Here is a 57,671-nt window from a genome sequence, read left to right on the forward strand (position 1 = left end):
CGGACCCGACGGAAATCGCCGCTGCGACGACGGCAGGCACGTCGGCTGCGACTCCACGCACCGATCCGGGAAGTAGCGACGACACCGACCCGGGCGCGGCCGGGCAGCAGAAGCCATGAACCACACCGGCGGCGAGGCCGCGGCCACGGTGTTGGTGATCGCTGGCCGCACCCTCGACATCGACACCGCAATCGCCAAGGCCCACGGCTATCCGGCGGTGACCGTGGCCCGCTACGACCTGCCCGGACCCGGAGCACTTGAGGAGATCACCGCCGACGAGATCGCCCGCACCCACAAAGTACGCTCCCGGATCAGCCACGCTCAACGCGACTGGTTCATCCGCAGCGCCGTCGACGCCCCGTGGGCGGCGGTGCCGATCGAGGCACAGCTGGTCGACGCCGACCCGAACATTAGCGGCGAACTCTACGACCGGGCCGAAGCTCTCTACGACCATTTCCGCACCGCCGCGCCCCGATACGTGGGGGTAGCCAAGATCAGCAAGGTGCTCCACCTCAAACGCCCAGGATTGTTCCCCATCCTCGACTCGAAAGTCATGGCGTTCTACCGGCATCATGCTCGTGCCGCCGCTGCCCGATACCCCCACCGCGGCAGGCGAGCGGTGTTCTGGGCAGCCATCCGCGACGACGTGTGCACCAATCTCGACAGTGGTGCCCTCCCGCTGTTCCGCCGCCGCCTGGAGCAGTCCGAAGCCGAGCAGGTCCGCCGGATCGCGTCCCTGACCGATGTGCGTCTGCTCGACCTGCTGAGCTGGGCTGTCGCCTGAGATAGCAAGGGCCATCTCTGTGCCTGCTCTGGCCGCCTTATTGGAGTTCTTCGGTTTCCGTGGGTGCCGAATGGCAGATGTAGCGAAATCGATCTGTGGAGCGAACTTAAAGAGTGCAGCCGTGTGTTCACGGCTGTCAGCGTCATGATCTAGGCCGCGGCCTCTACTGCTGTCCTGCACGAGTTACATCGGAGGATGCTTGTCGACGAAAGTGACGGGCGGCGCAAGCAGCGCGGTTGCTGCTTCTTCCCATGCTGCGTGTGCCCGGTTCCGTGGAACCGACCCCCTGATTACCGGCGTTACGCGACGTAAGCTCGCAGAGCAGGTCGGCCATTCCAAAGGACCCCAGAGCGCCATCCCGTTGTTGCGGTGGATGCGCGCGATGATGTTCGAACGGCTGGTCCGTGACAACCGCTTCGCGTCCGAGGTGGTCACCGTTTCCGTCGGCGCCCTGGGTCTGGGCCGGCCGCAGGCGGTTGTCGTAGCCGACGCCCACATCGACACGAGCAAGACAGCGTCCGCCCTCGATCTGGCACACAATGCTGCTGTCACGCGTGGACATGCCACCCTGATCCACCAATTGGCCGTTCCATTTCTCGGACTCGAAGGCGAGAACGCTACGGACACACATCCTGACTTCGCGGTGGTTGCGCCCAAGTCTCCAAACAGTGACGGCAAGTCTGACGGTTCATGGTTGATCGTCGGCGACGCCAAGGACTATCAACGAGTTCGCGCCAAAATTGAGGATGGTCGTCTCCTCAAAGGATTCCTGCAGGTCGCCCTAGGTGCCGAGTCCGCCGCAGCATGGACGAAGCTGCCCGCAGGAATGGACGTTCACACATTCGGCATCCTCGCCGTGCCTCGCAACTCTTCCCTGTCTCCGACTGCAGTAATCGAGAACCTGAACGACCACCGTGAAGAGGTTCGTATGCGTGTTCGAGAACGCGCTTCGGAAGCAGCCGGCTTCCCTCCGGAAACCCGCACCAACTTACCGGCCCATCTTGCCCACTTACAGGCCATCTATTCTCCGGACACCTGTCCTAGCTGCGACATGTTCATGTTCTGCCGTGCCGAGCTGCAGAAGTCGACCAACCCGGCCGACCTGCTGATCGAACTGGGAGTCAAACCGGAAGTCCGAACACAGGCCGTGGGACTGATCGATGGCGTCACCTCCGTCGGCAAGATCCCGAACTCGGTCCGCCAGCAGATCGAGGCGACGCTCGCAGGAAACGGCATGCTATCCGGTCAGCGGCGCCTCGACCCGATCGGACAGTCCGGCACGGTCAACGTGGTACTGGCCAAGTCGGACGGTGCGACTCTCGGTGTGTACGGCATCGCCGTCCAGCGCGTCACAAAGAACGCTGTCGAACCATGGCACGTTTCGGTGTACGACAACCCGGACAGCGACGCCACCCGGCGATCGATCATGAAGCTGCTTGGCAGGGAACTCAACAAGGCCATTGCAGAGCAAATCAAAATCGACGCCGACGCTCCCGCTCCCGTCCACCTCGTCGTGCCCGACTCGACGACCGCCGACCTCCTGGTCTCGATCGCTGACAGTGTGGCCGGCAAAGAACTTTCTCGGTTGCGCTGGGAGCGCGACAAACAGCAGGGACGCCCAGCGCTCACCTACAACGGCGAGCCCGCCGTCATTCCCTCGTACCTTCCAGAGAAGGACCGCGTAGCCGTTTCGTTCCTCTTGGAGCAGGACCGAGCACGGACTATGAAGGCCCGCTCTACCATTGTCGACTTACGCAGGGCACTTGCCTCTCTCGTGACGGCCGGCGGCCCAACCGTCAACTCTCTTCGTCTTGACTACCTCGCGCCGTGGGTAGACCCGAGTGAACCTCCGATCGACCACCGTGCCCTAGCAGAATTGATCGAGAAGTCGGCTCACTCGGTCGGCGCACAATTAACCCCGACCCAGTCCAATGCGATTCACCACGCGTTCACAGGTGACAAGCCCGGGCTTCCGCGACCAGCCAAGCCGAGCGTCTACCACGACCTGATCCGCACCGAGATCGAATACAAGACCACCGTGTTCGACAAGGCCTCCGGGATCCTTCAAACCGAGTTCGACCTCTCAAAGCTGCAACCAGCGGTGCGCACTGTAGAGGCCGACGCCCAGCGCCTCTGGCGTCGACGACTCGACCTGCACGCATTCGACCTCGTCCGGTTCGATCGCACATCCCGCTGGTGGCGCAACGACGTGGTACCGATCCTCGAAGCGGACGACAAGTTCACAGCCCAAGTGACGGCCCTGACGAACCCGCTTGCAGCCTATGACGCTGCTCAGGATGCAGGCACACGCCACCTCGCCCTGGCACGAGTGATCAACGACGCTCCGCTGACGCTCGAAATCGACTCCCGCCGCATCGGCGACGAGTCGCGCATCGTCGCACTTCACCAAAACGGCTACGCCCTAGTAGAGACCGACGAGGTCACCGTTCAGGCCCAGAAGGGCAGCTTCAAGCTCTCCCACATGCCCATCGGTGAGCTTACGGCTCTCGGGACACACCCTCGCCAATACAGATGGTCACCACACCACGATCCCGGCTTCACCGTCGGCGACGAGGTGATAGTCGCAGATTTCTCGTGGTTCTCCGATAACAAAAGCGACGTGTGGTTGAACATGAACCGACCGAGCGTCGACTCGTCGTCCGCGCCCAAACCCACCTGCACCCCCGACTCGTTCATCGACGACCCTGCCAACCATCAGTGGTGCTGCAAACCTCACGAGGCGGCCGAAGCCGAGTGGTCAGACATCCTCGCAGACCGCCGTGCCCGCGGGGAGCTCAATCCACAAGTATGGCCGCCCGTACTGGACTCAGACGCGTTCGACGTCAACGCCGCTGACGAGAGCCTGCCCGATCCTGCCGATCGGCCGGCCACCCAACCACCCGACGAGCTGACGATGGACGACGTGGAATAGCTGATGACTGTCACATTTACATCCCCGTCGCTTGTCGCTACCGATGCCTACCACCACTCGCGTGCCGCAGCGCAGAACGAAGCGGCGGCCACCTTCGCCAAGGGCCAGCTTCTCGACGCACTCAACGGCAGCTCGGACATTCAACGCATCCTGCTGAAAGCTGCCGCCGGGGCCGGCAAATCATTCCTGCTACGCGGTCTGGTCCGTGACGCCATCGATCAACCGCAGTGCCTGCGTGTCGCCGTCACAGCCTTCCAGAACCGGCAGCTGTGGCCGCTTGCCGCGTCCCTCGGAAACGACATCGGCAAGGACCGTGTGTGGCTGTGGGCATCCAAGCGCGTCTTCAATGACGTGCCGGACTGGGTCAAGACGTCCGCAACCGTCGTCGACTCGGTCAAAGCGATTCCCCAAGACGTACCTGTCGTGCTGACCACAACACACATGCTCGGAATGACCCGCCAGCACATCCGAAGTCACTTCGGCACATCTTTTCACGACGACTACCGATTCGACGTCTTGTTCGTCGACGAGGCATGGCAATTGCCGCACCACCTGTTCGACAAAATCACCTATACCGCACCTATCCACGTAGGTGTCGGTGACGTCGGGCAACTACCCCCCTTGGAGATTGCCGAAAACCCATGGCGCGGCGACCCCGGCTTCAACCCCTATCGCGCCTGGCCAACCGCCTACGACGACGATGACACCAACACATGGGCCACCGAACTGCCCGCAGTCTGGCGCCCGACAGGCGAACAACTGGGATTGTGGCGTGCGTTCTACCCCGAGTGGGAGTCACTCAACTGCGTCGCCGCACCCGGTGACCGATCAATCGGACTCGGCCCTCTCTCCGGCCTGACAAAGACGGTGTGGGAGTCCGTCGCTACCGGCGTCCCCACGCTCCTCGAAGTCGACGGATTGCCGGACGCCGAAGCTGCCGACGTCGACCTACCACTTATCGAGTTCGTCGAATCCCTTCTCGACGAACTGTTCTCAGCAGGGTTCACTCTCTTCTCCCAGATCTACAACGACGACGGAACACCGAGCGGCAAGACCAAGGAGGAACGCCCCGGCGCCGATGCGGACGACCCTCTCGTCGCCATTCTCGCCACCCGAAATCAGGCGGTTGACGACGCCGCCGACGCTGCCGCCCGACTCAGCGCCAAACACAACCTGATCGAGTCCGACTTGATCGCGTCCACCGTCGACTCGTGGCAGGGGCAGACGAACGGCATCACAATCGCCCTCCATCCCCTCACCGGCGCCTCCGAGTTGGACGAGTTCAACTCGGCGTTCGGCCGCCTCGCAGTCGCCTGCACACGCGCTACACATGGCTTACTGATGGTGTCGCGGCCTGGACTCGACAGGCTGCTTCAAGAAGCACCTGTGCGCCCAGGTACTCCATTCGGTGAACCGGGGAACCGTCATTTGCCCCGTCAGACCCATCAGCGCATCCTCGCCACCTTCGCACGAGGGGTCGCCACAGTCTCACCGACTCCGTAGGAAAGAATCGACCCGTGTCACGCCTCAACGACCTCATCCGCCACGTCGCCAATATGGATCCTCGGTTGGCGAAAGACCTGCAGCGCGAAACCGACGCACTTGCGGAACGCCGACCGTTCGGACTGAACTTCGAACGACACACGCCCGAGGCGGTGGAATTGCCGGGCCGGCCAGTGCGCAAGAACGACAAGGTGCGCATCTTGCCAGACCGGGGCGAAATGCCGAAGAAGGAGAACGAGCGTCTCTATCGGGTAGCGAGGACTTACACCGAAGAAGGCCAACGGTGGGCTGACGTTGTAGCGGTGGACGATCCCGACGAGGGGTGGTCCGTGCTCGTGGAGGACCTCGTCGTGGTTGCCGAGTTCCGAGACCCGATCTATCCCGGGCTCGTCTCCACGGGGAAAGTCGAGCGTGGCGGCGACAAGCCGTTCCACACTGTCATCAACTCCGAGAACTACCATGCACTCCAAGCGCTGCTATTCACGCATCGGGGCAAGGTCGACGCCATCTACATCGACCCCCCGTACAACACCGGGGCCAAGGACTGGAAGTACAACAACGACTACGTGGAGTCGGACGATCACTATCGTCACTCCAAGTGGCTTGCGTTCATGGAGCGTCGCCTCTTCCTTGCGAAGGAACTACTCAACCCCGACGACTCGGTGCTCATCGTCACAATCGATGAGAAGGAGTATCTGCGGCTGGGATTGCTGCTGGAACAGGTGTTTCCCGAGGCTAGAATCCAAATGGTGACGTCGGTTATCTCCCAGCGCGGAGTCGCGCGCGACGGCACGTTTGCTCGCGTCGATGAGTACCTGTTCTTTGTCTTCATCGGCAGCGCGAAGATCTCGTTTACCCCTAGAGATCTTCTTGGATCTGTTGAGTCTGAAAAGCCACGTCAAATGTGGTTTCAATTCCGACGAAACGGCGAAGGGTCATTGCGTGTAAACTCGCCAAACCTTTTTTACCCCCTCCTCATCGAGCCAGAGACTCGACGAATCATATCCGTGGGAGATCCACTGCCACTTCAATCCGACCGTAGAGAATTTCCAGTTCCGGCCGGCTTGGAGGCTGTTTGGCCGCTTCGCGAAGACGGTACCGAAGCCCGTTGGAGAACCGGTGTCTCGATTGCGCGCCGCAACGCCGAAGCTGGATACCTCCGTGTGGGACCAATGAATGAAAAGAAGGGGCTTCGACCGGTGCTTTTCATCAACGAAGGGGGGGTCAAGGCGATTGAGAGCGGAGAGATCGAAGTTCTCGGTAGGGGAGAGAGTGGTGAAGTGCTTCTGGGTAGTGCTAAACGTGAAGCGGTGCAACCCAAGACTGTGTGGAACAGCCCGGCTCATGATCCCGGTTGGCACGGTAGTCGGATGCTCGCCTCGTTCCTTCCTGGAATCCGCTTTCCGTACCCGAAGTCGCTATACGCGGTCGAAGACTCGCTCTCCATTTACGTTGCCGACAAGCCAGAAGCCGTAATCTTAGACTTCTTTGCTGGATCTGGCACGACAGCGCACGCAACATTTCGTCTCAATAAGCGAGATGGTGGCCACCGTCGCTCAATCGTGATCACGAACAACGAAGTGAGTGCTGAAGACCAAAAGGGCCTACGTGCGGGAGGGCTGCGCCCCGGCGACCCTGAGTGGGAGCAGTGGGGCATCTGCGACCACATCACCAAGCCCAGAATAGAGGCTGCCGTTACAGGCAAGACCTCGATGGGAGAGCCGATCAAGGGGGATTACAAGTTCACGGATGAGTTTCCGATGGCGGACGGATTCGAAGAGAATGTCGAGTTCTTCACCCTCAGCTACGAGTCTGCGATGCGCGTGTCCTCTAACCGCGAGTTCGCCAAGGTTGCGCCATTTCTATGGTTACGTGCCGGGGCGCGCGGGCGGCGCATCGACGACGTCTCCACTGGTTGGGACGTGGCTGACGCGTATGGCGTGATCGCGAATCTGGACTTGAGTGAAGCATTTATCAAAACGGTCGAGACACAGGAAGGTTTGACTCACGCCTTCATCGTCACCGATGAGGACCGACTGTTCGAGGCGATGGTGCGACAGTTACCCGAGCACGTCGAACCGGTCCGCTTGTACTCGTCCTACCTGCGTAACTTCGAGATCGAGGCAGGAAGGGCCGCACGATGAAGTTCACCCTCAAGCCGTATCAACGCACCGCCCTCGAAGACATGCTTGTGACGCTTGACCGCGCCAAGACGATCTATGAGCGCGAGACGACACCGACGTCGGTGTCGCTGTCCGCAACCACGGGTGCTGGCAAGACCGTTATCGCATCCGCCGTCATCGAGTCGCTGTTCTACGGAAACGACGACTTCGACTTCGAACCAGATGACGGCGCCGTCGTCATCTGGTTCTCCGACGATCCGAATCTGAACGAACAGACGCGGTTCCGCATCATGGAGGCGTCCGACAGGGTTGTGTCGACAGACCTTGTCACCATCGAACCCCCCTTCTCGAAGCCCAAACTTGAGCCGGGCAAGGTGTACTTCCTCAACACACAGAAGCTCTCGAAGTCGTCGCTTCTCACTCGCGGGCACGAGATTCTTACTGAAGACGAGGTCCTGGACGGGATGCACTCGTCTGTCCAGCCCGACCTGCAGGGATACACGATCTGGCAAACCATCGCCAACACGATCGACGACCCCGATCTCACGCTTTACCTGATCGTCGACGAAGCGCACCGGGGGTTCGGCACGAAGGCGACCCGAGACAAGTCCACGATTGTCCAGCGACTCATCAACGGCCACGCCGGGTACCCGCCCGTCCCCATCGTGTGGGGAATCTCAGCCACCATCGGAGACTTCAAAGAGGCAATGGATGACGCGGCCGTGTCCGGAGACCGCCGCTACCTTCCCCCAGTCCAGGTCGATGGTTTCCAAGTACAAGAGTCCGGACTCGTCAAGGACATCGTCAAGATCGACATCCCGGCCGAAGCGCAGGCCATCGACATGGTTCTGGTGCGTCGAGCCGCAAAAAAGCTGAAACGCTCATCCGAACGCTGGCAGAAGTACTGCGAGTCGCAAGGGTTGCCGGACGTCGTCAATCCGCTACTGGTACTGCAGGCGCCCAACACGCCAGATCACGACAAGCTGGGGCAAGCGCTTGACGTCATCTTCGAGGAAATGCCGGAGCTGGGGTCCGACTCCATCCGGCATGTGCTGGGCGAACACACTATGCAGACCTTCGGAGCACATCAGGTCAACTGGATCGAGCCGCAAGTAGTCGAAGACCGCACCCATGTTCGGGTGCTTATAGCCAAGGACGCGATCTCCACGGGATGGGACTGTCCACGGGCGGAAGTGCTCGTTTCGTTTCGGCCGGCGAAGGATCACGACCACATCCAGCAACTCCTCGGCCGGATGGTGCGCACACCGCTGGCGCGGCGAGTCCCGGGCGACGACGAACTCAACTCCGTCGACTGTCTGCTGCCCTTCTTCGACCGCAAGACCGCCGGCGACGTCGTGAAGTTGCTGACTGCTCAGATCGACGGCGTACCCGACCCGACAGGTCGGAAAATGATCCTCGAAGAGTGCGTCATGACGCCCAACAAAGCGATTCCCGACGAGGTCTGGACGGTGTGGGACAACCTGCCGTCCATGACGATTCCCCAGCGCGGCACTTCGCCGGTGAAACGTCTTGCCTCGCTTGCTTTAGCACTGTCAACCGATGGTGTTCGCCGGGACGCACTCGCTGAGATGGCTCGGAAAATCCACAAGGTGCTCGATGATTCGGCCGGGCTGTACAAGAGTCGGGTGAAAGCGGCCACTGCTGAGGTGTTGGCAGTGCGTCTGCAGGAAATATCGGCGAAGTTCGGCACGAAAGGTGTCGGATACACCGACATCGTCGAACAGGCCGACGAACGAGCCATTCGAGTCGCATTCGAGGACGCACGCAAGGCGTTCGGTTCCGATATCGCACAGACATATGTCGACCATCTGACGGGTGAAGACGACAGCGACGACGTATTACGCGATGCGTTCGTGCGGGCTGCAGCACTCGCTTGTGTGCCGGAGGTGCGGGAAGCGGTCGACAAGAAATCGGACGAGATTGCTGAGGAACTGTTCGAGGAGCATGCAGACGCAATCCAGGACTTGCCTGACGATCGCCAACAGGAGTATCGCGAGATCAACGCGCTCGCTGCGACTCCTCAGATCAGCCGGCTGGGGCGGCCGCGCACCCGGATCGAGGACTACATCGAGGAGATCGACGGACAGTTGCGCCGAGCCGAATTGGTGAAGTTGCACCTGATGTCGGATGAGAACGGAGATGCGCCTATCACCAACCTTAATGACTGGGAAGGCGAGATCGTCAAGTACGAGATCGCACGCTCAGGGGCGCTCGCGTGGTACCGAAACCCGCCACGCCAGACCGCCGACTCGCTCGGAATCGCCTATCGCGATGAGACGACCGGCAACTGGCGTTCGATGCATCCGGACTTCATCTTCTTTCATGAGATCGAAGGTGAGCCTAAGGCGTCGATCGTGGACCCCCACGGCCACCACTTGGACGACTCACTGGTGAAGCTTCAGGCGCTCGCCAGATTTGCCGAGCAGCATGGTCATGCGTTCCATCGGATCGAAGCCTTGAGCAAAGTCGGTGACGTGATGAAGGTGCTGAACTTGCAGGACGAGAATGTGCGGTCCATCGTCATGAGCGGCGGTCGGACGGTGGACTGGTACTACAACTCCCAGTTTGCTGGTAACTATTACGCGGAAAACTGAGGGATCGCGCCCCTACCGGCTCTGGGCGGGGCCTGTCCGAGCTGCCGCACGTCAGGGCGTCACGCCAGTTCATCCGGGGAATCGCACGCCTCTCAAGTCGAGACGAGACCAGTCCGTAAGTCCTGAGTTAGGACATTACTGGCGGGTAGAACACCTGTCGAGGCTTCCACCTGCGCATTCACGACGTCGACGAAGCGGATCGGGACACTAAGCAGGTAGGTTCGGGCCGTGGCATTCGTGCGGAAAGTGCGCACCGCATCCGGAGCGGTCGCGGTGCAGGTCGTGCGCAAACACCGCGGCCGGCACGAGATCCTCGCTCACGTCGGGTCCGCGCATACCGACGTCGAGCTGGGCATTCTGCTCGAACGAGCCCGACACCTGCTGCACGGCGATCAAGGCGTGCTGGAGCTGGATGTGCCGACGCCCGTCGAGCAGATCGCCGATGTTGCCGACTGGCGGACCGGCCAACTGCCCGGCCCGACGACGAGCAAGGGTGGCGAGCTCGCCGGGGCGGGACGAACCGTGCGCACCAGCGCCCGGTTGCTCTACGACGTGCTCACCTTCGTCTACGACGGGCTCGGCTTCGACATCATCGACGACGCGGTGTTCAAAGACCTGGTCATCGCCCGGATCGTCGAACCGACCTCGAAGATCGATGCCCTGCGCGTCCTCGGCGATCTCGGCGCTGATCCGGTGTCGTACAAAACGATTCAACGCCACCTCGCGCAGATCATCACCGGCGACTACCGCGACCGGATCGCCCGCCGCTGCTTCGAGTACGCGGCCAGCACCGGCGGGTTGGGATTGCTGCTGTTCGATGTGACCACCTTGTACTTCGAGGCCGAGAAGGAAGACGACCTGCGCAAGGTCGGCTACTCCAAAGAGCGCCGGGTCGATCCACAAATCGTGGTCGGGTTGCTCGTCGACCGCACCGGGTTCCCACTGGAGATCGCCTGTTTCGAAGGCAACAAGGCCGAAACCCACACCCTGGTCCCCATGGTGCGTCAGTTCCAGGCCCGGCACGACCTCGAGGGCGTGGAGATGGTCATCGCCGCCGACGCCGGCATGCTGTCGGCGGCGAATCTCACCGCTCTCGACGAGGCCGGCCTGAAGTTCATCGTCGGCTCCCGGGTGACGAAGGCGCCCGCTGATCTGACGTCCCATTTCCATTGGCACGGTGATGTGTTCACCGATGGGCAGATCATCGACACCGTCACCCCCCGGCACGCCCGCAGCGTGGTCAACACCGTGAAAAGGCGGGCCGAACCGGTCTGGGATCCGGTTCGGCATCCCACCTCGTGGCGGGCGATCTGGCAGTACACCCGCAAACGTGCCGTGCGCGACAACCAGACTCTCAATGCCCAGGAGGCGAGGGCGCGGGCGGTGGTCGAGGGCACCCAGAAGTCGAAGGCGACGCGCTTCGTCAAGACCACCAGCGCAGGTCAGCGACTCGATGATGCCGCGCTGGCACGAGCTCGATCGCTGGTCGGCTTGAAGGGATACGTCACCAACATCCCGGTCACGCTCATGGAACCGGGCGAGGTGATCGGCAAGTACCACGACCTCTGGCATGTCGAGCAGTCGTTTCGCATGTCGAAGACCGATCTGCGGGCACGGCCGATGTTCCACCGCACCCGCGACGCCATCGAGGCGCACCTGACCATCGTGTTCGCCGCTCTGGCCGTCGCCCGCTGCGCCCAGGACCACACCGGTGTCGCGGTCGCGAGGCTGGTCAAGCAACTGCGGCCGCTGCGGACCTCGACCATCGCCATCAACGGTGCCGTCCAGGACTTTCCGCCGCAGATCCCTGCTGCCGAGCTGGAGATTCTCACCCGTCTCGGGTTCGAATCGGGACACTAAGCCAAATGTCCTAACTCAGGCTGGTAACTATTACGCGGAAAACTGAGGGATCGCGCCCCTACCGGCTCTGGGCGGGGCCTGTCCGAGCTGCCGCACGTCAGGGCGTCACGCCAGTTCATCCGGGGAATCGCACGCCTCTCAAGTCGAGACGAGACCAGTCCGTAAGTGGTTGATAGTGGTATTGTGTGGTTGCCTAAGGCAATAGCCGAGGGAAGCGGTTCGTGTAGGAGGTCTCCGGAGCGTAAGTACCCCCTGTGGGCAGCTCCACCTAGCGGTTTCCAGCCTTGCGCGCCCATCACGCTCGAGAAGAACCTCACCCCACGGGTGGGGTTCTTCTCGTTGTCAGAGCATGAATACCTCGATCCGGTGTGCGATCTTCGCTCTCATCTGGCCACCGCGGCCCCAGGCCCATGCATGGATATCGGGGAGCCACAGCAGTGGATCGCTCGGGGAAGCATGGTGGTAGACGAACGGCGCATCGGCGCCCAAGGCGTCGCGGATCGTCCGATTATCCTCTCGATCCTGATTGCAGGATTCGATAAGGACCCGGCTCACCGCGAGCGTAGCCAAATCCCGGACAGCTGCCCCGAGAGTGAGATCGCGGGCGCTTCGTTCGGGCATCTTTCCCGACTTCACGACGTAGAGGCGACTGGCCGCGTCGAGCTTCGATACCTCGGTGACCAGCTTTGGCGCGTCCTTCTTGCTGACGGACTTCATGTGTATACGTGCGCTGCCTCGCGGACGCAGCGCTTCCACCTGCTTACGCAGCGCTGCGACATCTCCGCCGGCGACGGTGACAGCGCAGAGCATGTAGCCGTCACGCTTGGACTCGTCAATGAATGCGTGCACAAGCGGGGATCTTGTCAGTGAGGGGTGCAAAAGTGAGTCCGGGCGCCGAACCAGGTAGTCGCTGCGTCGGCGACAACAGCTCCCGACCTGGTGGCTTCCGGCCTACCCCCGCAGTTGCGGACTCTGTGAAGAACCGCGTCATCGGAAGCTGGCCTCCGCCAACTCGATGAGCTCTTCGAGGTCGAGGCGGTAGGCATCGAGAGAGTATCCCCGGCTTTTGGCACGAGTGGTGATGATCGGCCGGTAGGTGTCCAGCAGAAGTCGATAGAAGGGTAAACAGCGGTGATGAGAGTTGCCGTCGTCGCCGATCTCCTCCAGTCGTGGGCCGGTTTCCGACCATCTCCTCCCGCGCACCAGATACTGCACATATGACAGCAGCCGGCCTTCTAGCTCGTCGCTGATGTCGAATCCCTGGAACTGCAGCCGGTCGATGCGTTCTTCCCCGAGGACGGCTCGATCAGCGGGATTGAGCGCCTCGATGCTTGCGCTCAGGACACGGAACATGTCGAGCAAGTCCCATACCAAAGCGCATTCGGTGCGGGTGAGTTCTGGACCGACCGTAGCGAACACATCGCCGTACTCGCCGGCATACCCTTCCTCGAGAGCTTCGCTTCGTCGTGCGTAGTAGTCGGCCTCGTCCGGCACGAGAGCGGCCAGAATCCTCGACTGGCTCGCGAGCAGTAGCCGTTCGCTCATCGTCAGTGACTGAGGCACATCGCCACGACGCATCTCCACGTCGCGACCGAGCAACTGATCGATCTGGTCCCGCAACAATGCGCTGACGGTCGCGCCCTTGGATTGGGCCAGCGCCTCAAGCTCTTCTCGAGTCTCGTCGCTGACACGGAGCGTGAGGGTGGCCATCGGATCCTCCATGTAGTCTGAACTACAGATTAGAATACAGTATTCACTTCCGTAATACTGCATTACACCACCGCGTGCGTGGTGCCCCTGACGGCTGTGCTGTTTACCGATCGTCAAACAGGACGCTTGCGTGAGGACGTGGGGTTGGAACGTGCCCTCCCCTGGAGGCGAGCGGATGAAGTCTTGTTTAGCCGTGCTGGATGGGGGTCCGGGGTGGGTACCCTATGGCGGACTCGTGGGGCGTCACCGTGGTCTGCTCTCTCACGGGCAGGTGGAAGACGTTGTTTCGCAAGTCCTCCTTCTCGGAACATGGCCACGGGAAGACCAGCCCGACCGCGCCACCTGCGACGACGATGCTTCAACACTGGTGTCGGCAACTGATGGTTCAAAACGCGCGTTCTCGACGAGTCCTGAGACATCGATGGCTCGTGTTGTTCGCCCGACGCCGGTCGACAGTCGGGAGTACCCGCGGATCGAGAAAGCAACCTGGGCCGTTTTCCGACCAGGACGAGGCACCTCCTGCTCGCCCACAAAGCCCTAGGCCTGTCCCGCATTCCGGAGCAGGATCCGAGCCGGACCGCACTGACCTCGAACGAAAAACGTGCTGACACGGATGGGAAACCCCTGGTCACGTACTGATATGCCAGTGGGAAGTTCACGGGACAGCCGTCTTGTGGAAACTGCATAAATCACGCAAATCGGGCGCATTCGGTCAGCTGGGGGTTTGTCACTCCCGGTGTGTGCGCGGTCGGTGACGAGAATCGTCCTTCCCGCACCCTCTCCCACGAAAACGCACCTCAGCGCGTTTTCCGCTGCCGAACTGTCGGAGCACCCCCGGTAGGGCGCCCGGCGAGACTCTCGACCAGGACGACACCCGCCCCAATGCCGGGATGTGGCCTCTTCTGACCCCCGCACCGGCCGCGGCGCCGCTGCTCGCCGAGCCGGTGCGGACCCGGATCGAGGCGTCGGTGACCGCGGCGCGTTCCGCCGGCACCCGCCGCGCCTACACCGCCGCCTGGCGCCGCTTCACCAGCTGGTGCGGCGCCGAAGGCCACCCCGCGTTGCCGGCGCATCCGGCGACGGGGTCCGCGTATCTGGCTGTCGCCGCCGACACCCTCACCGAGGGGCGGCGGGCGTACGCGCCGTCGACCCTGGCCAAGTGGGTGGCGGCGATCGCGCACCAGCACCGCACCGCCGGCTACCCCTCCCCACCAGCCACGAGCTGGTGCGGGCCACCGTGGCCGGCATCCGCCGCGACTACGCCACCGCCGGCGAACGCTCCCGTACCCCACGCGCCCCGCTGCTCACCGCCGGCGAACGCCCCCGTACCCCCCCCCCCCCCCGCGCCCGCTGCTCACCGCCGACATCGTCGCCATCGTCGCCAAGGCCCGCGCCGAGGTCGCCGGGTGGGCGGACGAGGTCCTCGAACGCCGCGACACCGCGATCCTGCTGCTCGGGTACGCCGGGGCGCTGCGCCGCAGCGAACTCGTGGGCGCAGGTCGTTGCCGCGTTCGACACCGGCGACCGGCCCGCGGTGATCCGGCTGCTCGGCATCGCCCCGCTGTTCGACGCGCACCTCTGCCGCGGCTCCCGCCCGCGCACCGCCGCGAACGCACCGCTGCTGCGGGCGATCCGCAAGACGGCAACCTCTCGATCACGCCGTTGTCGGGGGCGGTGCACCAGGCGATCCGCCGCCGCGCTCAGCGTGCCGGCTACGACCCCGAACTCGTCGCCCGGCTCGGCGGGCACTCGCCGCGCGCCGGGTTCGTCACCCAGGCCTACCCGAGATCCTCGCCGAGTCATCGAGATCGCACAGGATTACCCGCATATCAAACACACCACTCCCGCGATGCTCAAGGTCTACGCCCGCGAACACGCCCCCTGATCAACAACGCCGTGACGAACCTCAGATTGTGACCGGCGAACACCTCTGCGACACCGCGGCCGCCGCGATGGACCCCGCCGAAGAACTGCCGGCCCGGGACCGGCACCCATGGGCGCTGTTCATCGACTGGTGCACCGCCTTTGGTTACGAGGTGCTGCCTGCCGACCCGCTCACCGCGGCAAAGGCCGTCCGCGTCAACCCCGCCGCTGTGGCCGCCCAGCGCCGGCGGCTCACCGTCATCAACATCCTGCACACCCGCCCCGGCCTGCCCCCACCGGGCCGCAGCGCCTTCGTCCGGCACCTGCTCGATGCCGCACGCCGCGACCGACTGACTCAGATTGCCGACATTGTGGCCTCGCGGATACCGGGGCTCCCCATCACCGCGTGGCCGCAGGGCCTGTTCGGTCGCCGTGAGCGGTTGCTGTTGGTGCTGGCTACCGCTGGGCTCGGATTCGTCCAGATCAGACGGCCGCGACGTGGGACATCGTCTGCACCGACGACACGGTGCACGTCGGCACCGGTGACGGCCACCGTGTGGAGCTGACGAGTGTGGTCGCTGGTGTCGATGTGGTGGCGGTGTACCGGGACTGGGCCGAGATCCAGTCTTTTCTGGACGAGCATTCCAACACTCGACTGCTCGCTCAGCATCTGTTCGAACCGGTCACGGCAGATGTTCCCGATTGGTGCCAGACGTGGCCGTTGCCGATCGACCGCTGGGGCCACACCCCGCTGATGCCGCTCGCCATGACCTCCCAGTCCGGCGCCTCCGTGGTGCGAGCACACCTGATCGGCCCCAGGGCCTGTGCACCGCCCGTTGCCGATCCGAGCACCACAGCCGGATCTGGATAGGCGGGACGAGTTGATTACTCAGGACGTCACACTGGATCCCGATTACTACGAGCGCGGCGTCGCCGCCCGGAAGCAACTGGGCGACATCGCTAGTGTCTTCGACGAGGTCGAAAACCAAGCTGACACTGTGCCGGGAACGCAATTTGGCATCTTCGCCAGCTGGCCTGGATAAACCGTCGTGAATCTAAGAGCTCCAGAAGCGGCTATTCCGCTCCGTTGGTCGGTCGCTACCGCCGCTGGATTCTACTTACGATTTCGTCTCGAACCAGACGATGGGTCCGTGAGCCCCCCATACAAAGCCGGGCCATCCGCAATTGGCGACGGAGACTTGTCCTGCTCGCACCCAAGCACCGTAAGCGGTGACTTGCCCCCCATACCAAGTCTTGCATCGCGCTCCGGCTCGGACGTATCCCGAGCCGCCCGAGCATTGTGCGTAGGCTCGGTTGTCGGTTCCTGCCCAGAAGTTGCAGCCTGTCACCGCGTTCGCAGCGGGAGCCAGCGCTAGCGGAGCCCCTATGACAGCAGCGCATAGGGCCATGGAGGCGACACCTTGTCGGATCCGCTTCATTGTCTTCATTGTGTAAATCCTTTCTAGTGAGTTGCTCGTAGTGGACCGTATTTCCTGACGAAGGGAAACATCTGCTCTCGTGAGAAATTTCATCTGTTTGGTCGATAATCTGACCTGGCGCCAGTGCTTCGAGGTGGTCTGGCTGAACAGTTCGCAGGCTCCTTCTACATTGATGCCAGCGCGAAGGTGGACTGCTCCGAGCTCACCGTCGTCGGGAAGTCCACTCATAACGACCGTGGGAGAAACCCCATCGGTGACGCTGCTCGGTCCCCGGTCAGCTCTGCCGATGCGTAAGAACCGTATGCAGCGCCCCGGCGAGCTGGACATCGATGGGGTCAGCGGCCAGATGTCAGCTTCGGCCGGGTACAGCGCACGACGGCAGCATTCCATGCAATGTCGCGGCGAGAAGACCGGCTCCTGTGAAATCCTCTATGCTTCCTGCGTCCTGAGCAGATCTACGAGAGGATCCCGATGACGACATCTCAGACGCGGCCGGGGGATATCGCATCTCGTGCGGTGGGGTTACTTCTGCTCGGTCTGGCCACCTGTGCGTTGTTGTGGCTGTTCGTCAATGTTGGCGATAGGCCCACGGGCCGTAACCATGCAACAGGCGAGACGTATCTCCCGGATGGTCTGTACCTCGCCACCGCTTTGTCTTTGTTGATGGCCTTTGCAGTGACAGTAGCATCGGATTTTATCTTGGGGCGCTCCGCCTGGACCGCTTTCGTGACTGGATTCATTGTCGGTGTAATTATCTTCTTTTGGAATATTCCGTGGAGTCAGCTGGACTATGGGGCAGGGGAAATGTTCGGTATCGCCATATGGTGGCTACCGCCAATTCTTGGAACTGTCACATATGTAGGAAAAGCCGTCATAAATGAATTTAGATAGGCGGAAATAAGTCCTTGCGCGGGCTTGGTGTAGAGGGTTTTGCTGAGCGCTTGCATACCGATCGGCGCTAGGCTCTTCTCCGCCGGACGGGCGTGGCTACCACATCGTCCCTCCATGGTCGCATTGGCGAATCTGATCGAGGCACCTGTCTGCGTGGGAGCACCACATCCAACAGCCCCAGAAGGACACTAGCTGGCCTTCTCCTGCTTTTCCCTGCACTTCGGAGCCACACGCGGACCATCGACGGTCATAAGCCGTGGACCAGCGCAATTTCGTACCTACCCGTTGCGTTTGCTCGGGCAATCGGATCCGGGTGCGAATACCCCTAGGGATCCTTTCGAAGTACCACCGATGGCCAGCTTGGGATGCAGTTCGTGAGGGTAGTGACTGCGTCGTGTACGAATAGTTCGATACCACGACCGTTTTCGAGGATCGAAGGGTCCTCCAGAGGATGGGCATCCTGTCGGTGGCCCGACATCGGCCTCGCCGAAACAGGTCGCCTTGATCAGTTCCGTCATGACTTGTAGGCGGCACTGATCGTCCCTCCGAACCGCAATCCCGAGAGGAATGACTGCGCTGTGACCACCTTGACGCGTGGTGCCAACATTGGCATCGACACTGCGGCCACGACCCTTGCCGTCACCGGCACCGCGCCGGGCAGTGTTGACTTGTTCGTTTTCCAGCTCGGTGACAATCGCAAGGTCCGTAGCGATGACGACCTGGTCTTTTTCAACAACCCGCGGTCCCCCGAGGGCGCAGTCATGCTGGTGTCCTCGGGTCAGGTACGGGTAGATCTGCACGCCGTACCGGCGGCGGTGGCGAGGATCGTGGTCGCGGTCGCCGTCGACGGGTCGGTTCCCGGTCCGCTGTCGTCGGTTCCGTCGCTGGCGGTGACGGCCAGTCAGGCCACCGGTGCGGTGGTGACGGCGCCGGCGGTGGGCTTGACCACGGAACGCTCGGCGGTCTTGCTCGAGGTTTACCGGTACAACGGGCGCTGGAAGGTCCGCAATGTCTCGGCCGGCTGGGAGGGCGGTCTGGCGGCGTTGGTCACCGAGCACGGCGTCACCGTCGACGACGCCCCCGCTGTCCCGGCTCCGGCCGCGGCTCCCCCGACGCAGGTGAACTTGGCGAAAGGCAAGATCAATCTCGACAAGGGCCAGCGTGTATCGATGGCCAAGACCGCAGCAATTACCGCCACGGTTTCGTGGAATTCCGAAACCGACTACGACGTGTACGCCCTTGTGTTGTTCCGGGACGGCCACGTCGAGACTGCCGCGCAGTTCGGCACCGCGGACAATCCTTACTTCACTCCGGTCGTCGCCGCAGGCGCAGTCCGGCACTGTGGTGACATCGGCCGGGACGCCGGCCGACGCGGCCGCGCCGTGGAGAAGGTCGAGATCCGGCTCAACGACGACATCGTGTGCGTTGTTCCGGTGGCGTACTCGGCCCAGTCGAACGGAACCGGCTCGTTCCATCGCTACAAGGTGTCTCTCGCCGTGGACAACGGCGCCGGCGATGTCGTCACCGTCGATGCGCGGCACGCGCAGCGGCACGACAACATCTACACCTGTGTACCGGCGATCGTGTGGAACAGAGCTCACGGCGTCGAAATCGATGCTGTCGAACTTTACAGTCGACCGAACTCCGAATACCGTCCGCTACTCGACCACCGCGGCCAACTGACGATGGATGCGGGACCGCTGAATCTCTACAAGTGACGCCCGTTGGCATCGCTTGAGGGCTGGTGGGCAAGCCAGCGAAACGGCCGGCTTGCCCAGCGACCCTCCAGTGATGCCGCAGGGCCCGCATCGGACCGAGCCCGGCGGCATCACCACATTTACCGCTGTCACGACCCCAGAGGGAGGCCGCGGCGTGAACGGTGACGGGGTTACACGGACACCGAGACCCGATCGGCGGTATCGACATCGTCGTCGGGATTGCGGCGCTTACGGGCGATGCTCGAGACCAGGGCGGCCACGATGAGGACGACCCCGACCAGGCCGGTGACGATCTCCGAGACGTGGGTGCCGATCGAGTACAGCAGGATCAAGGCGAGGGCACCGATGGCCCAGTGGGCGCCGTGTTCGAGGTACACGTACTCGGACAGGGTGCCCTGCCGGACCAAGTACACCGTCAGGGAGCGCACGAACATCGCGCCGATGAAGCCCAGGCCCAGGGCGATGATGATCGGGTCTGCGGTGATGGCGAACGCGCCGATGACGCCGTCGAAGGAGAACGACGCGTCGAGCACCTCGAGGTAGAGGAACAGGAAGAACCCGGCCTTGCCGGTGGCCTTGGCCAGCTCGGTCGGACCGGAGCGACCGGCCTGCGCGTCGTCGTGTTCGACGTTGAACAGCTCCCCGAGTCCGTTGACGGCGATGTAGGTGATCATGCCCAAGGCGCCGGCGATCATGACGGTGGAGGTCTGATCGTCCGGGGCGATGTACACCGCGGTGAGCACCAGCAGGGCGGTGGCGATGACCACTTCGAGCTGGTCGAGCTTGCCGATCCGTTCGAGGGGACGCTCGAGCCACGACAGCCAGGTGATCTCCTTTTCCTCGAGGACGAATCCGAGGAAGAGCATGAGCAAGAACATGCCGCCGAACGCGGCGATCTGCGGATGCGCGGCGGTGATGAGCGTTTCGTAACTCGGGGAGCCGTCGGGGAAGTACGCGGCACCGTCCGGCGGCGGGTTCAGCGCCAGATCGAGGGCGGCGACCGGGCCGAGACCGGAGGCGAGCCAGACGATGACCAGCGGGAAGACCAGCCGCATGCCGAACACGGCGATCAGGATGCCGACGGTGAGGAAGATCTTCTGCCAGAACTCGCTCATCCGCCGGAGCACGGTGGCGTTGATGACGGCGTTGTCGAAGGAGAGCGAGACCTCGAGGATGCCGAGGATGGTGGCGAGCAGCAGCGCCTGCGGCCCGCCGTAGAGGAACGCCACCACCAGGGAGACGACCGTGACGGCGAACGAGACGCCGAAAATGCGCAGAACCACAGAACGTGGCCTTTCTGTCTGAGGCGGTCGTCCCGCCCCGCACTGGGCCGAGCGTCGATGCTCAGTGCGCCGGTGCGGCGGCGGGACGACCGAAGGAAACGGTCGCGTCGGTCAGATGTTGACGCCGTAGTCGCGGGCGATGCCTTCGAGCCCGGAGGCGTAGCCCTGTCCGACGGCGCGGAACTTCCATTCGGCGCCGCTGCGGTAGACCTCGCCGAAAATCATGGCGGTCTCGGTGGAGGCTTCCTCGGTCAGGTCGTAGCGGGCCAGCTCGATGCCGGTGTTGCGGTCGACGATACGGATGAAGGCGTTGATCACCTGACCGAACGACTGGCCCCGCTGGACCGCGTCGTGGATCGACACCGGAAAGAAGATGTTCGTCACCTTCGGGTCGAGGGCGATCAGGTCGACGTTGATCGACTCGTCGTCGCCGTCACCTTCACCGGTGAGGTTGTCGCCGGTGTGCTCGACGGCACCGTCGGGGGACTTGAGCTGGTTGTAGAACACGAAGTGCCGGTCGGACAACACTTTGCGATCCGAGCCGGTCAGCAGCGCGGAGGCGTCGAGATCGTAATCGGCCCCGGTGGTGGTGCGCTGGTCCCAGCCCAGACCGACGGTGATCGCAGTCAGATTGGCTGCCTGCTTGGACAGCGACACATTGCCACCCTTGGCGAGAGTAACACCCATGAAATGGACTCCTTCGAGTTGACGGAACCCTCCGAATACCAATGCACTCGCAGGGAACAGAACGGTGAGGCGATCATGCCCCCGCTAGACCACCCAACAGAAGATAAGGGGCCGCTCCAGCTTCCCGGTACCCAGCCCGCGCTGAGTACCGGATTCGAGCGTGGATCCGGTAGCTGCCATAGCCGCATCGATGCCGACAGGACGACGCGGGACCGATTCTACGAGGCGGAATTGGCGCACCCGTTGCGGCAAGGTGCTTCGACTAGTGCGGTCCTACCCGGTCGGAGCACGCATTCCACAGTTGTCTCTTCGGCCGTCACGTTTCGGCTAGGAAGGAAGGTGTGCCGAGCACTCGCTTCGGTGGTCAAGGTCTGAGCGATAGCCGTCACCACAGAAAGCGTAACCACCATCGGTGCCGTGCATGCTCCGACAGCCTCCTTTGGCGCCGGACAAGTGCGTAGCTGGCGACAACTCCGGGTCGAACTTTGAGGGGAGGTGGTATCGCAGCGCACCGCAACATTAGGCCAGCCACAAGTCGCCTCGATACTGAAGGTCACATGGGTTCCTGTCATACTTCAGCGACCCAGGTATTGGTCCAATTCGCGGGCCTTCCGGTCCAGGTGCGCTTTGAGTTGGTCGGCGTTGCGGTCGAATGCATCGAGGGTGCGCAGTGTCGATTCCAGTTCTCGCTCGAACTGATCTTTCATCGAGTCCTTCCACTGGGCGCTGCGCAACGCACCGCGAGTGCGAGCGATCGCCTGCTTGATCTCCCTTTGCGTCCGATCGATGTCGGCGCGGAGTGTGCGCAGTGAGCTGGGATCAGCGTTGACGCCGGCCATGTCGTCTCCTCGGTCTCCGGTGGTTGTCGAGTGTGTTGGTCAGTGCCCGTCCAGGGTGCCCAGGATCCGGTCGATCTCGAGGTCGAATTCGATCAACGACGCCTGAAAACGATGGTCTGCCGCATCGAGGTCGGCCAGTTCCCGGTCTTCGATCCGCTTGAACACCACGTCCCGCCATAGATCTCCTGCAGCGGATTCAGCGGCGCGACGGCGGTTGATGTTCTGGGCATGGATTTCCCTGCTGCGGTGCAGTCGGCTCATCTAGTCCACCACCTGGCCGGGAACAGAATCTAGACCCAACCGTCGGGCTACCCAGACGCGGTGGAATCCATTCGCGATACGAAAGGTCCCGTTCACCTGTCGGGTGAAGCGTGGAGCTTCCGACGCACCGAAGAATCCGGTGTAAGTGTCGGAGTAGCTGCGATTGCCCATCAGTCCATCGCGAGTGTCCCGATCTCGGAAGTAGTCCAGGCTCTTGCCACGAGCCAGTGCTGGCAGGACAACCTGCTGCAGTGCTGTGAATCCCCACTCGAGATCCTCAGGAGAACAGTCCATCTTGAAGTCCTCCGGACCTCCCACCCGGCTGTCCGAATCATCGATCAGCGCCAGCGGCACCAGCGAATAGCCGTCAGGGATGCCGGGCGGTCTGTACACGATGTCGCCCGTCGATTGACCAGGACCGCCGGTACCGACGGACCAACCGCCCCCGGTACTGGCTCCGGACGACGTGTGGCGGCCCCCACCGCCGAACGCCACCGTATGTCCGCCCCCCGGGCTGGTGTGCAATGCGAATTGCTGGTATATCCCCAAATCTGTGGCGATCTGCGCTAGTCGCCTCTGTGCCTGGTCGTTGACATGCGACACCGCGGATCGATATCGGGCACTGTCCTGGTCGTATTGCTCCTTAGCGACCCGGAAACGCTGCAGACACCCTTGGGCGACGGTCAGCCGCACCTGGGCTCGGTTCACCTGCCGTCGTTCGACGCTACAGTCGGCGTCTTCGCCGCGCATGCACGCCGCATAGGCGTCCTCGGCCCGCTGTAGTTCGAGCCGGCGCCGGTCGAGTTCGGCATCGATGTGCCGGAGCACGGATGCGGCTGCGGACGCCGCTGCCGCTCTGACCTCATCACCGACGCGGGTGTAGCTGTTCAAGTCGGCACCCAATCGAACTACTGCGTCGGGGTCGACATGCGCCGCGTCAGACATCGCTCGTATCCGTCGACTGCTCCGCCAAGGACCACAGCCACTGCGTTGTCTCCACAAGGGTCTTATCCGGAACGGGATCCTTCGGAAGACTGAACCGACGAGTCACAAGCTGCCGACCAGTGTCGAAATCGTCGTACAGGAACTGCGCCGGAGTCAACTTGGCGGCGGCTGTGGAGTCGGCCAGAACCCGCGAATCGGACTCGTTGAGCGGACCGAGTAGCTTGTGGGAGAACTCGCGGGCGGATGCGTGGTCGAACCGCCGCTGGAATGTCGCGTATCGATCTGCCCACGCCAGGACATGCACCCCTACCTCCGGACCATCCCGCAGGATCGCCGCCAGGATCTTGGATGGCGACTTGTCGTCGTAGTCGTCGGGATTCAGGTCGCGTGCTCGCTGCAGACCCGGTAGTACCAGCACTCGGCCACGGCCACGGAAGTCGTTGAGGGCATGTCGCTCCATGACCAGCTCATTGAGTTCGGACAGCAGGGACGGGAACTGACGGCTGTGCGTCAGACGGGCGCCGTACGCAGTGAATCCCTTGAAAACCTCGTCCCATGGTGAGGCCATCGCGGCGAAGTCGACGGCGTCGACGGTGATGCCGGTTGCCAACAGTGACGCCGTCATCAGTGCGAGCGAGTCGAGCGCATCCGGACTGATTACCAGCATATTCCCACCGGCGGCACGGGCAACCCGCATACACACCGGGTCAGCCAAGGACATGGGAGCACCCACGGGCAACACCAACTCGCCAATGGGCGATGAACGAGTAAATAGCGACGATGGCTGATCTGTGATCGGCGCTTCAGCATTCCCTTCGAACACCACTGGCCGGCGGGTGAATCCACGCTGTTGGGCCAATGCGTGCAGGGCTGAAATTACGTCCTCCCGATCCTGTCCCGACCAGTACGCGCATTGGAATCGGTTGTTTGCATCGCGCACTCCTCCCTTGGTATTGATGATGCCCTCGCCGGGCTTGTCGAGCAGTTGAGCATCTACATTGCCGTCTGCGAGAAGAAGCTCGGAGTCTTTCGACGAGCTCGACAGAACCAGTCGAGTCTTGATCTGATCAAGGGCCACACGAATTTTCTGGGCGCTTCCGGACACGGATTGAGACGCAAGGACTGCGTGAACGCCGAAGGCACGTCCTTGCCGGATGACCCGTTCGATCAGCGCCGCAGCCTTTCGGCTGGCCTCGTCTTCTTCTTCCAGCATCATGTGGAACTCGTCGATGACCAGGATGATCCGCGGCAGTTGTTCGCCGGACTGACTCCGGTAGGTGCCGAAATTGACCTCTCCGCCGCCCACTGCTTTGAAGAGTTCTCCTCGCTTCTCGATCTCCTCGTCCAGGCTTTCGAGGACGCTGATACCGAAATCACGGTTGGTTTCGATCGCCACGATGCGAGCGTGAGGCAACAGCCCGGCTGCGTATGGTTTGAACTCCACGCCCTCTTTGAAGTCGATCAGGTAGAACTCGAGTTCTTCCGGCGGGTACTGCATCGCCCAGCCGAGAATCAAGGAGTGCAGCAACACTGATTTTCCGGAACCGGTACGACCGCCGACGAGTGCGCCTGGAAAATCCCCGGAATCGATGCGCAGTTCCGCAACATTTGAAGCGCCCATGCGCCCGAATCGGGACACCGCAGCATTGGCGGAATGATCGCTCCACCAGGTCTTCGGATTGTGGGGATCGGCGATGACCTGGTCAGGTCGAGTCCCCTTGGCAGCGGCGCGGTGCGCCTCGGCCTGTGCGAGTGCGTATACCTTGGCCGGGTCGACTTGCACGTTCGCCGCAGCGTGCATCTGGCGTTCGATATGTGCAAGGAGATCAGCCAACTGCTGCTCGGTAGGCGGGGTGTCCGATGTCAGCTGCCAGATGATGTCCGACAGATGCACCGGTCCCTTTCTGGATCCACTGGTCGGAAGACCCAACGCTTGTACGATCTCCGGGTCTCGGCCGCTGGTCATGGCCGAGGCTAATGCGCTCAGTTCTGCTGGTTTGACGGCCTCGTGTGGTGAGGTGGCCGCTGGGACAGTGGCAAGGAGGAACACACCGGCCCGCCGGCCGACGTCAGCCAGACGGCGTAACCTGGTCAGGGCCTCTCGGTCCCAGTTCTCGCCGTCCTTGGAGAACGATTTTGGATGATCGAACAGCAACACCAGCCGGTACGGCTCGGCGACCTCACCGGCCTCTCGATTGTAGCTGGTCAGTGTCTCGTGCGTGCCCTGTAGGTATTTCTGCGTTACGAACGCAACGTGGTTTTCTAGTTCTATCAGCAATTCGCTGATGTTGTGGCTGCCCCATATCTTGTCCCCGAACACCTTCGGGCCTGCATCCCCGAGACCGTAGAGGAAATTCAGGGAAGCGCCGAGTTCAACAGGGTCGACTGCGTCGATCTTGACCCTTCCGGCCGGCAGCAAGGCCAGCATGTCCAACACCACGTTTTCGACGATGCGCCTGTCGTCCGTGACGAAGCCGCCGCATTCGTCGAGATCCACGATGTAGGGAATCGAATGGACTGCCCGGGACAGAGGAAGGTCCGTGCGCTTGCTCAGTGTGGTGGAGGTCGAGCGGCCCGGATTCACGCCCAGGTCGTAGTTGACGGAAGTGGCGGCGACCTGTCCGAGCGGAAAATGTAAGGTGCCCACGCCGGTGGTCAATGCAGTCGCGGCGACATCCGACAGCCATACCGGGCGGATCGTATGGTGTGGGTGAGGCAGCGTCGCACGGGCGCTGGCTTCCCAGGTGCGAATCGCTGAGTGTCCCGACGACTCGGCCTTGCGCACAAATGTCGAGAACTCGTCTTCGTAGATGGCTTGGTGTCTGCGTGCAGTTTCATCTTCGAGGGTAGTTACCGCCCTCTTGTAGGAGCTGAGCAGCGCGCGGGTCGCGTTCACCAGCTCTGACATCAACGTTAGGCGGTTGGCCTTGAGCAAGACGGGTCCGGATTGGACGATTTGCTGAATCAGCGCGTTGCCTTCGTCCGTCCATCGGTCTGGTGTTGTCGGCGCGTTGGTGTTCGGATAGTCGCTCAGCTGATCCCACCCATTGGGAAGTTTGCTTCGGTACTTGTGGTACAGGGCCGATCGAAGAGTCTCCATCGTCTTGCTGAGCTGCTCGGAGCGACTGGAGTATGTGTGGTCGAGGGCGGTGATCCGGCGGTCGATTTCGGTCTGTGGGTAGGTGCTGGCTATGACCTCGACCAGCCGTGTGAGCATCGATGAGATCTCGGTCAGCCGACGCTGAGCGGATATGTCGACGTCCAAACGGCGGGCCCGTTCGACTAGCTGCGGTTCTGCTGCGGGCCCAACCACCGGGGCGCTCCGCGCTTGCGGGGCGACGGCCGGTTCGGGAGTGATCGGGAGTGGGGAGGCAGCTGGCGAGGAGTCGAGTGGTCCGGCGGGGCCATCCTGATGTGCGGGTGTAGAACTGATTTGAGGATCAGCTGGGGTGTGCGGTGTGACGTCGGGGGCGTCCTCGATCTCGATTCCTAGATCCTTTGCTGCCCCGGCCAGTCCATCGTCATATCCTTGGCCGACGGCGCGGACCTTCCACTGGTCGTTGCGCAGGTACAGTTCGACGGCGATTACCACGGTCTCGTTGTGTGACGGTGCGACCAGGAACCGAGCAAAGGACTCGGAGGTGTCGGCTCCGGCCGTCACCAGGCGCACCTCGAATGCGGGAACAGGTCGGTCATCGGCTGACAGCAACACAACAACCTTTTCCGCGTCGGGATCGGCGCGTCCGAGTTCGCAGTCCAGGGCGGTACCGGCCGCTATGAGTGCGATTCCGGTGGGATGCGTCGGCGCGTTGTAGAACACGAAGTCTTCGTCCCGGCGGGCCTTGCCGTCTTTCCCGACTACCACCGCGGAGACGTCCAACGGCGTTGCCGCTGTGATCGCCACGCGCACAGCGGTGCCGGGGAGAGGCATGTTCTGTCCCTTCACCAATTCAGCCAGCACATGCCCTCCTAATTTGCGCATCAGCAGCCCTGTGATGTTAGCCGTCCTCCCGGCAGGGGGGTGTCCATCGATCGGTGAATTGCGTATTGCGGAGCCGTGAGAGTGTGTCGACAGTGGGATTTCCTGCGGCTGATCAGAGACCACATGACCGCGAAGCTGAGCGGCGTCTTCGCCCCCTACCGGCGCAACATCCATCGAGATGGTTGACAGCCGCATCCGAGCGCAGCCTCTTCGGCGGCGAGCGAGGTTTCGGCACGCACGCTCCACTCGATCATGTTGTTGCTGACATCGCCACGGATCCTGCCGCATCCGCGGCAGCCCCCTCACGTACCAAGCGGAGGTGAGAGTGCCAGTGGGTCTATGAGAAAGACCCACGGGCACGATGCGAGATGGTGGCGGCTCCGATGACGGCCTTTGGCCACTGTCCCGGAGACCGGTCGAAGGTCACACGATCGGACAGTGGACGGTGTAATCCCAATCGGTGCCGCTGAGACCGGTGACACGGACCAATACCGACGTCGCATTCCCAGCCGGCACATTGATCATTGCCGAACCAGTTCCTTCGTTGACGTTGTCGCCGATATAGCCGGTGTTGTGGAGCAGGGCTCCTTCGTAGAAGACCTCGATCTGGTCCGGGACGTCGTAGGTCTCAAAACGCAGAACGAACGACGTCGGCCCCCCTCTACCGAGCTGATGCACAGTGTCGGTGATGCCTTCGCCGCCGGACAGGGTCGATTCATCGCACCGTTGGGTCGGCGCAAAGAGCCCGCTACTGCCACTGCCGACAATGCTGCTGCCGAGGTCGACGACGCTGCTGCCAAGGTCGACGACGCTGCTGCCGGTATCGCTGCTGCCAGCGCTTCCGGTCAGCGGGCTCGTAGACGCCGTGGCAGGAGCAGCGACGGAGGCCGCGGCCAGAGCTACCGCGATGCCGACCGCGTTGCGGACCCGGACGTACTGAACTGCTGATCTGCCTAACATATTTCCTCCGCAACTCGCTGGCCACACGCTTTTCGGTCACCATGCTCACACCAATGCTGATCGCCGGACATCCCCCGTTCGACCGACATGTGCCGATCCACAAGGCATATGGTGAGAAGCACCGCAGTTAACAAACGACTGGCCGGCCGGAGTTCTCCCGGCCGAAATATGACGCCACAGAGATTAACGTCAGCGCGCGACGCTCACGATCGTGAACAACCTAGGGAAGTCAATCCCGACTGGAACAGTCCCCCGGTGACCACAGCGACATCGGCGAACACCCACACCAGCGGCATGCTGTCGAGGTTCTGCCTGCGCTCACCACTCTCGTGCGTAGCTGCGACGACTACCCATTCGGAACTCGCGCAGATCCAGAAGGGACTGGCAACTCGGGTGTTCTCGGCACGCCAACCCTCATTTGGTTTGTCCGAAGATGGTCTGCCCGAAGACCCCGTCGCGCTCGAACCGCCTACTACAAGTTCGAGTCATTCATCGCCGCGCCCACCCGCAGGTTTCGGTAATTCATTGGACACATGTGTCCTTGCGTGTCACCCGTTCGAGCGATAGCGCGTTTCGGTATACGAGTGTGAAAATCATAGCTGTATCGGTCTATGTGAAAGGGGATCAGAATGAAGTTCTTGCGCAGGATGGGTCGGGCGACGTGCCCACGTTGCAATGGAACGGGTGGGCACAGTGATTTCGGAAATTGGGTCAACTGCGCGGCGTGTAAGGGCACGGGGCAGAAATAGGACGTGAGTGGGGCCCGCGGATTTTGCGGGCCCCGCCCTCACGAGTCCAAGCAACAAGTTTGTCGGGCTGTCCCTCCGATTCGCGGTCCCGCTAGCTTGATCTACTCATCCTAGGTCGATCAACCGCCATTCGCCGTGCGAGCGCAAGGAGAATCGTCATGGATTCCACGGAATTCCTGCTCTACTGGCTTGTTTTCTGTACCGTCTATTTCTTGATCAGCATCCCTGTCGTGAAGAACTATTATTGGAAGAAGCACGGTGTTCCGATCAAGATTATCAATGGTGGTTGGAATGCGTTCTTCAGCGGAGCAACGTTCCTGATGAGCATCTGGCCGCTAATTCTTGTTCTTCCACGGTACAAAGATCCCGAACCGTGCCGCCATGTCGAGCATGTTCGTGCACGTGCCGAATACGCTCGACTTTCAGAGGCATACGCGCGCGAGCGGAGGTAGCCGCGGAGTCTCTACGTCGGCGCCATCGTCGATCCGGTCCGCGGCGGTAACTGCGACGGTGTACGTGCGCCGCAACCCCTTCGATTCGAGCTACATGAGGGCGGCGATGAAACACTTTCGGTGCGGGAGGCGATCAGAGTGTTCGTGAGAATCCGACGTCACGACGGTGACACATGCCTCTCAGAGCCACTTCGTCGACTGCCCCGCCGAATCGGCGCCGTCGAGGACCACGAATCGGTGGTGTCGGGCTTGTCGGCGATGCTTGCCGACCAGGCCGATTTGACGCTGGTGGCCTGTGCCCCGACTGTCGACGAGTTGTTGGCCGTGACATCCGATCTCGATCTAGTGATTCTCGACTTGCGGCTGAGCGACGGTTCCTCGCCGACCGGGAACGTGCAGCGGTTGACCGCGGGCGGCATCGGAACTCTGGTATTTACCGGCGGTGAGGACCCGTACCTGGTGCGCTTAGCAGCGGCGGCAGGGGTACTCGGAGTGGTACGCAAGTCCGAGACCAACGCGGTGGTGGTGCAGGCGATTCGCGCTGCCGCCTTCGGTGAGCAGGTGGTCACCACCGACTGGGCCGCCGCCATCGACAGTGATCCGGCGCTGTCCGAGGTCGGGCTGAGCCCCCGGCAACTGCATGTTTTGGAGTTGTACGCCTCCGGGGAGACGACGGAACGGGTCGCCCGCTTGACGGGTCTGGCAACGCCGACCGTGACCGAGTACCTGCAACGAATTCGCACCAAGTACGCCGAGGCCGGTCGCCCGGCACCGAGCAAGACCGACCTGTACAAGCGAGCGCTCGAGGACGGTTATCTGCCGATCCCCAGACGCCCGGACCGGCGATGACCGTCGGAGACGCTGCGGGTTCGGAGTCCTCATCGGATCGAATCGTGCGGGCCTTCGCGCAATTCATCGGTGCCGGCTACATCTTCTATCTGCTGCTGTTGCTTCCGAACATCATCTCCTTCGCCGGCTACCTGTGGACATGGTGGACGCCGGTGGCGGTGGCAGTGGTGTTCGGGTCCGGTCTCTGGCTCGGCGCCGCGGGGGTGCGCGAAGGCGCGGGCCGGATTCGGACGGTGGCCGCGGTCGCCGCGACGGCATACATGGGAATCGCACTGACGTGGCCGTTGGCGTGGGTCGGGCCGCCGAGTCCGGATCGGACCGGCTTCTGGTTGGTGCTCTTTCCCGGACTTGCCGCTCTGGCCGCAACAGTGGCATGGCCCGCCGGCATCGCGGTCGGATACCTGCTCGTAGCCACTGTCGCGGTTCAGGTGTTCAACCACGGCTCGCATGTGGGCCGGGTCAATGGCCCCCTCCTCCCGGACATCATGTTCGGATTCATGTTCTGCCTGCTGTTCGTGGCGGCGGCCATCATGGCGCTGCGGACGGGACGGATCCTGGACGACACCCGGGCCACTTCGCACGAAGCCGCTGCCCACGCAGCGCGTGCCGCCGCCCGGCTGGCCGAACGCAAGCGGTTCGGGGCGCTGATCCATGACCATGTGATGGCGACATTGTTGTCGGCGGCCCGCCTAGGCGCGGGCCCGGCGGTGTCGCGTCAGGCCAAGCACGCGATCGTGCGTTTGGACGAGTTCCGGAATCCGGCACCAGACGACGACTTTGATGCCAAGACCGCCGTGGCGCATCTGCGGACGTCTGCCACGGCGGTCGCCCCTAGCATCGCGGTTCGCGCGGATCTCGAACCGCAGGCGATGCCCGCATCGCTGCCCGCCGAGGCGGTGCGCACGATCGGCGCCGCCGTGAGCGAGGCGGTCCGCAACAGCATGCTCCACGCCGGGGAGAAAGCCGAGCGCTCCGTTAGCGTACGTATTCGACCGGGACAACTCAAGGTCGAAGTCCTCGACAATGGCAGGGGGTTCGACGTGTCTGCGGTGTCACCACATCGGCTGGGGGTCGCGGTCAGCATTGTGGGGCGCCTGCGGCAGCTACCCGGAGGCGACGCCGTCGTGGAGTCGCAACCGGGCAGGGGGACGCGGGTGCTGCTGTCGTGGCGGGCAAGCGAATGAGACGGCCACCCGCGGATGGGACCCGGGATGTGCGGGAACTGTTAGGCATGCACACCCGCACCGCCCTCGTCCTGGTTGCCTTCTACGCCCTTACCATAGCGGTGCTGGCGTACACCTTCCGCGACGGCATCGAGCCGTACTGGCCCGTTGCGCTGGCCGTGGGGGTAGCCAGCCTCGGAGCACTGTCCTTGGTGACGGTGCCCGGCGACCCGCTCCCCCTCGCAACGACGGTCGCGCTCGCCTGCATCGGGCCCGGCACCTCGGCGATGGTGTTCGCGGTCCTGCCCGTCCCCATGGCCCATCACTGGCAGACATGGCCACTCAGTGCGGCCACAGCCATCTACACCTTCATGTGCGTCCGCGGCCGCACACTCGCGGCGTGGGTCGGATTCCTGCTGATGATCGGAGTCTGCATAGTGTGGGCGGCCGCCACTGGACAGGGCGGACTCCACGGGCTGGCCATATCGGTGATCAACTTCGCACCGCTGCTGATGTCGACCTTCTTCGCGCTCACCATCCGGCCGATGGCTCGCACAATCTTCGAACTGCGCAAGCGATCCCTGCACAATGCCGCAGCCGAAGCTGCCGCCGACACCATGATGCGCGAGCGCGACGCACAACTCGCTCGTCTCGACACGCTCGCCCGACCACTCCTCGACCGCATCGCCACCGCCGACGAACTCGACGAAGCAGACCTGTTCGAATGCACCCTGCTCGAGGCTCAACTGCGCGACAGTCTGCGAGCACCCGCGCTCACGGCCACCCGCGTCGCGGCCGCCACCCGGGCCGCGCGCAGCCGCGGAGTCGAGGTCAATCTCTTCGACGAGCACGGGCTCGACGAGGTGACCACCGACATTCAAGACAAGCTCCTGGCAGCGATCACTGCCGAAATCGACACCGCCCGGACAGGGTCGATCACTGTCCGCGTCCTACCACCTGGACGGCCGAGCCTGGCGACGGTCTTGACCAGCGCCGACACTGGCACACGTCGGACCGAGTTCGGTCAGGACGGCCACGCGCGCCCACCATCCGATTAATTCATTCCTCGGTGGCGCGTGTATGTCTCTGCGGCGGTGGAGAATCAAAGCGAATCGGTTCGGTGGGCAGAGCGGAACCGAAGATGGTGTGCGGCCGCCCCGGAATATTGTTGTTTTCTTCAAGTAATTATGACCGTGGTTTGCAGGTCGAGGAAGATCGGTCTGGTCGCGCACCTCCCGGCGACATACGGTCGGACCTCGAAACCAACTGCCCGAAGAGGCATGCGGCATACCCCGCGAGGAGATACCGTGACCAGCACACTCGACCACGTCCCCTATCGAAGCGTCGCAGAACGCGCGGCCCTCGGCGGAGAGTTGGACGCGTTGTATCCGCCACCCACTCCGCGGTCCCCGGCAGTGCTTCGATGCCATCCTCCGCTGTCGCATCGACAGACGAGCGTCCTTCGCCCCAAGCTGTCGTCCCGCGAAGTCGAGGTTCTCCTCGAGTGGCTGCGCAGCGACTCCAAGGGCGTTGTTGCGAGCCGACTGTATGTCACCGAAAGCACGGTGAGCACACACCTGATGCGGATCCGACGGAAATACGCCCTGGTAGGACGCCCCGCCTCCACCAAGGCGGCACTCGTAGCGCGGGCCGTGCAAGATGGCCTGATCGCGCTCGACGAACTCTAGCCGCCGACTCCTGAAGAAATGAGCCTCCAACCCTCCCCTGCCGACATCGTCTACGCGACCGTCCTCGGATCAGCACCATGGGTCTCGCTCCTCGCGCTCGTGCGGCCCCACCCCGATGCCAATCCCGCAGCATCCTCTGCCGGACCCTCCACATCGGCTGCACCACTGCGAACGGCAGGCACGGTGCAGGACGACATCATCGACCTGGTGTCCAAGGTGCGGCACCAGCCTCTAGACGATGCGATGCGCCAGTCCGCCCGAGTACTCCTGATGGAACTCCGAAGTCGGTGACCCATTTCCGGTTCGGCGCCTCGGTCGTGAAATCACGATCGACCAGGTCAGACGCACGTTTGGTCTCCTTCTCGCCGGGAATCGTGGTGCGGTACCGACGGCCGCGAACGGCTCCGGATAGCCCCTCGTCGCGCATGAGTCGGTCGACGGTGCACGCCGCGACCCCGTGGCCCCGCCTCCGTAGATCATGGTCATCTTCCGTCGTCCGTAGAGGCCCTCGGCAGTTCCGACGGTCCCACGCAGGGCGTTCGTCAGGTGTGCGTCGGTGACGGTGCGCTGCGAGGGTGGGGCGGTTCCAGTTCCGGTATGTGCGTGGGCCGACCTGGACAGCTATGTGCGTGGGCCGACCTGGACAGCGCGCTCGGTGAACAACACCGCTCGCTCACGCTGCTCGGCAGGGTGACGCTTGGACACGATGTGCATCCTCTCCCAAGAAAGGAAGCGGCATCAAACCGCATCAAACCTGTGACGGTTCAGACGTCTTGGAGTTGAAAGTTGTGTGGCTGGCTGTCCGTACCCAAGAACGTGAATGCTGGCCTACGCCAGCAGAGGCCGGCGGTGCACCGCCGAATTTGGTTGTGAAGTCGTTAGCTACCCTGTCCCCGTCCGCAACTAATAGCGGACTCCACAGGTTCACGCCCGAAATTGCACTGAGGCGGTGGTCGATCTGCGCGGAGGAAAGTGCACTTGGGGGACCCTGTCGCCGGGCGGTCGCGGGAAAATTAGCCGGGATCCGGTGCTAAGTGGTTGGATTTGCAAATTGCGGTTGATTTACCGGCAGCCTGCCAGTGGGCCACGGATCCCGAAAGGCCGTCGTCGATGAGCATAATTCGGTTCTGATCGTAGGAGGATCTATGAGGTCGAAGTGGCTCGGCAACTCAGCGCTGCCTGCAATCGCCGTTGGTGTCGTCGCGTGTTTGCTTGCGTCGTGCTCATCCGAAGTGGCGAGCCCCCCTGACAGCGTGACGGTCAGCGAGGGCGGCTTCGAGGTCGCCCAGGGACCGATGACGATCACCGGGCCGGCCGGCGTCGCGCCCATCGGCAGCACAGTTACAGCCTCCTCATCAGACAAGGCGCTGCCGAATGACGTACACGAGATGGTCGAGGTTTTCAGCGCTCCCGTCGAGGTAAAGATCGACAATGGCAACACCCAGCCGGCCGTCCCCGTGACCTTCTCGTTCAAGCTCGACGGCGCCGAAGCACAAAGACAAGTCGACGCCGGCCACATACCGGTCCTATTGCTACAGTCCGAGGGAAGTGATTCAGTCGACGTACTCGAAGCGACTTGGAACCAGGACACCCAGACCCTCACCGGCCAAGCTCCCCACTTGTCGTTCGGATGGCCAGGATTCCTGAAACCCGATGCGATCATCAAAGAGGTGGGCGCCGCGTTTACGTCCGTCTTCGGCCTCAGCTTCCCGAAGCCGGACTGTGTCGGAGAGTCCGCTGACTTCACGTCAACCTCGTACACAGTCAGCCCAGTATCGGGCGATGTGGCGTGGACGTGTATTCGGCTCAACAAAGCCGCTCAGGAGGGCACGCTCGGCATCGACCTCTACTCGAATTCCCCGTACATCTGGAAGGTACAGACCAATCCGGACCCGATAGAGACTTCTGGGAGTCTGGGCGATGCCGAAGCGATTCCGGCTGTCGCCCTCTACAGGGAGATCTTGGACAACGATGCAGACAGTGACAGGATTCTTCTTCCTGGCCAGTCAATCTCGCTGGACTTCGGACAGTACAACATGTCACCTAAGTCTGGCGTACTGAGCTACGACCTTGGAGTCTATCTGGTTGGCCTCACCGGCTACGGCATCGGCACCGTGATGAGCAAGTTCGCGCCTGGGAAGTACCAGCGAATTCTCGAAGACAAAGCAGCGATCCAGTGTCTGATCGATTTGAGCGAGACCTTCAATGACCTGCAAGGGGGCCTCACAGGCGCTCGCATGGGCGATCTAGTCAAGGGTGTCATCGCCTGCACCGGAGCTGTCGGCGGATCAGTTTTCGGAGCCATTACTGGCCTGCTTGGCGGCGCCGTGATGGGTCCGCTGGCATCGCTGGTCAATCCGCGACTCGCTGCGCAAAGCGCCAGCTTCGAGGTAATCCGCACCACGACTGACCAGCCTGCAGCCGCTGCCACGAACGCCGGAGCTCCTGGCCCCGTCGTCCAGAACACCCGATGCGGCCAGATAACCGACCCGCGGAGCGGCAACACCTTGACCGTAACTATCAAGTCCTCAAACGTTGATGGCGCTCTTTGATCCTGCTCAGACCTGCTCACCGAAAGTGCTCACCCGTGTGGCTCCGCCGATGAGGGCGGGTCTCCTTCGATGCTGGTGGTCTCTGACCACGCACCAGCACCCCGAAGGAGACCGCTTTCTCATGTTGACATGGGAGGAAGACGTGGAGATCCACGCACTGCACAAACGAGGCTGGACGATCTCGGCGATCGCCCGGCACACCGGCCGAAACCGGCGCACGATCCGCAACTATCTGAACGGCACCACCACCCCCGGCATCCGTAAACCCGCTGGTGAGGATCCGTTCGAACCGTTCGTCGACTACGTCACCGCTCGTCTGACCGAGGATCCGCATCTGTGGGCACGGACCTTGTGCGACGAACTCGAAGACCTCGGCTACACCGCCTCGTATCAGACGCTGACCCGCCAGATCCGGCAACGCAAGCTCCGGCCCGTCTGCCAAGCCTGCGCGTGCGCGACCGACCGCCCCAACGCGGTCATCGACCATCCGGCGGGGGCGGAAACCCAGTGGGACTGGGTCGAGCTGCCGAACCCACCCGCCTCGTGGGGCTGGGGTAAGACCGCATATCTGCTGGTCGGATCGCTCGCGCATTCGGGTCGGTGGCGCGGGGTGCTCGCCCCGGCCATGACCCAGCCGCATCTGATCGACGGCCTCGACCGGATCTGCCGAAAACTCGGCGGCCTGACCCACACCTGGCGATTCGATCGAATGTCGACGGTCTGTTACCCCGACAGCGGAAAAGTCACTGCCTCCTTCGCCGGGGTCGCCAAGTATTACGGCGTGTTGGTGGCGATCTGCCCACCGCGGTCCGGCAATCGCAAGGGTGTCGTCGAGAAGTCCAATCACACTGCGGCCCAGCGATGGTGGCGCACCGTGGCGGACGAGCTCACCGTCGAGCAGGCCCAGGCGAGCGTGGACAAATTCTGTAGTCGACGCGCCGATGCCCGGATGCGGGCCACCGCCGACGGCAAGGCCCCGGTGCGCACCGTCGCCGACCGGGAACCGTTGACGTCGATGCCGAGCAGTCCGTATCCGGTGGTGCTCAGCGAACCGCGCACCGTCTCGAGGCAGGCGTTGGTGGCCTACCGCGGCAACCGCTACTCGGTGCCCCCGGAACTGGCCGCAGCGCAGGTCACCGTCACCCGGCAGCTCGGCGACGAGGTGATCGACATCGTCACCGCCTCGCAGATCACCGTCGCCCGCCACCGGTTGGCGCCGGACGGGGCCGGCGCCGTGGTGCGCGATCACGGCCACGTTCACGCCCTTGAACAGGCCGCGATGGCCGGTGCCGCGGCCGGAGGCCGACCGCACCGCCGCAAAGAACGCATCCCACCCGGACCCGAGGCGCTCACTGCGGCAGCAGCATTGCGCACCAACACCACGGACCGCCACCCACCGTCGACGACACCGCGATCGACGGTGGTCGACCTGGCCGCCTACGAGCGCGCAGCCCGCGGAAGGAACACCCTCGTATGACCACCACCCCCGACACCACCGCGACCTCGGCAAGTCTTTATCAGCGTCTGCGAGGACACTTGGCGACGCTCAAGTTGCACGACGCTGCCGAAGCGCTGCCGTCGGTGCTCGACCGAGCCCAGAAGGACGGTCTGTCGATGACCGCAGCGCTCGAACAGCTGCTGTCGATCGAGGTCGACGCCACCGAAGCCCGCCGCCTCGCCGGGCGGTTGCGGTTCGCGTGCCTGCCCACCCCGGCCTGTCTCGAGGACTTCGACTTCGACGCCGCCCCCGGCCTCGATCGGGCATTGATCGCCGAGTTGGGCACCTGCCGGTTCCTCGAAACCGCGACGAACGTCCTGCTCATCGGGCCGCCGGGGGTCGGAAAGACCCACCTGTCGGTGGGCTTGGCGCGGGCGGCCGCGCATGCCGGTTATCGCACCTACTTCACCACCGCCGCCGATCTGGCCGCCCGCTGCCATCGCGCTGCGATCGAAGGCCGGTGGGCGACGACGATGCGGTTCTACGCCGGCCCGACGCTGCTGGTGATCGACGAACTCGGCTACCTACCCCTGCCCGGCGAGGCCGCCTCCGCACTGTTTCAGGTTGTCGCGCAACGCTATCTGAAGACCTCGATCATCATCACCACCAACCGGGGTGTCGGAGAGTGGGGTGAGGTCCTCGGCGATACGACCGTCGCCGCCGCGATGCTCGACCGGCTTCTGCACCGATCGGTGGTACTCAACCTCGACGGGGATTCCTACCGGCTGCGTGATCACCACGCCCGGTCGGAAAAGCTCCGTCAAGCCACCACCGGCACCCGGCAACCGCTACAGTGAACCCGCCCACGAGTGGGCACTTTCGACGAGCACAAGCGAGCACCTTCGCTGAGCCTCATCAACGTTCCACTCGAATGCAGCGAAGCTGAAGCGACCTTCCGCGAACTGCTCGCCACGATCAACGACCGGACCTGGCCTGTGCGGACATACACATGTGGTGTCCTTGGTGCTGGCGAGCAGGAACAGTACGGCTACGTCATCACCTGCGACGACGCTGCAAGGGGCGCGAAGATCGTCCTCGGGAAGTGATACGCAATGTATCCGTAGGGCCACCGTTCACGTCGTATCGATTGTTCCGCCGATTAGCATGCAACCATCTTCACCACGTACGCGAGAAGCCCACGATGAACCGCAGGCACGCCTCGTCGAGATCAGTCAGGCACGAGGGCGCCATAGGTGTTGACTTCGGGCTGTGAACGGACTCTGAATAGCGATCGTGTCTCCGCCAGTCTCCCAGAGTTCCCTATCAACAGGTTATAGTCCTCCGAACAGCTGACAGGGCAGCAGAAACCGAACGAATCTGGTATCAATGTCCAACAGCCCGGTCGAGACAACAATCGATTGGGTCGAACTTCTCTCTTACTCAGAAGAATTCCAAGTTCTGACGCCGTCTTGCTTCGCTCGACAGAAGGAGTCACCGAAATGCGCTTCAGTCAGGCGAGCAGAGCCGGGCTACTCATAGCCGCCCTGGTCGCTTCCTTGATGTCATGGTGGGCCCCGTCCGTTGCCAACGCTGCGCCGGACCCTGCTAGATCGTCCATCAAGGAAGCTTGCAATAACGCGGACTTCATTCTCATATCTGCACGAGGATCTGGGGAAACTGGTGTAGGCGGCACCATGTGGTCCGTATACACAACCATGGCGGACCATATTTCTCGGACAACGAACGGAGCATCGAAGCTCAACCTGGTCAACGTGGATTATCCTGCCCGGCACGTGTCGAGTGCTGCTCTCGTCGCCGTGGGAAGCAACTCGTACTTCGACGGTATCGCCGACGGTTTCGTCAAGACCTCACAGTACCTACAGCAAGTCCAGACGTTGTCGGAGTGCTCGCACGTAACCGTATTCCTCGGCGGATTCTCGCAAGGGGCAATGGTGATGCATCGAATAATTCAAGCCTATGACCCCTCGCAACTCGCCCGATTTCACTTCCTCTCCGCGATCCTGGTAGGAGACGGCGACCGAGTCGCGCACGATGGAACACACAACTTTGGAAACGCTGATCCCGGTATCCAGGGAATCGGGCAGGCATTCCCCTTCCTCTCTGCCAGCAAGCCGGATCCGATCGACATAAACAATGACACTCCTGTCTTCAGCGTGTGCAACGCAGGAGATCCGGTATGCGCACTGTCAGTCCGAATACCGCCATGGTGCCCGAGTTGCGCCGGCGCATATACGGCAGCCGCGATCATGAGGGGAATCGCCGTGCACACCTCCTATGATCGCTCCGCGGCGTTGGCGCAAGCGGCTCGTGCGGCGACCTTTCGCTAACCGAGGAAGGAAGTGACCGCTATTGAGGCCACGCCCGTGGCGAGGCAGCACGTTCTCGCTATCCGCAGTTCCCCGCTGGACGTCGCCGGGTCGGTCTCTCTTCCCGTCAGGCATGGGACCCGCATAGCCAGCAGTGGAAGCAGATGAAGGTCGCGCTGCCCCTGGCCGCAGGAAAGCCCTTGCGGTTGGTACCTCGTTACTGGGCTCGTCCGACACTGTTGGTGTCCGCAGGCCGCTACTACGACACAAGTGTGCTCAGCCTCGCTCAGGCAGAACGGAGCATGGTCACCCTCGGTGGCAAGGTCCTCAAGACGCCGAAGGACCTGCTTCGCACCCAGCCCGGCCTCAAGCGTGGGTGAAGCACCAACCTGGCCGTCACTCATCGAACGCACAGCCAGAATGCCGATCTCGTCGCGGTATTCCGGGAATTCGTCCACACGAAGTGGGGGGATGGACCGCAAGCAGCCTGACCTGATCGTGACGTGGCCGCCTTACAGCCCGTCGAGCACGGTGAGCAGTTCCTCGAGCAGGGCGTCGGCGCGATCTTCGATCTCGTCGAAGACGTCGGCGAGACCGTCCAGACTGTCGCGGGCCTGACGGCGGGCTGCAACACCTCGTAGTAGTGCCCCATAGAGTGGTGTAACCCGGTGACCAGCACCACAACCGACAGCGTGTCGCTGCTGGACGTGAAACGGTCACCGCGTGATCCTTCGAGTCAACCTTCCACAGAATCCTCGAACGGAGTCATCACGATGACCGCACCCCACATTGTCGACCCTGCGGGTGTATTGCACCAAGCCCTGACCGACGCGTCTCCCGACCTGATGCGCGAACTGCTACAAACCATGATCAACGCCCTGCTGTCCGCCGAAGCCGACGCGGTCTGCGGCGCCGAATGGGGCCGACAGTCCACCGAACGAGTCAACCAGCGCAACGGATACCGACGCCGCCCGCTCGACACCCGCGTCGGCACCATCGACGTCGCCGTCCCCAAACTCCGGTCCGGGACGTATTTTCCCGAATGGCTCCTCGAACGCCGTAAACGCGCCGAAGCGGCATTGATCACCGTGGTCGCCGACTGCTACCTGGCCGGGGTCTCCACCCGCCGGATGGACAAGCTGGTCAAAACCCTCGGCATCAACGCACTGTCGAAGTCCCAGGTCTCACGCATGGCCGAAGACCTCGACGAACAGGTCGCCGCGTTCCGGCAACGCCGACTCGATCACGCGGGCCCGTTCACGTTCGTCGCCGCCGACGCATTGACGATGAAAGTCCGCGAGAACAAGCAGGTCGTGAACGCAGTCGCGATGGTCGCCACCGGAGTCAACGCCGACGGGCACCGCGAAGTGCTGGGCCTGCACGTGGCCACCAGCGAGACCGGGCCGGCATGGAACACCTTCTTCGCCGACCTGGTCGCCCGCGGTCTGAGCGGGGTCCGGTTGGTCACCTCCGATGCACACCGTGGTCTGGTCGATGCGATCGCGGCGAACCTGCCCGGTGCTGCGTGGCAGCGATGCCGGACCCATTACGCGGCGAACCTGATGGGTGTGTGTCCGAAGAGCATGTGGCCGGCGGTCAAGGCGATGTTGCATTCGGTCTACGACCAGCCGACCGCCGATGCGGTCGATGCCCAGTTCGATCGTCTTGTCGAGTACACCGAGGACCGGCTCCCGGCGGTCGCCGAGCACCTGGGCAATGCCCGCCAGGATCTGTTGTCGTTCAGCGCATTTCCGAAGGATGTGTGGACTCAGGTGTGGTCGAATAATCCGGCCGAGCGTCTCAATCGAGAGATCCGACGTCGGACCGATGCGGTGGGGATCTTCCCCAACCGTGACGCGGTCGTCAGGTTGGTCGGTGCTGTTCTGGCCGAGCAGACCGATGAATGGACGGAGGGCCGGCGGTATCTCGGGCTCGAGGTGCTGGCTCGTTGTCGTGCTGTGGGCACCGCGCCGGAGAGTGTCGGGGAGGTGGTTACGGAACCTGCTGCCGCGATTCCTGCTGCATAGTCAGGACAGGAGAAGGGATCACCGTCCTACACCACCTTCTGGGGCTTGACCCACCTCGTTCGTAGTAATGCGGATCGAGGTCGGTCTCCGACTCAATCTGCACAGTCGGCTCATCGTTGCAATCGCTCTGCTTACGCAGCGGCAGCGGCGCACGGGCCCGTACCCGGCCGGACAAATGCTCCCGGACGATCGAGGCGATGGACTGCGCGGTCATCGGTTGCGGCATCAGCGGTAGGTGTCCCCAGCGGTCGATCGGGGTCAGCAGGGGTTGTCGGGCTTGGCGGTCGGTGAGCGCGACCTGCTCGACCTCGATCGGGTCGGTCAGGTGTTGGGCGAGCAGATCGGTGTTCGGGTACGCGTCGAGAAAGGCTTGGACCTCGGCCCACCTGCAATACATCCCCACCGCCGGGCTCGCGGCGGCGGCGGACTCCGTTGGAAGACATAGCCGTTCCCCGCTCTCGGTGGTGGCGACGAGGGTGCCGGCGTCGACGGTGATGTCGCCGCGGCGCAGCCGGGCCAGCCGGGCGAACGGCATCCCGGTCGCCGCCAGGGCCAGGAGGAGGGCGTCGCGGCGGCCGAACAGCCCGCTCGGCCAGCCGGTGGTGGGCAGCTCGGCGGCTTTGTGCAGCAGGAGCGGGGCGAGTCGGTCGTGCCGGGCGGCGCGGGCGGTGTCGAGGCGGCGGCGGACGGTTTCGCTGCGGCCGGGCGCCGGGTGGCCGCGGCGGGTGTGCACGGTGTTGATCGCCGACACGCGCCGCCGCTGGGTCGCGGGCGCGGCGGGATGCTCCCGCAGGAACACCGCGAGCGCCTCCGGGGTGGCCGGCAGGCACGGGTGGTCGGTGGCGGTGCACCAGTCGGCGAACAGTGCCCAGTCGTGCCGATAGCGTGCCGGGATCCGCAGGCCGGACACCGTTTCCGGGGAGTCGTCGAGTCGCTCAATCGAGGTACTCATGCCCGTTCACAGCCCCAGGTTGGTGACGGCATTGTTGATGAGGGGTGCGTGTTCGCGGGCGTAGACCTCGAGCATGGCGGGGGTGGTGTGCCCGGTCTGGCGCATGATCGCGTGCGCGGAGGCGCCGTTGCGGAAGGCCTGGGTGACGAACCCGGCCCGCAGCGAATGCCCCCCGAGCTGCTTCACGATCTCGGGGTCATAGCCCGCCGACTCGGCGCGGCGGCGGATCGCGTGGTGCACCGCCGCCCCCGACAAGGCGGTGTCGGAGAGGTGGCCGTTCTTACGGATCGACCGCAGCAGAGGTGATGCCGGGACCATGCGGGGGCGGGTGCCGCGGCACACGTGCGCCGCGAGCGGCTCGGCGCTGCGCAGCAGCCGGATCACCGCGGGCCGGCCGCCGGTGTCGAACGCGGCGACCACCTGCGCCCACCGCATCCACGCGCACGGCGGGCAGCTCGTATGGCTGGGGGTGAACGGCAGGGCGCGGACGGTGCCGCGGCCCTCCTGGTCGGTCTTCGATTTGCGCAGTTTGATGTGCAGGCCGTCGAGCCGGTGCAGGCTGATGTCCCCACAGGTCAGGGCGACGAGTTCGCTGCGGCGGAACGCCCCCGCGAACCCCAATAGCAGGATCGCGGTATCGCGGCGTTCGAGCACCTCGTCCGCCCAGCCCGCGCTGTTCGCGCGGGCCTTGTCGACGATGGCAAGGATGTCGGCGGTGAGCAGCGGGGCCCGCGGGGTGCGGGGCCGGTCGCCAGCGGTGGCGTAGCCGCGGCGGATCCCGGCCATCGTCGCTTTCACCAGGTCGTCGCCGGTGGGAGCCGGGTGTCCGGTCTGGCGGTGGTGGTGGGCGATCGCGGCGAGGCGATGGGCGAGGGTCGCCGGGGCGTAGGCCCGCTCCCCCGCCTCGGTGACGGTGTCGGCGCAGGCGATCAGGTAGGCGGCGATCGTGACCGGATGCGCCGGCACCGCCACATGGTTTTCCGCGGCGCACCACGCGGTGAAGGCCCGCCACGCCGAGGCGTAGGTGCGGCGGGTGCCCGCGGCCCGGGAGGCGGCCACCGACTCCGCGATCCGCGCCGCCGCGCCGGGTGCGAGGTCCGGCGCCGCGGGCCCCGCCGGGGTCCCAGGCACGACGAGCTGGCCGTCTCCTGCGTCGTTCGTCTCGAGATCCACGGGTGGCGACGCTACCGGACGGCTCCGACAGGGTTGTCCTCGCTCAATCTATCTGACGCAGAACGCGTTACCTGAGCTGCGATGCCACAACTTGGTTGGACGGCCGCAGGATCGAATCGTCCAAGTTAGTTGTCGCACATCGTCGAATCAGCCCACCGTTTCGGCGGGTCGAGTCCGGGCACCGGGACGATGCCTGATGTACCGCGTGAGCAGCGAATCGAACACGCCGGCTGGGACTGCGCCGTCGGTGACGGACTCCTCGATGAGACCCCCGATCGCATCCTGTTGACCGGGTGACTCCATCGTGAGCACCCGATTCCGCCACGCGGTGTCAGCCAAAGACGTCGTGAGCGCAACGACAATCGGGTAATCGGCTGCCCCGCAGATCGCTGCGGTCAGATACCACCGGTTGGGGTTGGGCTCGAGAACTTCCAACCGAGCCCCGAACCGTGCAACCGACACCGCGTGTCGCACAGCGTTGTCAGGTCCCGTCTGGTGTGGCGAGGCTGATTCTCGGTGAACTGCGGCTCGCCATGCGGGGTCTGTGCTGCCATGTGTCGTTGTTTCCCGTCTGAAGTGGCGGATTTCTGGTCGGGGTGGTGGGTTCGTGCGCGTGGCGGTCCGGGATGTGTCATCGGCTCGGGGTGTGGTGTCGGTAGGTGAATCTGTAGGTGTGTCGGTGCTGGGCTTGGTGTTGGTCGACCCAGCGGCGTAGGGGGTCGTTGTCGGTGTGCAGGCCTGCGGTCCAGCCGAGGAATCCGAGACGGTGGGCGATGTGCAGGTAGAACGGTCGCTGTTCGTGGACCAGCTCCGCGAGCCCGATCCGGCGACGCCAGGTCGGATCGATCAGGATTTCGGCGAGGATCACCGTCTCGGGCAGAACGAGCAATCGGGTCGGCAGCAGCTGTGGGGCGTGGTTGACGGCGTTGACCGCGTCCTCACGCGCGTTCCATCGCCGGGTGAGCCGCCGGTGCAGGAGCGGATCGGGGTTCCGCCGCCAGGCGATCATGATGTCTTGGGCGGTGTTGACATGGCTGGAAATCCAGTCGGGGTCCTCGTCGCTGCGAAACAGCTTGTCGCGCCGATGGATCGCTTTCGCGATCTCGGGTGCGGAGCTGAGGTTCACCGGCGGCTGTGCGGCGCACTCCCCGAGCCAGAGCTGATGCCGGCGGCAGTAGCCCTCGGCCGCCGACGAGTAGACCCTGATCACGGGAGCGCCGGGAATCTGTGCGATGCAGCGAGGGCAGTGCGTGCGCGTATGTGAGCTGACGCCGGCGAAATGCAGGCTGGGTGTGGCGGGGTCGATGGCATCGCGCCGCGGACCGGGCATCGGCAGGCTGCGTGCCAGTTGCTTCAGCGGGATGCCCGCGAATATCGCGAGCCGCTGCCGGGCGGCGAGGTTGAGCTGGACGTCCCAGTTCTTGAGGACCATGAATCGGTCCGGGCTGGTGTTGTCCGGGTGCCCGATCGACCGGAGCAGTGTTGTCGGCCTGACCAGTTCGTTCGCGGCAGCGAGCCGGAACACGAAGGACAGGGTCGTCTCGCCGCGGACCGGGCGAACCCGGAACGGCAGCGGGACGGCGGGCTTGTGCCAGAGCGGAAGAACGGTCATGACAGCGGCTTGCGGCGCGGGTCGTATTGATTGCCCGCAGCGATGTCGAGGATGACCGCTTCGAGGTGGGCTTTGGTGATCTTCTCGGTGCCGTCGCTGATGGCGTCGTTGGCGGCCTCGTAGATCAGCTGATCGAGGCTGCCGATCATGCCGCCGGTGCGGGCGTGCAGGTAGGGTGCCCAGTCGATCAGGGTTCCGGGTGTGTGGCGGTGCAGCCGCAGTGACTGCTCCATCGTGGCGACCAGCTTCTTCCAGTCGTTCTTGGCGGCGATGGTGTGGTAGGAGAACGGCCCGGTGGTGACCGGGATGAACCGGCCGGCGATCTGCCGGCCCCGGACGCCGGAGAACAGGTTGGTTTCTTCCAGGTCCAGACCGGAGTACACGAACGTGGCGGAGATCGAGTCGAAGAAGTATTTCAGCTGGTCGGATGCGTCTTTTCCCTTCTTCGTCGACAGATCCAACCGGTGGATCTCGTCGACCAGGACCAGCCGGGTGCCGGCCCGGCGCATCACCGCGGCGACCGCGTGCGCGAGGGCTTGTGGGGAGTCGTGGCGGCCGACGGGCAGTCCCAGGAACACCGCCATCTCCCCGGCCAGGGCCTTCGGGTCGGCGTCGGGTGGAATCACGATGTAGACCACCGGGATGCGGTCGGGGATCCCGGGATTGCGGCGTTCGAAGTCGAGCTGGAACCGGCGACCCAAGTGCGTGATCGACGTCGATTTTCCGGTCCCGCTGCCGCCGGAGACCAGCAAGCCCCGCCGGCCGAGCTGCTTGCCGCGGTTGTTGACGATCAGTTTCTGCCCGGTGTGCAGAACCTTGCGGATGTCGGGAGTGGCGACCAGCAGCAACGACGAGTGATAGTCCTGCCGGGCCTCGTCGTAGAGTTCCCGCTCGAGTTCGTCCATCCGCTCACGATCGCTGCCGGAGAGCATCTGCGGTGGTTGAGGATGGGCCGTGCCGACGAACGACGACCAGCCCTCCTTGGTGGCCAGCGGGTGCCGGGCATCGAGATGTATCGAGCTCACCAGCGGCCTTCCTGCTCGTCGAAGGCATCGAGCAGCCCGAACGGCACCACGGTCTCGGCGTCGGCCTCGATCGTCGGATCCGATTCCGCCTGGACCGGCGGTGCGGGCGGCAACGCCGGGGGCCGGGCCGGTTCGGGCAGGGCGGTGGGCCATCGGCCGACCTCGGTGACCTCCACGGGCAGGTGGTTGGGCATCTCGCGGGTGCACGCATGGCGAGCCAGCGGACGGCGGGTGTCGGGGCCGGCTTCGGCGCGGCGCAGCAGCGCGGCCAGGATCACCGCGACCGCCATCTCGTTGGCGTCGTCGACGCCGCGCTGCGCTGCCAGTTTCCGTGCTGCGCGCCAGGTGAAATCGGCGAACGGCTGCCGCACGATGTTCCGGTGCGTCCACGGGACGGTGATCCAGCCGCGGCCGCGGTGGTTCCGGACCCAGACCCGCGAGACGTCGTAGGGGTCGTAATGGACCTCCCAGCGGCCGCCCTTGGTGACGATGCCCGAGGATTCCCCGGCGAAACCGCGCAGCTCGCTGCTGTTGTAGGTGCGGTAGTCGATCTGAACACCGGCATCGCCGATGGCGCGCCATTGCGCCGGCAACAACTCGATATAGTCCTCGCCGGTCAAGGTGACCGGGACATACCCGGCCGCGGCGATCAGCGCCGCGTAGACATCGTTCGGTGACGCGTTCTCGGTGGGGGTGAAGGGGTGCCGCAGCCCCTCGTGCGGGCGGGTCTGCCAACCGGCCAGCACCCATTCGTCGAACAACTCCTGCAGATCCGCCAGCGACCAGACGGCGCGCTCGTCGACGTCGGTGCCGCGGCGGGTGACGTCGCGGCCGGTGTAGCCGGAAACATGCTGGCAGAACAGGGTATTGATCGAGGAGAAGGTGCGTTCGACGATGGCCTTGTCGGTCGGGGTCAGCACGTGCGCGGGCTGCACCGAGATGCCCAAGGTGTCCGCGGCGCGGGCGAACACCTCCGACATGAACACCTTGCCGTGGTCGATCACGACGGTGTCCGGGACGATCACCGGTTTGGCGGCCGCCATCGCCATCCGCGCGTCCAGTGTCACCAGCCGCCGATACGGGATCCGCGACGCCGCCAGCGCCAGCGCATGGTCCCAGCCCGGCCGCATCGGCTCGGGAACGCTCATCCGCGCCAGCATCAGCGCAGCGTCGACGGCTTTCGCGCCGACCGGCCGGAGCACTCCCGCGCCGATGGTGCGGGTGGCGATATCGACGGCCAGCACGAGCTCGGCGCGACCGATCACCCCGTTGTCCATCACCGCCATCACATCGATCGGGGTGGTGTCCAGATGCACCAGCTCCCCCGGCCGCGCGGCGGTGGCCGGGGTGTAGACCTTGTCGGGCCTGTGCGCCGCCGACCGGCGGGTGAGCGCCGAACCGAACGTGTGCCGGCCCTGGGCCAGCACGTCCAGCAGCCGGTAGAACGTCGTCTTCGACGGCATCGGCACCACCCCGGGCCCGTGTTCGTCGTCGAGCATCTGCTTCACCCTCGCGATGACCCGCGATTTCGTGCCCGTCGACGTGCCGGTCTGGGCGTCGATCACCGCCGTCGCCGCGGCAATCACCCGCGGGTCGACCTGCCCGGTCGGCGCGGCCGTCCTGGTGTAGCGGGTGTCGACCAGCCCCCACAACCCCTGCTCGCGGTAGCGCTGCCGCATCCGCTGCACCGTGCGGGCGCTGGTCTGGCGGCCGGCCGCGGTCAGCTCCGCGGCCTTTCGCGTCTCCCTCGACTTCAGCGAGAACACCGTCGGGTCGTACCCCGGCCGCGGCTGCGCATCCTCCGGAGTGTCCGGAAGCAGACCCGTCTCGACCTCGATCACGTGACGTTCCCAGTCCCTGGCCGCCTCCAGCACCTTCTCCGGCAGCGAGGCGAGCAAGTTGCTCGGCTCGATCTTCGGTGCCGGAGCCGCACCGACCAGTTCGAAGTCCTCCGCTGCCAGCAGGAACGACAACGCCACCACGCTCGATTCGCCCGCCTCGGACAACAAGCGGATCTTGGTACCCGAGAGCGCGACGACCGCGTGCGCCGTGCCCTCGAACACGACCCGGTCGCCGACCGACACCACCGGACGTGGCGACCTCATCACCACCCCTGCTCGGACAACGGCACCGACCGGGCACTCGCCAGATCCGCCACGTCCGCCACGTGCGGCGACACCCGCACCACCGTCCGATGGGACAACACCAGCGCCAGATCCGCGAGCAGCCAACGTCGCCACATCAAGTGATAGAGCACCGGCAAGGTGCCCAGCGGATCCCCGGCCGCCTCCGCGCCGTCGAGCAGCGGCTGCGGGCATGCGAACACCTGCAGCAGGTCCCGTGCCGTCGGCTCGTCGAAACAGCGGGGATGCCGGTAGCCGCCCAACCAACGGTGGTTCGCCGCCAGCACCGGGTCCAGCCGGTCCCACACCGCGTACTCCCAGCCGACATCGCCGCAGGCCCGTGCCGTCGCCGCGAACGCTTCCCGATCCCGGTCCTTGATCCGCTCGGACGGCCGTGAATCCAGCACCAGGGTGCGCCCGTGGTCGAGCCGGACCAGGAAGTCCGGGGTGTGCCGCCGCCTCCGGCGCGTGCCGGCGTCCCACAGCAGTGTGAACGGCTGCGACACCACATCCGACACGGTCGGGTCGAAATCCAACGCCACCAGATGATCCCGCTCCACCCACGACTCGAACCCGATCCGCCGGCCCAGCGTCGCCGACCAGTACCAGCCGGGGAAGTTCTTCTGCCCCCGGTACGACGAGAACGACCGCACCGGACCCCCGATCTGCGCAGCGACCTGTGGAAACGACTGCCACGGCAGCCTCCGCCGGTCACCGGAGACCGTCACGAACTCCACCTCGACCCAGCAATCACCCCGGGCACTCGCATCGTCTCGGAGCTCGGAAGCAGTCAGCACCGGAACATCTTCGCCACTTCCGGTGGGAACCCGCCACCGATCCGCCACTTCTCCCGGGAATCCGCCACCTCGATCGGGAACCGACACCCGGCGGGGTCTCGGGTACCGCGAGCGGCGCGTCTTGGGCGGGTTTCGGCTGGGTGTCCACGGGTGGGGACGGTACCGGAGGCCTCCGACACCGTCCCCGCGACCGGAAACACGCTCAGCTGGGGGTTCGCGTGAATAGATGCGTAAATGGCATTTTTCAGCGCCGACACCACGCGAACCGGGAGTGACATACCCCCAGGTCGTCGAGTCACCCGATTTTCCGGTCGTGGTGGGTTGTCCTTTGCCAGTTGTCCTTTGCCAGTTGATCTGAGGCATTGCCAGTGTGTCTGAGGCAAGTGCCGGGTTTTTGCCACTAAGTTGAGGCAGACCGTTTCCTACCTGCGTGTTCTGGAGGCTGTTGCCTTGGCTGGTGTCGCTGCCGTAGGGGCCGGGGAGGACTATCGAGTCGAGTTCGTGGGGCCGGGCGGACAGCGGTGTGAGGTTCCGTTGTTGACGTGTGCGACGGTGCGGTTCGAAGATGCGCCGCCGGTGCGCGGATTCCCGTCGTATCGGGGGCAGCGGAGCTTTCCCGGCCTGTGGTGGTCGGCGACGACGGGTTCGCATGTCGGGTACGAGTCCTGGATGGAGCGGGACTGGCTGATCGCCTTCGACTCGTGCCGTGAGGTGACGGGGATCGGTTCTCAGCCGTTTCGGTTGTCGTGGCGAGCGAAGAGAATCAAGCGGCACACTCCCGATTACTTCCTGCGGCTGCGTGACGGCGGAGCGGTCGTGGTGGACGTGCGCGCCGATACTCGGATCGACGCCGAGGATCGGATGGTGTTCGACACGACGGCGGCGGTGTGCGAGTTGCTCGGTTGGCAGTACCGCCGACTTGGTGAGATGAACCGGGTGCGGGCGGCGAATCTACGGTGGTTGTCGGGTTATCGGCACCTCCGCTGCCGACGGGCGGGGCTGGCCACGAAGCTGGCCGAGATCTTCGCCGTGCCGCGGCCGCTCTGGCTCGGCGCCGAGGATGCAGGCGATCCGATCGAGGTGTTGCCGACCCTGTTTCACCTGCTCTGGCACCAGGAGCTGGTGACCTTGCCCGACACGGAGTTGCTCGGGCCCGCCTCGCTGATCGGGCCCGGCCGTTGACCGCCCGAGCCGACGTGCTTGCGCCGGGTTGTCTTTTCCGGGTCGGTGGACGCGACCACGAGGTGGTCGAGGTGATCGGGTTCGATGTCCGCATCCGGGACGTGGCCGGAGTGGTGTCCACGGTCCCGACCGGGCAGATCCTGGCCGATGCGAGTTTCGAGCTGCTGACCTCGCGCCATGCGCCGCTGCCGCCCTCCGGTCGGTTGGCCGACCTGCCGGCCGAGGTCGCCGAGCAGGTCCGGTGGTGGGAACGTCACGTCCTCGAGCTGATTACGGGCCGGCCACCGGACGCTGCGCCCACGGCCGCGGGCGCCAAGGATTATGACCCGGCGACCACGACGATGCGGCAGCGAGAACAGGCGAAGGTCCGGGAGTTGGCCGCTGCGGGGACCGAGGTCAGCCTGGCGACCGTGCAGCGGATGCGTCTGGCCTACGAACGTGACGGACTCTGGGGCCTGGTCGACCGACGTTTCGCGCGACGGATGTCTCCGACGGGCCGGATCGATCCGCGCATTGTCGAGGCCACCCGCACAGCGATTGCCGGGGAAACGGACCGGTCCACCGGCACCGTGGCGCGGTTGCATCGCCGCGTCGGTCAGCTCTTGACCGAACTGCATGGTCCCGACGCGCCCGCGCTGCCGGCGCAGCGCACCTTCTACCGTCTCGTGGCCCGCCTGTCGGCAGGTCAGCACACTTTCGGCTCGGCACGCACCCGCCGCTCCCTGGCCAAACAACCCGACGGGCCGTTCGGCCTGGTCACCACTTCCCGACCCGGTGAGATCGTGCAGATCGACTCCACCCCACTGGATGTGCGTGTCGTCCTCGACGACGGCACGGTGGACCGGGTCGAGCTGACCGGGATGATCGATCTGGCCACGCGCACGGTCCCGGCCGCGGTGCTGCGACCGACGACGAAGGCGGTGGATGCGGCACTGCTGCTGGGCCGAGCATTGACACCGGAGCCGATGCGGCCGGGGTGGAGTGATGCGCTGCGCATGTCTCGGTCGGTGCTGCCGCACCGAACCCTCACCCGGGTCGATCAGCGCCTGGCCGACGCGGCGGCCCGGCCGGTGATCGCTCCGGAGACGATCGTCGTCGACCACGGCAAGGCGTTCTTGTCGCAGACCTTCCGGACGGCCTGCCGAACCCTGGGCATCAGCCTGCAGCCGGCGCATCCGGACACCCCGACCGACAAACCCGTCGTCGAACGCACCCTGCAGACGGTGAGCACCTTGTTCGCCCAGTACGTCGCCGGCTATGTCGGCTCCTCGGTCGAGCGACGCGGCAAGAACGCCGAACGATCCGCGGTCTGGTCGATGGCCGAACTGCAAGCGCTACTCGACGAATGGCTGGTCGCGGTCTGGCAGCACCGCCCCCACGACGGGCTGCGCGATCCCCTCACCCCGGACACCGCCCTGACCCCGAACGAAAAGTACGCCGCCCTTGTGCAGGTCGCCGGCTATGTGCCGGTGCCGCTCTCGGCCGACGACTACATCGAACTGCTCCCGATGACCTGGCGCACGATCAACACCTACGGCATCCGAATCAATCGCCGCACCTACGATGCCCGTGCCCTGAACCCCTATCGGCGCCAGCATTCCGGGATCACGGCCCACTCCGGCCGCTGGGAGATCCATCACGACCCGTACGACATCTCCCGCATCTGGGTGCGCAACCACCACAAGGGCGGGTGGATCACCGCGACGTGGACACACCTGCGCACCGCTCCAGCGCCTTTCGGCGATCTGGCCTGGCAACACGCTCGAACGATCCTCGGCCGACGAGGGCAGGACAAAGCCACCGAAGCCGAGATCGCCCAGGTCGCCGCCGAGCTGCTCGACCGCGCCGAGCAGGGACCGGCCGGAGCGGTCGCGGCCTCGACGGAGCGGCGCTCACCGCGTGATCGCAAGGTCACCGGACGCACCCGAGCAACGACCGAGCCGTCCTGGCCGAAACCCGATCCCGAACCGGAAGCCGTCGTCACCTCACCTGCCGAGACAGCACACGGCGAGGCCGCCACCGGCCCCGACGAACCGTGCGCGGCGGTCATCGCCCTGCCCACGTTCGATGCGCGGAAGGAAGCCGAATTGTGGCCATTTTGACCCCGGTCTGCCAACTGGAAAACCGCCGCCAACCGACCACCACACTCGAAGGATGGCGACGGTTCATCGAGGCCGAACCGTCGCAGTTCGAGTTGCTCCCCGAGCAGGACTGGAAGAGCCTCGACGACCGTGAACGGGTCGCCTACGACGAGGCGAGGATCGCCCACCACGCCGAACTGGTCGTGGTCACGACCTCCACGATCACCGAGATCACCAACGAGGGACGACTGCTGACGCTGCTCAACCAGCGGGAGATCGGGGCCCGACGGGGACTGATCGTCTCCGGCCCCGCTGCCACCGGCAAGACCACCGCGATCAAACAGTTGGGCCGGTTCCACGAGTTGCGGACCCAGATGCGGTTCCCCGGCACGAACCGCATCCCCGTCGTCTACGTGACCGCACCCCCGAAGGGGTCACCACGCAAGCTCGCCATGGAGTTCGCCCGCTTCCTCGGACTGCCACCCATGCGCGCCCGGCAGAACGTCACCGACATCGCCGACGCGGTATGCCAGGTCCTCATCGACGCCCGCACCGATGTCGTCGTCGTCGACGAAATCCACAACATGAACCTGGCCACCAGCGCCGGCGAGGACCTGTCCGACCACCTCAAATACTTCACCGAGCACCTCCCGGCCACCTTCATCTACGCGGGCATCGACGTCGAACGCTCCGGATTGTTCACCGGTGTGCGCGGGCAGCAGATCGCCGGCCGTTCCCTGCTGATCAACACCACACCGTTTCCCTGCACCACCGAGTGGAAACAGCTCGTCGGCGGTCTGGAAGCGACGCTGCGGCTGCACCGTCATCAGCAGGGAACCCTGGTCGCCGCCGCGAAATACCTGCACCAACGCACCGGCGGCATGATCGGCAGCCTCGGCCACCTCATCCGCGCCAGCGCCATTCGCGCTGTTCTCGAGGGCACCGAACAGATCACCCGGGCCCTGATGGACAACGTCCGCGTCGACCACGCCGTCGAATCGGCCACCCGCCGAGCCAGCAGCACCCACCGATGACCGAGACCTGGTTCGATCTCGTTCCTCGACAACAACTTCCCCGCACCACCGCACCATTTCGCGGCGAAACGCTCCACTCGTTCCTGCGCCGGCTGGCAGCGGTCAACCACATCACCGTCACCGATCTGCAGCCCCTCCTCGGGTCGACGACGGGAAAACGCCCCGACCCGCGGTGGTTGTCGATCGTCACCGGCTGGCCGGTGGCCGCCCTGGTCGACAGATTGCGCGGATTGACCGAACCCGAACCGCGACATCGCTTTCCCAGCGCCCTCTGTCGACTCTGTGCGGCCCGCCGCAACGTGTTCGACACGGTCATCGTCTACCCCGACGGGCACGTCAACGTCTGCCGTCGCCACAGACTCTGGATCGGAGGTAGTCACACTGCGCCGCAGTACGACATCACCCCGCTTCCCGAGCTGCGCACTGCGCAACGCACGCATCGGCGCCTGGCCCGCCGGCACGGCACGCTCGCCGCGGAAGCGGCCTACCGTGACGCCACCAGCATCATCCGCCGCTGGACGGACAGCGGACAGCACACCAGCCACCGTGATCGCCGCCTGCGGATCTGCTTCCCCGACCGACCCGAGCGGCCCGGCTGGCCCGAAACCGAGATGGCCGACTATCCCGAAGTAGTTGCCCTGACTGCGCTGCTGATCTCCGACACCTGGACAAGCAAGGCGGTCTCGCTCGGACCCCGCAAGAACACACTGCGCCAGTTCTACACCGAAGTCGGCCGTCGCCTCGATCTCGACATTCGGTTCGACAACATCGACGACCCGTTGGTCAGCTGGGTCAACGAACAGCAGCACGCCCTCGAACTCCAGCGCTACCGATCCGACCCCACCGGCACCCGCAGACGTCCACTTGCCTCAAGAATCTGGCGAGAACACCAGCAAGCGGTCTTGCCACATTCCTGAGGCACCGCAGGTCAGCGACCTTCTCGTGCCTCAGATCAAATGGCAAAGGACATTCGTGTCACCGGCGTGTCATTTTCCAACTTTCGTGTCACTCGGGCGGACACTGTAAAAGTGCCCCGGACCAGCGAGGTTGAGGTCAGGTACGTGCAGGAATCAGGTGCTCCTGTCGCGACGACCATCGCTGCAGCGGATCCCTGTCGGATGATCCAGGGACTACCTGTACGGAAGGTCCGCAGCCATCCCCGTCGGCGGCACTATGCCGGGATGTTCTGGTCGGCCACCAACCGTGCCCATGTCCTCTACGAGAGCCGGCTCGAGCTGGATGGGTTGTGGCTGGCGGACTATGCACCCGAGGTGGTGAGGATCGCGGCGCAGCCGATGTGGTTGTGCGGCCCGGACGGGAACGACATGCGCCGGCATGTGCCAGACCTGCTGCTACAACGCACAGACGGTGGATTCACGGTGGTCGATGTCAAGCCGGCCGAGTTCGCTCGTCGCGACGAGGTGGCGCAGGTGTTCGCGTGGACCGAGCGAGTGTGTGCCTCGCGGGGATGGTCCTACGAGGTGTGGTCGGGTGCCGATCCGGTGGTTCTGGCGAACGTCCGGACGATCGGGGCTGCCCGTCGAGTCGGGTGGGTGGCCTCTGGTTCTTTGTCAGCGATGGCAACGACGACGGCTCGCGTGGGGATGACCCTCGACGAGGTCAGTGCCTCCGCGAAGAACCCCGGCGGCCGGTTGGCGGTGTTGGCGATGTTGTGGTCTGGCATCTGGTCGGTAGATCTGTTGGTTCCGTTGTCCGGGCAGTCGGTACTGACGGCCGTGAGGAACGCACCATGACGAATGTTCTCGAACTTCGGCTGGGCGTGCAGGTGTGGGTCAACGGTTCCTCGTGGGAGGTCGTCGGATTGTCCGGCGCAGAGGTCGTTCTGCGATCTGGTGAAACATTGCAGCGGATGACGATCGCCGAGCTCGGTGCACGCAATAGTGCGATGGCCACGGCGACATCTGATCCGGATCCCGCCGCTCTCGTGCTGTCGTCGTTGACCGCGAAGCAGCGCGGTGAACTGGAGAAACGAGCCGAGCAGGTCCGCCGCGTACTGACAACCGTTGGTGGCGACGCAGCGCCGCTCAAAACGATATTGAGAGCAAAGGCCGAAGAACTCGGCGTGTCGGTACGCACCCTTCAGCGGTGGATCGCCGAGTACCGAACAGCCGGCATCGCCGGGCTGGCAGACGCCCGCGTCCGCAAAAGGTACGCCGTCGGCGTGGACCCACGGTGGGACGCCGCATGTGTGCGGGTCCTCGACCGTTACGTCACGTCCTCGACACCGACGATGGGCGCCGTCATCGATGTGATCGCTCGGGAACTGGAGGCCGAGTTCGGTCCGGGCGTGGTGCCGGTGCCGGGCAAGAGCACCGCCTACAACCGGCTGAAGGCATTGTCGAAGGGGCGGCACGCGTTCGGCAGCGCGAAAGGCCGCCGCTCGGTGGCCGACCGACCCCACGGTGTCCTCGGCCGACTACGCGCCACCCGTCCGGGCGAATACGTGGTGCTCGACACCACGCCCCTGGATGTGTTCGCGATGGAACCGGTCACCATGCGCTGGGTCGGGGTGGAATTGACCGTGGCGATGGACCTGTTCACCCGCTGCATCCTCGGCCTGCGCCTGACACCGCTGTCGACGCGTTCCCAGGACGTGGCGAATGTGCTGTACCAGTGCATCACTCCCGCCCGCGACCCCGGCCCGACTGCGGATCAGGTCTGGCCGTATCACGGGGTGCCGCGAAACCTGCTCGTCGGCACCGAAACCCCGGACGGGATCTCCCAGCAACGCATCGGGGATCTCCCGGCATGCCTGCCCGAGGCGATCGTCGTCGATCACGGCAAGCAGTACCTGTCCTCACACGTGATCGGAGTATGCGCCCGCCTGGGCATCACCGTCCAGCCGGCGATCCCGCACAAGCCCACCGACAAACCCACCGTCGAACGCTTCTTCCGCACCCTGCGCGAATCACTGCTGCAACACCTACCCGCGTACAAGGGCCCGGACGTGTACTCACGGGGCAAGGACGTCGAAGACGCCGCGTTCTACTACGTCAGCGAACTCGAGCAGATCATCCGGGAATGGGTCGGCCGGGTCTATCACCACACCTGTCACGACGGGCTGTGCGTGCCGGAACTGCCGCGGGTGGGGTTTTCGCCGAGTGAGATGTTCGAGATCGGCGTCGCCAAATCCGGTGGTCTGCTGTTGCCGGCGAATCCGGATCTGGCGTATGAGTTCCTCGACGTGCGCTGGCGGACGATCCAGCATTACGGCGTCGAGGTCGACGGACTGCGTTACGACGGACCCGGGCTCACCTTGTATCGCACCGCCCGTTCCCCCTATGGCGGTGTGAACGCCGGTAAGTGGCCGATCTTCATCGACAACCACGACATTCGGCACGCCTGGTTCCAGGACCCGGACACCCACAACTGGCATCAACTGGTGTGGGAACACGGCGCCTGCCTGAACCAGCCGTTCAGCAAGGACGCCGCCGACTACGCCAAACGCGTCGCCGTCCGCGAGCACCGCCACCTCGATCCCGCCGCCGCGGTCCGCGATCTGCTGCTCGCGTGGAGCCGCGACGATGTCGAGACGCGCCGCGACCGCGCTTTGGCCCGTCGCCTGAGTGCCCACCGCCCGCATCCGGAAACCGACGGACAGCAGTCCGGTATCGACGACGAACGCGACACTGCGTCCGTGCCGGGAGTCGCCGAACTGCTCGACGGACTCGCCACCGGTCGATATCAACGGTTGGAGGTGGTCGACGACATCGACGTGTTCGACCGGTACTACGCGGAGCATCCCGACGAGGAGATCTTCGAGGTGTTCGACGAATGAACCCCTGGGCCACCTGGCTGACGACGTACGGCACCGCCCGCTACCAGCTCTCCCGCAAGCAGGGATGGCACGCCTTCGCCACCGCCCCGGCCCGCCCGCCGTTCGATATCCTCACCCGCCCCGCGATGTCCCGGCTGTCGGAGGAGGACCTCGAGGACTACAACGAAGCCCGGATGGTGTGGAACGCGAACCTGCCGACGATCAAGACCAGCCAACTCGCCGCCGCCTACGGGATCTGCGATCAGGTGATGGC

Annotated in this window: 46 protein-coding genes and 1 pseudogene (2 of these 47 running past the window's edge); 32 read left to right on the plus strand and 15 right to left on the minus strand. The window is 64.2% G+C overall.

Annotation, left to right across the window (positions count from 1 at the left end):
* The 7 genes from QNA09_RS00480 to QNA09_RS00510 all read left to right on the plus strand — a co-directional run.
* On the plus strand, positions 1-119 hold the 3' portion of the coding sequence (locus QNA09_RS00480) for a hypothetical protein (RefSeq protein ID WP_161995130.1). The gene continues 361 nt to the left of window position 1, outside the view; only the last 119 of its 480 coding nucleotides appear in the window; its start codon lies off the left edge, out of view; its stop codon occupies positions 117-119.
* Entirely contained in the window at positions 116-784 is a 669-nt protein-coding gene (locus QNA09_RS00485; protein WP_161995131.1) for a DUF6308 family protein, read from the plus strand. The genes QNA09_RS00480 and QNA09_RS00485 overlap by 4 nt, the downstream gene beginning before the upstream one ends.
* Positions 785-983: 199 nt before the next feature.
* Positions 984-3,716 (plus strand): hypothetical protein, encoded by a 2,733-nt coding sequence (locus QNA09_RS00490; protein ID WP_238406218.1) that lies wholly within the window; start codon positions 984-986, stop codon positions 3,714-3,716.
* Positions 3,717-3,719: 3 nt separating this feature from the next.
* A complete protein-coding gene (locus tag QNA09_RS00495; RefSeq protein WP_161995132.1) occupies positions 3,720-5,219 on the plus strand; it encodes a hypothetical protein in 1,500 nt (499 codons plus the stop codon).
* A gap of 14 nt (positions 5,220-5,233) precedes the next feature.
* A complete protein-coding gene (locus QNA09_RS00500) occupies positions 5,234-7,363 on the plus strand; it encodes a site-specific DNA-methyltransferase (protein ID WP_006937970.1) in 2,130 nt (709 codons plus the stop codon).
* Positions 7,360-9,957: a DEAD/DEAH box helicase family protein gene (locus tag QNA09_RS00505; protein WP_006937971.1), complete on the plus strand. Its 2,598-nt coding sequence runs from the start codon at positions 7,360-7,362 to the stop codon at positions 9,955-9,957. Before QNA09_RS00500 ends, QNA09_RS00505 begins: the two co-directional genes overlap by 4 nt.
* 228 nt (positions 9,958-10,185) lie before the next feature.
* Positions 10,186-11,817: an IS1634 family transposase gene (locus QNA09_RS00510; RefSeq protein WP_203011628.1), complete on the plus strand. Its 1,632-nt coding sequence runs from the start codon at positions 10,186-10,188 to the stop codon at positions 11,815-11,817.
* 342 nt (positions 11,818-12,159) lie between these two features.
* Here QNA09_RS00510 and QNA09_RS00515 read toward each other — a convergent pair whose 3' ends face one another.
* Together QNA09_RS00515 and QNA09_RS00520 are read right to left on the minus strand one after the other, a co-directional pair.
* Positions 12,160-12,666: a hypothetical protein gene (locus QNA09_RS00515; RefSeq protein WP_049904218.1), complete on the minus strand. Its 507-nt coding sequence runs from the start codon at positions 12,664-12,666 to the stop codon at positions 12,160-12,162.
* Between the two features lie 138 nt (positions 12,667-12,804).
* On the minus strand, positions 12,805-13,527 hold the full coding sequence (locus tag QNA09_RS00520; protein WP_006937975.1) for a YfbU family protein: 723 nt from the start codon (positions 13,525-13,527) through the stop codon (positions 12,805-12,807).
* Positions 13,528-14,417: 890 nt separating this feature from the next.
* Between QNA09_RS00520 and QNA09_RS00525 the strand changes: the two are divergent.
* The 5 genes and pseudogenes from QNA09_RS00525 (at position 14,418) to QNA09_RS00545 (ending at position 19,438) form a co-directional block, all read left to right on the plus strand.
* A pseudogene (locus QNA09_RS00525) lies at positions 14,418-15,444 on the plus strand (integrase).
* Entirely contained in the window at positions 15,441-15,956 is a 516-nt protein-coding gene (locus QNA09_RS00530; RefSeq protein WP_238406544.1) for a hypothetical protein, read from the plus strand. Before QNA09_RS00525 ends, QNA09_RS00530 begins: the two are co-directional and overlap by 4 nt.
* Positions 15,917-16,261: a hypothetical protein gene (locus QNA09_RS00535; protein ID WP_308071908.1), complete on the plus strand. Its 345-nt coding sequence runs from the start codon at positions 15,917-15,919 to the stop codon at positions 16,259-16,261. Before QNA09_RS00530 ends, QNA09_RS00535 begins: the two co-directional genes overlap by 40 nt.
* Positions 16,262-17,300: 1,039 nt before the next feature.
* Positions 17,301-17,720, plus strand: a complete 420-nt coding sequence (locus QNA09_RS00540; protein WP_139281832.1) for a hypothetical protein — start codon at positions 17,301-17,303, stop codon at positions 17,718-17,720.
* A 578-nt stretch (positions 17,721-18,298) separates the two neighbouring features.
* Positions 18,299-19,438 carry a TerD family protein gene (locus QNA09_RS00545; protein WP_072812456.1) on the plus strand — a complete coding sequence of 380 codons (1,140 nt, stop codon included), beginning with the start codon at positions 18,299-18,301 and terminating at the stop codon, positions 19,436-19,438.
* A 170-nt stretch (positions 19,439-19,608) separates the two neighbouring features.
* On the opposite strand, the gene QNA09_RS00550 is transcribed toward QNA09_RS00545, so the two are convergent.
* From QNA09_RS00550 to QNA09_RS00580, 7 genes are all read right to left on the minus strand, one after another.
* Positions 19,609-20,721, minus strand: a complete 1,113-nt coding sequence (locus QNA09_RS00550; RefSeq protein ID WP_072812454.1) for a DUF475 domain-containing protein — start codon at positions 20,719-20,721, stop codon at positions 19,609-19,611.
* 111 nt (positions 20,722-20,832) lie between these two features.
* Entirely contained in the window at positions 20,833-21,408 is a 576-nt protein-coding gene (locus tag QNA09_RS00555) for a TerD family protein (RefSeq protein ID WP_072812452.1), read from the minus strand.
* Between the two features lie 575 nt (positions 21,409-21,983).
* A complete protein-coding gene (locus QNA09_RS00560) occupies positions 21,984-22,247 on the minus strand; it encodes a hypothetical protein (RefSeq protein ID WP_072812449.1) in 264 nt (87 codons plus the stop codon).
* A 39-nt stretch (positions 22,248-22,286) separates the two neighbouring features.
* Positions 22,287-22,508, minus strand: coding sequence for a hypothetical protein (locus QNA09_RS00565; RefSeq protein WP_072812447.1), 222 nt, complete (start codon positions 22,506-22,508; stop codon positions 22,287-22,289).
* Positions 22,509-23,453, minus strand: a complete 945-nt coding sequence (locus tag QNA09_RS00570; RefSeq protein ID WP_139281831.1) for a hypothetical protein — start codon at positions 23,451-23,453, stop codon at positions 22,509-22,511.
* Positions 23,446-27,414, minus strand: coding sequence for an FtsK/SpoIIIE domain-containing protein (locus tag QNA09_RS00575; protein ID WP_072812444.1), 3,969 nt, complete (start codon positions 27,412-27,414; stop codon positions 23,446-23,448). Before QNA09_RS00575 ends, QNA09_RS00570 begins: the two co-directional genes overlap by 8 nt.
* A gap of 444 nt (positions 27,415-27,858) precedes the next feature.
* Positions 27,859-28,395, minus strand: a complete 537-nt coding sequence (locus QNA09_RS00580; protein ID WP_072812442.1) for a hypothetical protein — start codon at positions 28,393-28,395, stop codon at positions 27,859-27,861.
* A 907-nt stretch (positions 28,396-29,302) separates the two neighbouring features.
* Between QNA09_RS00580 and QNA09_RS00585 the strand changes: the two genes are divergently transcribed.
* The 13 genes from QNA09_RS00585 to QNA09_RS00650 all read left to right on the plus strand — a co-directional run bounded on the left by QNA09_RS00585 (position 29,303) and on the right by QNA09_RS00650 (position 41,640).
* Positions 29,303-29,596 (plus strand): hypothetical protein, encoded by a 294-nt coding sequence (locus QNA09_RS00585; RefSeq protein ID WP_139281829.1) that lies wholly within the window; start codon positions 29,303-29,305, stop codon positions 29,594-29,596.
* A 258-nt stretch (positions 29,597-29,854) separates the two neighbouring features.
* On the plus strand, positions 29,855-30,445 hold the full coding sequence (locus tag QNA09_RS00590) for a LuxR C-terminal-related transcriptional regulator (RefSeq protein ID WP_238071903.1): 591 nt from the start codon (positions 29,855-29,857) through the stop codon (positions 30,443-30,445).
* Positions 30,446-30,489: 44 nt separating this feature from the next.
* Complete coding sequence (locus tag QNA09_RS00595) at positions 30,490-31,629, plus strand: ATP-binding protein (RefSeq protein ID WP_161996678.1); 1,140 nt, start codon at positions 30,490-30,492, stop codon at positions 31,627-31,629.
* Between the two features lie 47 nt (positions 31,630-31,676).
* Positions 31,677-32,666, plus strand: a complete 990-nt coding sequence (locus QNA09_RS00600) for a hypothetical protein (RefSeq protein WP_238406542.1) — start codon at positions 31,677-31,679, stop codon at positions 32,664-32,666.
* 249 nt (positions 32,667-32,915) lie between these two features.
* On the plus strand, positions 32,916-33,296 hold the full coding sequence (locus QNA09_RS29165; RefSeq protein WP_238071901.1) for a LuxR C-terminal-related transcriptional regulator: 381 nt from the start codon (positions 32,916-32,918) through the stop codon (positions 33,294-33,296).
* Between the two features lie 1,145 nt (positions 33,297-34,441).
* The gene (locus QNA09_RS00615) at positions 34,442-35,848 is read left to right on the plus strand and encodes a hypothetical protein (RefSeq protein ID WP_308071909.1); all 1,407 of its coding nucleotides are present in this window, start codon (positions 34,442-34,444) and stop codon (positions 35,846-35,848) included.
* Between the two features lie 121 nt (positions 35,849-35,969).
* Positions 35,970-37,325, plus strand: a complete 1,356-nt coding sequence (locus QNA09_RS00620; protein WP_068158111.1) for a helix-turn-helix domain-containing protein — start codon at positions 35,970-35,972, stop codon at positions 37,323-37,325.
* Positions 37,322-38,143 (plus strand): IS21-like element helper ATPase IstB, encoded by an 822-nt coding sequence (gene istB / locus QNA09_RS00625; protein WP_068158116.1) that lies wholly within the window; start codon positions 37,322-37,324, stop codon positions 38,141-38,143. Before QNA09_RS00620 ends, istB begins: the two co-directional genes overlap by 4 nt.
* A gap of 12 nt (positions 38,144-38,155) precedes the next feature.
* Entirely contained in the window at positions 38,156-38,392 is a 237-nt protein-coding gene (locus QNA09_RS00630) for a hypothetical protein (RefSeq protein WP_308071910.1), read from the plus strand.
* A 588-nt stretch (positions 38,393-38,980) separates the two neighbouring features.
* The gene (locus QNA09_RS00635; protein ID WP_238071904.1) at positions 38,981-39,634 is read left to right on the plus strand and encodes a cutinase family protein; all 654 of its coding nucleotides are present in this window, start codon (positions 38,981-38,983) and stop codon (positions 39,632-39,634) included.
* 221 nt (positions 39,635-39,855) lie between these two features.
* The gene (locus tag QNA09_RS00640; protein WP_210063330.1) at positions 39,856-39,993 is read left to right on the plus strand and encodes a hypothetical protein; all 138 of its coding nucleotides are present in this window, start codon (positions 39,856-39,858) and stop codon (positions 39,991-39,993) included.
* 123 nt (positions 39,994-40,116) lie between these two features.
* Positions 40,117-40,254, plus strand: coding sequence for a hypothetical protein (locus tag QNA09_RS00645; protein ID WP_308071911.1), 138 nt, complete (start codon positions 40,117-40,119; stop codon positions 40,252-40,254).
* 132 nt (positions 40,255-40,386) lie between these two features.
* Positions 40,387-41,640 (plus strand): IS256 family transposase, encoded by a 1,254-nt coding sequence (locus QNA09_RS00650; RefSeq protein WP_012477009.1) that lies wholly within the window; start codon positions 40,387-40,389, stop codon positions 41,638-41,640.
* Here the strand turns inward: QNA09_RS00650 and QNA09_RS00655 are convergent.
* From QNA09_RS00655 to QNA09_RS00680, 6 genes are all read right to left on the minus strand, one after another.
* Positions 41,606-42,592 carry a hypothetical protein gene (locus QNA09_RS00655; protein ID WP_308071912.1) on the minus strand — a complete coding sequence of 329 codons (987 nt, stop codon included), beginning with the start codon at positions 42,590-42,592 and terminating at the stop codon, positions 41,606-41,608. The genes QNA09_RS00650 and QNA09_RS00655 overlap by 35 nt on opposite strands.
* A 6-nt stretch (positions 42,593-42,598) precedes the next feature.
* Positions 42,599-43,765 (minus strand): site-specific integrase, encoded by a 1,167-nt coding sequence (locus tag QNA09_RS00660; protein WP_072636212.1) that lies wholly within the window; start codon positions 43,763-43,765, stop codon positions 42,599-42,601.
* Between the two features lie 631 nt (positions 43,766-44,396).
* Positions 44,397-45,377: a TniQ family protein gene (locus QNA09_RS00665; protein WP_010596657.1), complete on the minus strand. Its 981-nt coding sequence runs from the start codon at positions 45,375-45,377 to the stop codon at positions 44,397-44,399.
* On the minus strand, positions 45,374-46,402 hold the full coding sequence (locus QNA09_RS00670; protein ID WP_010596658.1) for a TniB family NTP-binding protein: 1,029 nt from the start codon (positions 46,400-46,402) through the stop codon (positions 45,374-45,376). The genes QNA09_RS00665 and QNA09_RS00670 overlap by 4 nt, the downstream gene beginning before the upstream one ends.
* Positions 46,399-48,507 carry a Mu transposase C-terminal domain-containing protein gene (locus QNA09_RS00675; protein WP_040273180.1) on the minus strand — a complete coding sequence of 703 codons (2,109 nt, stop codon included), beginning with the start codon at positions 48,505-48,507 and terminating at the stop codon, positions 46,399-46,401. Before QNA09_RS00675 ends, QNA09_RS00670 begins: the two co-directional genes overlap by 4 nt.
* Positions 48,507-49,262 (minus strand): TnsA-like heteromeric transposase endonuclease subunit, encoded by a 756-nt coding sequence (locus tag QNA09_RS00680; protein WP_048774404.1) that lies wholly within the window; start codon positions 49,260-49,262, stop codon positions 48,507-48,509. The genes QNA09_RS00675 and QNA09_RS00680 overlap by 1 nt, the downstream gene beginning before the upstream one ends.
* Before the next feature lie 612 nt (positions 49,263-49,874).
* Between QNA09_RS00680 and QNA09_RS00685 the strand changes: the two genes are divergently transcribed.
* From QNA09_RS00685 to QNA09_RS00715, 7 genes are all read left to right on the plus strand, one after another.
* Positions 49,875-50,504 (plus strand): TnsA-like heteromeric transposase endonuclease subunit, encoded by a 630-nt coding sequence (locus QNA09_RS00685; RefSeq protein ID WP_308071913.1) that lies wholly within the window; start codon positions 49,875-49,877, stop codon positions 50,502-50,504.
* A gap of 62 nt (positions 50,505-50,566) precedes the next feature.
* Complete coding sequence (locus QNA09_RS00690) at positions 50,567-52,606, plus strand: Mu transposase C-terminal domain-containing protein (protein ID WP_374121858.1); 2,040 nt, start codon at positions 50,567-50,569, stop codon at positions 52,604-52,606.
* Entirely contained in the window at positions 52,594-53,619 is a 1,026-nt protein-coding gene (locus QNA09_RS00695) for an ATP-binding protein (RefSeq protein WP_161996674.1), read from the plus strand. The genes QNA09_RS00690 and QNA09_RS00695 overlap by 13 nt, the downstream gene beginning before the upstream one ends.
* On the plus strand, positions 53,616-54,536 hold the full coding sequence (locus tag QNA09_RS00700; RefSeq protein WP_161996673.1) for a TniQ family protein: 921 nt from the start codon (positions 53,616-53,618) through the stop codon (positions 54,534-54,536). Before QNA09_RS00695 ends, QNA09_RS00700 begins: the two co-directional genes overlap by 4 nt.
* A 201-nt stretch (positions 54,537-54,737) precedes the next feature.
* A complete protein-coding gene (locus tag QNA09_RS00705) occupies positions 54,738-55,373 on the plus strand; it encodes a TnsA-like heteromeric transposase endonuclease subunit (RefSeq protein WP_308071954.1) in 636 nt (211 codons plus the stop codon).
* A complete protein-coding gene (locus tag QNA09_RS00710) occupies positions 55,370-57,418 on the plus strand; it encodes a helix-turn-helix domain-containing protein (RefSeq protein WP_308071915.1) in 2,049 nt (682 codons plus the stop codon). The genes QNA09_RS00705 and QNA09_RS00710 overlap by 4 nt, the downstream gene beginning before the upstream one ends.
* Positions 57,415-57,671, plus strand: partial view of an ATP-binding protein gene (locus QNA09_RS00715; RefSeq protein ID WP_308071916.1) — the start only. 808 nt of this gene lie beyond the right edge of the window; 257 of the gene's 1,065 nt are visible here — the first part of the coding sequence; it begins with the start codon at positions 57,415-57,417; the stop codon falls past the right edge of the window. Before QNA09_RS00710 ends, QNA09_RS00715 begins: the two co-directional genes overlap by 4 nt.

Source organism: Rhodococcus sp. AH-ZY2 (assembly GCF_030916465.1).
GTDB lineage: Bacteria > Actinomycetota > Actinomycetes > Mycobacteriales > Mycobacteriaceae > Rhodococcus > Rhodococcus ruber.

Bases quoted from the DNA above. Each gene is read 5' to 3' on its own strand.
- QNA09_RS00655 (WP_308071912.1), bottom strand. From the start codon at position 42,592: ATGAGTACCTCGATTGAGCGACTCGACGACTCCCCGGAAACGGTGTCC.
- QNA09_RS00615 (WP_308071909.1), top strand. From the start codon at position 34,442: ATGAGGTCGAAGTGGCTCGGCAACTCAGCGCTGCCTGCAATCGCCGTT.
- QNA09_RS00650 (WP_012477009.1), top strand. From the start codon at position 40,387: ATGACCGCACCCCACATTGTCGACCCTGCGGGTGTATTGCACCAAGCC.
- QNA09_RS00700 (WP_161996673.1), top strand. From the start codon at position 53,616: ATGACCGAGACCTGGTTCGATCTCGTTCCTCGACAACAACTTCCCCGC.
- QNA09_RS00665 (WP_010596657.1), bottom strand. From the start codon at position 45,377: ATGACCGTTCTTCCGCTCTGGCACAAGCCCGCCGTCCCGCTGCCGTTC.
- QNA09_RS00585 (WP_139281829.1), top strand. From the start codon at position 29,303: ATGGATTCCACGGAATTCCTGCTCTACTGGCTTGTTTTCTGTACCGTC.
- QNA09_RS00570 (WP_139281831.1), bottom strand. From the start codon at position 23,453: ATGTCTGACGCGGCGCATGTCGACCCCGACGCAGTAGTTCGATTGGGT.
- QNA09_RS00600 (WP_238406542.1), top strand. From the start codon at position 31,677: ATGCACACCCGCACCGCCCTCGTCCTGGTTGCCTTCTACGCCCTTACC.
- QNA09_RS00675 (WP_040273180.1), bottom strand. From the start codon at position 48,507: ATGAGGTCGCCACGTCCGGTGGTGTCGGTCGGCGACCGGGTCGTGTTC.
- QNA09_RS00555 (WP_072812452.1), bottom strand. From the start codon at position 21,408: ATGGGTGTTACTCTCGCCAAGGGTGGCAATGTGTCGCTGTCCAAGCAG.
- QNA09_RS00590 (WP_238071903.1), top strand. From the start codon at position 29,855: ATGCTTGCCGACCAGGCCGATTTGACGCTGGTGGCCTGTGCCCCGACT.
- QNA09_RS00560 (WP_072812449.1), bottom strand. From the start codon at position 22,247: ATGGCCGGCGTCAACGCTGATCCCAGCTCACTGCGCACACTCCGCGCC.
- QNA09_RS00485 (WP_161995131.1), top strand. From the start codon at position 116: ATGAACCACACCGGCGGCGAGGCCGCGGCCACGGTGTTGGTGATCGCT.
- QNA09_RS00620 (WP_068158111.1), top strand. From the start codon at position 35,970: ATGTTGACATGGGAGGAAGACGTGGAGATCCACGCACTGCACAAACGA.
- QNA09_RS00520 (WP_006937975.1), bottom strand. From the start codon at position 13,527: ATGGCCACCCTCACGCTCCGTGTCAGCGACGAGACTCGAGAAGAGCTT.
- QNA09_RS00580 (WP_072812442.1), bottom strand. From the start codon at position 28,395: ATGTTAGGCAGATCAGCAGTTCAGTACGTCCGGGTCCGCAACGCGGTC.
- QNA09_RS00635 (WP_238071904.1), top strand. From the start codon at position 38,981: ATGTGGTCCGTATACACAACCATGGCGGACCATATTTCTCGGACAACG.
- istB (WP_068158116.1), top strand. From the start codon at position 37,322: ATGACCACCACCCCCGACACCACCGCGACCTCGGCAAGTCTTTATCAG.
- QNA09_RS00505 (WP_006937971.1), top strand. From the start codon at position 7,360: ATGAAGTTCACCCTCAAGCCGTATCAACGCACCGCCCTCGAAGACATG.
- QNA09_RS00710 (WP_308071915.1), top strand. From the start codon at position 55,370: ATGACGAATGTTCTCGAACTTCGGCTGGGCGTGCAGGTGTGGGTCAAC.
- QNA09_RS00495 (WP_161995132.1), top strand. From the start codon at position 3,720: ATGACTGTCACATTTACATCCCCGTCGCTTGTCGCTACCGATGCCTAC.
- QNA09_RS00540 (WP_139281832.1), top strand. From the start codon at position 17,301: ATGACGACATCTCAGACGCGGCCGGGGGATATCGCATCTCGTGCGGTG.
- QNA09_RS00705 (WP_308071954.1), top strand. From the start codon at position 54,738: ATGATCCAGGGACTACCTGTACGGAAGGTCCGCAGCCATCCCCGTCGG.
- QNA09_RS00565 (WP_072812447.1), bottom strand. From the start codon at position 22,508: ATGAGCCGACTGCACCGCAGCAGGGAAATCCATGCCCAGAACATCAAC.